The sequence below is a fragment of the Streptomyces sp. NPDC005485 genome, assembly GCF_040606085.1.
Lineage (GTDB): Bacteria > Actinomycetota > Actinomycetes > Streptomycetales > Streptomycetaceae > Streptomyces.
Genome location: NZ_JBEXDZ010000008.1, coordinates 54823 through 101459, shown reverse-complemented (window position 1 = coordinate 101459; position 46637 = coordinate 54823). Strand labels below are relative to the sequence as shown.

The 46637-nt window shown below is 70.1% G+C and carries 45 protein-coding genes and 1 pseudogene (1 of these 46 running past the window's edge); 26 read left to right on the top strand and 20 right to left on the bottom strand.

Features of this window, described 5'->3' with window-relative positions:
* Nucleotides 1–120 precede the first annotated feature (120 nt).
* The 3 genes from ABZS97_RS05355 to ABZS97_RS05345 all read right to left on the bottom strand — a co-directional run bounded on the left by ABZS97_RS05355 (nt 121) and on the right by ABZS97_RS05345 (nt 3429).
* Nucleotides 121–1377, bottom strand: coding sequence for a DUF2637 domain-containing protein (locus tag ABZS97_RS05355; protein ID WP_356133771.1), 1257 nt, complete (start codon nt 1375–1377; stop codon nt 121–123).
* A 176-nt stretch (nt 1378–1553) separates the two neighbouring features.
* A complete protein-coding gene (locus tag ABZS97_RS05350; protein WP_356133769.1) occupies nt 1554–2444 on the bottom strand; it encodes a DUF3558 family protein in 891 nt (296 codons plus the stop codon).
* A 157-nt stretch (nt 2445–2601) separates the two neighbouring features.
* Nucleotides 2602–3429, bottom strand: coding sequence for a DUF3558 domain-containing protein (locus tag ABZS97_RS05345; RefSeq protein ID WP_356133767.1), 828 nt, complete (start codon nt 3427–3429; stop codon nt 2602–2604).
* Nucleotides 3430–3633: 204 nt separating this feature from the next.
* Between ABZS97_RS05345 and ABZS97_RS05340 the strand changes: the two genes are divergently transcribed.
* On the top strand, nt 3634–4827 hold the full coding sequence (locus ABZS97_RS05340) for an RtcB family protein (protein WP_356133765.1): 1194 nt from the start codon (nt 3634–3636) through the stop codon (nt 4825–4827).
* Nucleotides 4828–4862: 35 nt separating this feature from the next.
* On the opposite strand, the gene ABZS97_RS05335 is transcribed toward ABZS97_RS05340, so the two are convergent.
* The 3 genes from ABZS97_RS05335 to ABZS97_RS05325 form a co-directional block, all read right to left on the bottom strand.
* Entirely contained in the window at nt 4863–5747 is an 885-nt protein-coding gene (locus tag ABZS97_RS05335) for a hypothetical protein (protein WP_356133763.1), read from the bottom strand.
* 143 nt (nt 5748–5890) lie between these two features.
* Nucleotides 5891–7165, bottom strand: a complete 1275-nt coding sequence (locus tag ABZS97_RS05330; protein ID WP_356133761.1) for a tyrosine-protein phosphatase — start codon at nt 7163–7165, stop codon at nt 5891–5893.
* A gap of 19 nt (nt 7166–7184) precedes the next feature.
* Nucleotides 7185–8639 carry a WD40 repeat domain-containing protein gene (locus ABZS97_RS05325; RefSeq protein WP_356133759.1) on the bottom strand — a complete coding sequence of 485 codons (1455 nt, stop codon included), beginning with the start codon at nt 8637–8639 and terminating at the stop codon, nt 7185–7187.
* A 222-nt stretch (nt 8640–8861) separates the two neighbouring features.
* Between ABZS97_RS05325 and ABZS97_RS05320 the strand changes: the two genes are divergently transcribed.
* Nucleotides 8862–9086 (top strand): hypothetical protein, encoded by a 225-nt coding sequence (locus ABZS97_RS05320; RefSeq protein WP_356133757.1) that lies wholly within the window; start codon nt 8862–8864, stop codon nt 9084–9086.
* A 20-nt stretch (nt 9087–9106) separates the two neighbouring features.
* Here ABZS97_RS05320 and ABZS97_RS05315 read toward each other — a convergent pair whose 3' ends face one another.
* From ABZS97_RS05315 to ABZS97_RS05305, 3 genes are all read right to left on the bottom strand, one after another.
* Nucleotides 9107–9277, bottom strand: coding sequence for a hypothetical protein (locus ABZS97_RS05315; RefSeq protein WP_356133755.1), 171 nt, complete (start codon nt 9275–9277; stop codon nt 9107–9109).
* Nucleotides 9277–10056, bottom strand: coding sequence for an SDR family NAD(P)-dependent oxidoreductase (locus tag ABZS97_RS05310; RefSeq protein WP_356133753.1), 780 nt, complete (start codon nt 10054–10056; stop codon nt 9277–9279). Before ABZS97_RS05310 ends, ABZS97_RS05315 begins: the two co-directional genes overlap by 1 nt.
* A 169-nt stretch (nt 10057–10225) precedes the next feature.
* Nucleotides 10226–10564 carry a YnfA family protein gene (locus tag ABZS97_RS05305; protein ID WP_356133751.1) on the bottom strand — a complete coding sequence of 113 codons (339 nt, stop codon included), beginning with the start codon at nt 10562–10564 and terminating at the stop codon, nt 10226–10228.
* A 120-nt stretch (nt 10565–10684) separates the two neighbouring features.
* Between ABZS97_RS05305 and ABZS97_RS05300 the strand changes: the two genes are divergently transcribed.
* Both ABZS97_RS05300 and ABZS97_RS05295 read left to right on the top strand, forming a co-directional pair.
* Nucleotides 10685–11161, top strand: a complete 477-nt coding sequence (locus tag ABZS97_RS05300) for a hypothetical protein (RefSeq protein ID WP_356133749.1) — start codon at nt 10685–10687, stop codon at nt 11159–11161.
* 119 nt (nt 11162–11280) lie between these two features.
* Nucleotides 11281–11793, top strand: a complete 513-nt coding sequence (locus ABZS97_RS05295) for a MarR family transcriptional regulator (RefSeq protein WP_356133747.1) — start codon at nt 11281–11283, stop codon at nt 11791–11793.
* On the opposite strand, the gene ABZS97_RS05290 is transcribed toward ABZS97_RS05295, so the two are convergent.
* Nucleotides 11766–12173, bottom strand: coding sequence for a helix-turn-helix domain-containing protein (locus tag ABZS97_RS05290; RefSeq protein WP_356133745.1), 408 nt, complete (start codon nt 12171–12173; stop codon nt 11766–11768). The genes ABZS97_RS05295 and ABZS97_RS05290 overlap by 28 nt on opposite strands.
* 165 nt (nt 12174–12338) lie before the next feature.
* Between ABZS97_RS05290 and ABZS97_RS05285 the strand changes: the two genes are divergently transcribed.
* Entirely contained in the window at nt 12339–13229 is an 891-nt protein-coding gene (locus tag ABZS97_RS05285; protein ID WP_356133743.1) for an NADP-dependent oxidoreductase, read from the top strand.
* 38 nt (nt 13230–13267) lie between these two features.
* Here ABZS97_RS05285 and ABZS97_RS05280 read toward each other — a convergent pair whose 3' ends face one another.
* Entirely contained in the window at nt 13268–14698 is a 1431-nt protein-coding gene (locus ABZS97_RS05280) for an MFS transporter (RefSeq protein ID WP_356133741.1), read from the bottom strand.
* Between the two features lie 92 nt (nt 14699–14790).
* Nucleotides 14791–15609: an AraC family transcriptional regulator gene (locus ABZS97_RS05275; protein ID WP_356133739.1), complete on the bottom strand. Its 819-nt coding sequence runs from the start codon at nt 15607–15609 to the stop codon at nt 14791–14793.
* 132 nt (nt 15610–15741) lie between these two features.
* On the opposite strand from ABZS97_RS05275, the gene ABZS97_RS05270 reads away from it, so the two are divergent.
* From ABZS97_RS05270 to ABZS97_RS05255, 4 genes are all read left to right on the top strand, one after another.
* A complete protein-coding gene (locus ABZS97_RS05270) occupies nt 15742–16830 on the top strand; it encodes an LLM class flavin-dependent oxidoreductase (RefSeq protein WP_356133737.1) in 1089 nt (362 codons plus the stop codon).
* The gene (locus ABZS97_RS05265) at nt 16827–17495 is read left to right on the top strand and encodes a CE1759 family FMN reductase (protein WP_356133735.1); all 669 of its coding nucleotides are present in this window, start codon (nt 16827–16829) and stop codon (nt 17493–17495) included. The genes ABZS97_RS05270 and ABZS97_RS05265 overlap by 4 nt, the downstream gene beginning before the upstream one ends.
* A gap of 168 nt (nt 17496–17663) precedes the next feature.
* Nucleotides 17664–18365: a response regulator transcription factor gene (locus ABZS97_RS05260; protein ID WP_356133785.1), complete on the top strand. Its 702-nt coding sequence runs from the start codon at nt 17664–17666 to the stop codon at nt 18363–18365.
* Entirely contained in the window at nt 18366–19814 is a 1449-nt protein-coding gene (locus tag ABZS97_RS05255) for a HAMP domain-containing sensor histidine kinase (RefSeq protein ID WP_356133733.1), read from the top strand. It abuts the gene before it with no gap.
* Nucleotides 19815–19827: 13 nt separating this feature from the next.
* Here the strand turns inward: ABZS97_RS05255 and ABZS97_RS05250 are convergent, their stop codons facing one another.
* Both ABZS97_RS05250 and ABZS97_RS05245 read right to left on the bottom strand, forming a co-directional pair.
* The gene (locus tag ABZS97_RS05250; RefSeq protein ID WP_356133783.1) at nt 19828–21804 is read right to left on the bottom strand and encodes an amino acid transporter; all 1977 of its coding nucleotides are present in this window, start codon (nt 21802–21804) and stop codon (nt 19828–19830) included.
* Between the two features lie 206 nt (nt 21805–22010).
* Nucleotides 22011–22685: a hypothetical protein gene (locus ABZS97_RS05245; protein WP_356133731.1), complete on the bottom strand. Its 675-nt coding sequence runs from the start codon at nt 22683–22685 to the stop codon at nt 22011–22013.
* A gap of 313 nt (nt 22686–22998) precedes the next feature.
* Between ABZS97_RS05245 and kdpF the strand changes: the two genes are divergently transcribed.
* From kdpF to ABZS97_RS05220, 5 genes are read left to right on the top strand one after another with little or no spacing between them, the layout of a single operon-like run.
* Nucleotides 22999–23088: a K(+)-transporting ATPase subunit F gene (gene kdpF / locus ABZS97_RS05240; protein WP_073491767.1), complete on the top strand. Its 90-nt coding sequence runs from the start codon at nt 22999–23001 to the stop codon at nt 23086–23088.
* Between the two features lie 7 nt (nt 23089–23095).
* Nucleotides 23096–24760 (top strand): potassium-transporting ATPase subunit KdpA, encoded by a 1665-nt coding sequence (gene kdpA, locus ABZS97_RS05235; protein WP_356133728.1) that lies wholly within the window; start codon nt 23096–23098, stop codon nt 24758–24760.
* Nucleotides 24757–26886: a potassium-transporting ATPase subunit KdpB gene (kdpB, locus tag ABZS97_RS05230; protein ID WP_356133726.1), complete on the top strand. Its 2130-nt coding sequence runs from the start codon at nt 24757–24759 to the stop codon at nt 26884–26886. The genes kdpA and kdpB overlap by 4 nt, the downstream gene beginning before the upstream one ends.
* Before the next feature lie 24 nt (nt 26887–26910).
* Entirely contained in the window at nt 26911–27543 is a 633-nt protein-coding gene (locus ABZS97_RS05225) for a potassium-transporting ATPase subunit C (protein ID WP_356133724.1), read from the top strand.
* Nucleotides 27544–27550: 7 nt separating this feature from the next.
* On the top strand, nt 27551–28234 hold the full coding sequence (locus tag ABZS97_RS05220) for a response regulator (RefSeq protein WP_356133722.1): 684 nt from the start codon (nt 27551–27553) through the stop codon (nt 28232–28234).
* Between the two features lie 30 nt (nt 28235–28264).
* On the opposite strand, the gene ABZS97_RS05215 is transcribed toward ABZS97_RS05220, so the two are convergent.
* On the bottom strand, nt 28265–29152 hold the full coding sequence (locus tag ABZS97_RS05215; protein ID WP_356133781.1) for a LysR family transcriptional regulator: 888 nt from the start codon (nt 29150–29152) through the stop codon (nt 28265–28267).
* A gap of 78 nt (nt 29153–29230) precedes the next feature.
* Between ABZS97_RS05215 and ABZS97_RS05210 the strand changes: the two are divergent.
* Nucleotides 29231–30121: pseudogene (locus ABZS97_RS05210) on the top strand (EamA family transporter); the annotation flags it as partial.
* A gap of 18 nt (nt 30122–30139) precedes the next feature.
* Nucleotides 30140–30853 carry an NAD(P)H-binding protein gene (locus tag ABZS97_RS05205; protein WP_356133779.1) on the top strand — a complete coding sequence of 238 codons (714 nt, stop codon included), beginning with the start codon at nt 30140–30142 and terminating at the stop codon, nt 30851–30853.
* 51 nt (nt 30854–30904) lie between these two features.
* On the opposite strand, the gene ABZS97_RS05200 is transcribed toward ABZS97_RS05205, so the two are convergent.
* Nucleotides 30905–31342 carry a hypothetical protein gene (locus tag ABZS97_RS05200; protein WP_003974483.1) on the bottom strand — a complete coding sequence of 146 codons (438 nt, stop codon included), beginning with the start codon at nt 31340–31342 and terminating at the stop codon, nt 30905–30907.
* Between the two features lie 484 nt (nt 31343–31826).
* Between ABZS97_RS05200 and hemL the strand changes: the two genes are divergently transcribed.
* From hemL to ABZS97_RS05150, 10 genes are all read left to right on the top strand, one after another.
* On the top strand, nt 31827–33143 hold the full coding sequence (hemL, locus tag ABZS97_RS05195; protein ID WP_356133720.1) for a glutamate-1-semialdehyde 2,1-aminomutase: 1317 nt from the start codon (nt 31827–31829) through the stop codon (nt 33141–33143).
* Entirely contained in the window at nt 33140–33856 is a 717-nt protein-coding gene (locus ABZS97_RS05190) for a histidine phosphatase family protein (protein WP_356133718.1), read from the top strand. Before hemL ends, ABZS97_RS05190 begins: the two co-directional genes overlap by 4 nt.
* 284 nt (nt 33857–34140) lie before the next feature.
* Entirely contained in the window at nt 34141–35433 is a 1293-nt protein-coding gene (locus ABZS97_RS05185) for a hypothetical protein (protein WP_356133716.1), read from the top strand.
* An 81-nt stretch (nt 35434–35514) separates the two neighbouring features.
* Nucleotides 35515–36138, top strand: coding sequence for a TlpA disulfide reductase family protein (locus ABZS97_RS05180; RefSeq protein ID WP_356133714.1), 624 nt, complete (start codon nt 35515–35517; stop codon nt 36136–36138).
* Between the two features lie 6 nt (nt 36139–36144).
* Entirely contained in the window at nt 36145–36921 is a 777-nt protein-coding gene (locus tag ABZS97_RS05175; protein WP_356133712.1) for a cytochrome c biogenesis protein CcdA, read from the top strand.
* 138 nt (nt 36922–37059) lie between these two features.
* Nucleotides 37060–38739 (top strand): cytochrome c biogenesis protein ResB, encoded by a 1680-nt coding sequence (locus tag ABZS97_RS05170; RefSeq protein ID WP_356133777.1) that lies wholly within the window; start codon nt 37060–37062, stop codon nt 38737–38739.
* A complete protein-coding gene (gene ccsB / locus ABZS97_RS05165; RefSeq protein ID WP_356133710.1) occupies nt 38736–39839 on the top strand; it encodes a c-type cytochrome biogenesis protein CcsB in 1104 nt (367 codons plus the stop codon). Before ABZS97_RS05170 ends, ccsB begins: the two co-directional genes overlap by 4 nt.
* Nucleotides 39840–39916: 77 nt before the next feature.
* Nucleotides 39917–40522, top strand: a complete 606-nt coding sequence (locus tag ABZS97_RS05160; RefSeq protein ID WP_356133708.1) for an RNA polymerase sigma factor — start codon at nt 39917–39919, stop codon at nt 40520–40522.
* The gene (locus ABZS97_RS05155; protein ID WP_356133705.1) at nt 40519–41454 is read left to right on the top strand and encodes a CU044_5270 family protein; all 936 of its coding nucleotides are present in this window, start codon (nt 40519–40521) and stop codon (nt 41452–41454) included. The genes ABZS97_RS05160 and ABZS97_RS05155 overlap by 4 nt, the downstream gene beginning before the upstream one ends.
* A gap of 38 nt (nt 41455–41492) precedes the next feature.
* On the top strand, nt 41493–41879 hold the full coding sequence (locus tag ABZS97_RS05150; RefSeq protein ID WP_356133702.1) for an SRPBCC domain-containing protein: 387 nt from the start codon (nt 41493–41495) through the stop codon (nt 41877–41879).
* Between the two features lie 88 nt (nt 41880–41967).
* On the opposite strand, the gene ABZS97_RS05145 is transcribed toward ABZS97_RS05150, so the two are convergent.
* The 4 genes from ABZS97_RS05145 to ABZS97_RS05130 all read right to left on the bottom strand — a co-directional run.
* Complete coding sequence (locus ABZS97_RS05145) at nt 41968–43509, bottom strand: hypothetical protein (RefSeq protein ID WP_356133700.1); 1542 nt, start codon at nt 43507–43509, stop codon at nt 41968–41970.
* Nucleotides 43509–45614 carry a hypothetical protein gene (locus ABZS97_RS05140; protein ID WP_356133698.1) on the bottom strand — a complete coding sequence of 702 codons (2106 nt, stop codon included), beginning with the start codon at nt 45612–45614 and terminating at the stop codon, nt 43509–43511. Before ABZS97_RS05140 ends, ABZS97_RS05145 begins: the two co-directional genes overlap by 1 nt.
* A 201-nt stretch (nt 45615–45815) precedes the next feature.
* Entirely contained in the window at nt 45816–46370 is a 555-nt protein-coding gene (locus tag ABZS97_RS05135; RefSeq protein ID WP_356133696.1) for a GNAT family N-acetyltransferase, read from the bottom strand.
* A 43-nt stretch (nt 46371–46413) separates the two neighbouring features.
* Nucleotides 46414–46637, bottom strand: partial view of a 2-oxoglutarate and iron-dependent oxygenase domain-containing protein gene (locus tag ABZS97_RS05130; RefSeq protein ID WP_356133694.1) — the 3' portion only. The gene runs 763 nt beyond the window's last position; the window shows 224 of its 987 coding nt (coding positions 764–987); its start codon lies beyond the right edge, outside the window; it ends in the stop codon at nt 46414–46416.

The window sequence follows — 46637 nt, the reverse complement described above, 5'->3', positions numbered from 1 at the left end:
AGCCACCGGGCGGGCGCCCCGCCCGGGTGGTGTATGCGGCGGGCCGCGTCGCCCCCGCCACACCCGTTCGGGCGCCCCGGTGGAACCCCGGGCGCCCCCTTCCGTCGTCAGCCGGGCCGACTACGCGATGTGGTCCTCTTCCAGCTCCGCGTTGTGACGGCTGGAGAAGCGATTCACCATCCGCTTCGCATCCTCCGCGGGAAGGCTGGTGCCGAACTCCGCCTCGACATTGCCGATGAGCTCACGCGGCGTCGGATAGCTGCCGTTTATCGACTGCTTGAAGACCTGGTAGTAGGCCTCCTCGTCCGGCTCCGGAGCCGCCGGGGCCCCACCGCCCTCACCCAGCTGCCGGGTGCGCTCACCGGCGCCCGTCGGGATCGGAAACGTGCCCGTCTCCTCCGCGGACGGCTCACCCGCAGGGGCCTGGTGCTGCTCGTCGTACCACTGCCACGCCTCCTGCTCCGGCGAGTACGACGGGTCGTGCGGAGCCTCGAACGAAGGGTCGTAGCCGCCCTCGTAGACGACGTCCTGCCGGGGCGGCGGGAACCAGGGGTTCTCCTCCTGCGTGGGCTCCTCGGCGGTGCGCCCGTGCTCCGGATCCGGAGAGGCCAGCTGACGCTGCACCTGCGGCGCGGGGGCGGCCTGGAGCGGCACCGGCGCGGGAGTCGGCTCCGGCTCCGGTACGGGGACGGGAGCCGGAGGCAGCAGCGCGGGCTCGATGCCCGCCGCGGCCAGGCCCGAGGGCGCCGTCTGCGCCAGGGGGACGCCGTAGCGGGCCAGCCGCAGCGGCATCAGGGACTCCACCGGGGCCTTGCGGCGCCAGGCGCGGCCGAAACGGGAGTGCAGGCGGGCCTGGTAGACGAGACGGTCCTGCTCCAGCTTGATGACCTGCTCGTAGGAACGCAGCTCCCACAGCTTCATCCGGCGCCAGAGGAGAAACGTCGGGATCGGGGAGAGCAGCCAGCGCGTGAGCCGGACGCCCTCCATGTGTTTGTCGGCCGTGATGTCCGCTATGCGGCCGATCGCGTGCCGCGCCGCCTCGACCGAGACGACGAACAGCACCGGGATCACCGCGTGCATGCCCACGCCCAGCGGGTCCGGCCAGGCCGCCGCGCCGTTGAACGCGATCGTCGCCGCCGTCAGCAGCCACGCCGTCTGGCGCAGCAGCGGGAACGGGATCCGGATCCACGTCAGGAGCAGATCGAGCGCGAGCAGGACGCAGATACCCGCGTCGATGCCGATCGGGAAGACGTACGAGAAGTTCCCGAAACCCTTCTTCAGGGCCAGCGCGCGGACGGCCGCGTACGACCCCGCGAAGCCGATACCGGCGATCACGACCGCACCGGAGACGACCACGCCGATGAGTATCCGGTGCATCCGTGTCAGCTGAAGTGGCCCGGCCACCTGTACTCCCCTCCCCTTACATGCTGTTGCGCGCAACAGAGTGGCACATGTGTGCGGCGCACGGGCGGGCGGTACGGCGAGAGCCCGGCCACCACGGCGGCCGGGCTCCTGCAAAAGGCTTGGCTGAGCTGCGAGTTGGGGCGCAGACGTCAGCTCTTCTTCGTCGCGGACTTCGACGGGGACGCCGACTTCGAAGCCGACTTCGACGGGGACGCCGACTTGGACGCCGACTTCGACGGAGCGGCGCTCTTGGAGGGCGAGGCGCTCGCCTGGCCGCCACTGCCACCGCCGTCACCGTTCGCGGCGGCCACCGCGGCGACCGCCTCCTTGGCGGCCTTCTCCGCGGCCTTCGCCAGGTCGTCCGCGCTCGGCGCCTTGTCACCGGCGAGACCGGCACCGTTGTAGTCCAGCGTCACGACGACGTTCTCGACGCGGGCCACGACCGTCTGCTGTTTGAAGGTGCCTTCCTTCTTCTTCAGGTCGTAGCGCACCGCCGTCGCCTCGTCGCCCGTCCCGGCCACCGGCTGCGACCTGGTGCCCTTCGCACCGGTCACCGCCTGGGCGTCCTTGACCTGCTTCTCGTAGTACGTCTGCGCGAGCTTGTCGCCCTCACCGCGCGAGGCGTCCGAGTCGAAGCGCAGCAGCGACACGTTCAGCCAGCGGAACTGGGAACCCTTCACGCCCTTGTTGTCGAGGCTGTTCCAGGAGCAGCTGCTGCGATCGTCCGTATCACCCGACTTGCCCTCCTTGGCGGACTTGACCCCCTTCGGGACCAGTTCGCCCAGAGTCTTCTTCGACAGCACCGCACACGGCTCGGGCAGCTTCGCGTACGCCGCCGCCTTCACGGCGTTCGCCGAACCGCTCGCGGACGACGACGCACCGGAACTCGCGGACGCCTTGCCCTGGTCGCCGGAGTCGGACCCTGAACCGGAGTCCGAGGAGCAGCCGGCGACGAGGAGCAGCGCCGGGACGGCGGCCGCGCCGACAAGGAGGCGGTTGAATCGCTGTACTCGCTGGGCACGCTGTGCGGGTCGGTACATGGTTCCTTCACTCATGGCACTCAGGGCGCTCGGGGGTCGCTCACATGTGGATCATGCGAGACGGTCGGGTCCGAGGGGCCACGGTACGCGGTGAGAGAGGAGTGCGGTCCTGAATCGGAGGGTTCGCGGGAGACCGCCGACCACCCCGCCCGGCCCCTCAGCCGTTGAACGTCTCCGCGAGCTTCTGCGCCAGATTCTCCGCCCTGTCCTGCAGTTCCTTGCTGTCCGGAGCCTCGGCGGAAGCGGTCGGCTGCTCGTCGTACTCGATCGTCACGATCACGTTGGACGTGCGGAACACCACAGTCACCGTGCGCTGCTGAGCCGTCGAACCCGACGCACTGAGCTTGTCGTTCAGGAACGCCTCGTCGCCCAGACCGTCGAGGGTGCGGGGCTGGAGGGCGGCAGGCGTCTCACTCGCGCTCGCGGTGCCGGAGGGGGCGGCCGCGTCGGCACTCTCGCCGTCCGCGGATGCGGATCCCGAAGGGGAGCCCGTGGAGTCGGTCGAGTCGCTTGAGCCGGTGGAGCCCGCGGCGGGCTCGGGAAGGTCCGCCGCCGTCTCCTTGGTCGCGTAGACCTCCTCGGCCTTGCTGTCGTCGCTGACCGCGTTGTCGTACGACACCACGCGCTCGAAGTCCACCAGGAGGTGATCGGTCGCGGAGGTGGACTCCACCTTCCAGCGGCAGCCCACCCGCCGGTCCGTGTCGTACGTGGGCGTGGCCTCGCCCTCGTACTCCTTCTCGCGCTGCTCCTCGTCGGCGATCTGCCCGATGCCGGGCAGCAGCGTGTCGAGCGTGTCGTGGCTCACCGCGCCGCAGGGCTCCGGAAGCGTGCGGTACTTGCCCGGCTGCGCCGCGGGCGCCGTCGTGGTGGAACCGCCCGCCTTCGAGTCGTCCGGTTGCTCCCCGCTCCCCGAACCGCCGGTGCAGCCGGCCAGCACCACCGCGAGGAGCGCGGCGACGCCGGATACATACGCCTTCCGCTGCACGGTCAGGCTCCTCTCGACGGGGTCGGGGCGTCGCTTCGACAACGAAGCCCGCTGGTTATTCGCTTGCCGCACGGGGGCGGCCCCTGGAGACAATGTGTATCGCACGCACGGCCGTGGACGCCGGTCCGTTGTCCCAAACGTCGATCTTGGCGCCGGTTTTGCGATTTAAGACTTCTGTTGTTTTTTCGGGGGAATGAGGACGCAATGTCATACGTAGAGGTGCCGGGCGCGAAGGTCCCCATCCGCATGTGGGCCGACCCCGCGTCGGTCGAGGACGTGGCCCTGCGCCAGCTCCAGAACGTCGCCACCCTGCCCTGGATCAAGGGCCTCGCCGTGATGCCGGACGTGCATTACGGGAAGGGCGCCACGGTCGGCTCCGTCATCGCCATGCAGGGCGCGGTGTGCCCGGCGGCGGTGGGGGTCGACATCGGGTGCGGGATGTCCGCCGTCAAGACATCGCTGACTGCGAATGACCTGCCGGGGGATCTGTCGCGACTTCGGTCGAAGATTGAGCAGGCGATTCCTGTGGGGCGGGGGATGCACGAATCCCCGGTCGAGCCGGGGCGGTTCCATGGGATGGCTACGGCGGGGTGGGATGGGTTTTGGGGGCGGTTCGACGGGGTTGCTGAGGCGGTGAAGTTCCGTGAGGAGCGGGCCACCAAGCAGATGGGAACGCTCGGAGGAGGCAACCACATGATCGAACTGTGTCTGGATCAGACAAATTCGGTCTGGCTGATGCTGCACTCCGGTTCCCGGAACATCGGTAAGGAGCTGGCCGAACACCACATCGGCGTTGCTCAGAAGCTCCCGCACAACCAGGGCCTGGTTGATCGCGACCTTGCGGTGTTCGTCTCGGACACTCCGCAAATGGCGGCGTACCGAAACGATCTCTACTGGGCGCAGGAGTACGCCAAGTACAACCGCTCGATCATGATGGCGCTTCTGAAGGACGTGATCCGCAGGGAGTTCAAGAAGGCGAAGCCCGCCTTCGAGTCCGAGGTGTCGTGCCACCACAATTATGTTTCGGAGGAGCGGTACGAAGGGATGGACCTGCTGGTCACGCGCAAGGGTGCAATCAGTGCTAGGGCCGGAGAGTTCGGCATCATCCCAGGCTCGATGGGCACCAGCTCGTACATCGTGAAGGGTCTCGGCAATGAGAAGGCTTTCAACTCGGCTTCGCACGGGGCTGGTCGGCGTATGAGCCGTAATGCCGCGAAGCGTCATTTCTCGGTGCGGGATCTGGAGGAGCAGACGCGGGGTGTGGAGTGCCGCAAGGACTCCGGCGTGCTCGACGAGATTCCGGGTGCCTACAAGAACATCGACCAGGTGATGGAGCAGCAGCGCGATCTCGTTGAGGTCGTGGCGAAGTTGAAGCAGTTCATCTGTGTGAAGGGTTGACGGGCGAGATCCCCGGCGGGGGCCGGGGATCTCGCTCAGCTTGTCATCGATCGGTCGGCATCGGGACCTGCCCGGTCCGCAGGCGCCAGAGCCGGATGTAGCAGCTCTTCTCGGTTCGGCCGAGTTCTTTCCTTGGCTGACGCCGTGTCGTTGTTCAACCTCAGCAGTACGCGGTCCTCCCAGCCGTTCCAGCGGCGGCGGTCGGGAGCGACCCTCATGTCTGCCGGGCGGATCCAAGCGCCCAGGGAGTCGGCCGACGTCTGCTTACGCTTTAGAGACAGGCAGTCCTTGTAGTAGAGGTGGGCTGCCAACTCCTGGGCGTTCTCCTTCGTGTAGAGGATGTTGTAGATGCCGTCGCGGGCGTTGCGCTTCAGGGTGCGCTCGGCTCCAGTGATCTTCCCGGCGTAGAAGCACAGGTAGGCGCCGATGGCTGTGCTCTGCGTGGTGAGAGAAATGAACGGGTAACCCTGGCCCGTGTAGCCCACCGAGCCGTCGGCGTCGATGACGCCGCGGAGGTAGTCGCGGGGTGCGAACTGCCCGCGTGGCGGGGCAATCTCTTTGGACTTGCGGCCGTAGGGCAAGCCGAGGCCGTTGAGCAGGGTCCTGGCTTCAAGAGAGCAGAGGGTCCAGATTGCCGAATGGGCGGTCTCGACAAAGTTCGTGGACCGGGTGCGCTCTCTGATGCTGCTGTTGTACGGCGTCAGCTTCTGGAACTCGCGGAAGAGCTCGATGTCCCGCGCGTGGATCTCGACAGTCAGACGCCCTCGCTGCCTCGACTGCTGAGCAAGGTGTCCGTCGGCCTGCAAGAAGCCGAACATGTAGGCGTAGTTGGGGTCTTTCAGGTCCATGAACCCCGTCGTGTCGACGCCGAGGGCATCGTCCAGCGTGAATTGGTGCGCGCTAGGCTCGCGTTCAGCCACAGGGAAGTCTGCCTTCCTTGATGGTCAGGCCCTCGGTCGGGACGGCTATCCCGGCCGAGGGCCGTCGTTTTGATGTTGTGGCGCGAGCCTAGATCGCGAGTTCGGGTGGGGTATGGGTGATCTATCCGGTTCACCCGTGTGGGTTACTTGAGCCGCTTCTCCAGGAGCGTCACCGCGTACGGGCTGCCCTGACGGCCGTCCTTCATGGGCTGTTCACCTACGACCTTGTAGCCCGCGCCCTCGTAGTACGCGCGCAGGTGCGGGTTGGTGGAGATGCAGTCCAGGCGGGAGAGGGTGCGGTCGGAGGCGGTGATGCGGTGTTCCGCTTCGGTGAGCATGCGGCGGCCCGTGCCCGGCGGGGCTGTGGTGTGGTCGGTCATCAGGCGGTGGATGTAGGCGGCTGTGGGGGGTTGGGTGCCCCAGGCGGCCGGGTCGCTCCACCAGAGTTCCCAGGCGCCGACGACGGTCGTGCCCAGGTGGGTCAGCCAGACCTCGCCCTCCTGGATGCGGGTGCGGAAGTGGGTCTCGTCCAGCTGGCCCGGCGTCCACTGGGCGATGTCGGGGGCGGTCCGCTGCTGCCAGCGGGCCGCTTCGTCGCGGAGGCGGACCAGGGTGGCGAGGTCGTTCTCGTCGGCCTTGCGGAACGTCAACTCGGGCTCAGGGGACGGCTGTTCGAGGAGGTTCGCGCGAAGGGTCCGGGGCAGTGAGTCGTCCAGGCCCAGGGTCTCCGTGACATACCTCTGGACCGAGCCGTAGCGGGTTCGCAGGTCCGCGAGGAACAGGGCCATGACCTCGGCGGGGGCCCTGCCGTAGCCGGGCCAGGTCGGTTCACTGCCCGGGTGGGCCGTCTGCCAGTCGGCGACCAGGCGGGCCGTGGCCAGCTCCGTGAGGGTGAAGTCCTCGATGATCGTCTGCTCGGGGACACCGAGGAGCGAAAGGACCAGCGCGGCCAGCAGGCCCGTGCGGTCCTTGCCGGAGGCGCAGTGGAAGACCAGGGGGGCCTCCGACTCGCCCGCTTCGGCTATCAGCTTCAGCGCCTCGCGGATCTCCTTCGTGCCGTCCTCCGCCACCTCCGCGAAGCGGGCCGCCAGGTAGGGGCCGGGGTCCACGTCCGGGGTCAACGCCGCCTGGTCGTACGGGCGGTGCTCGATGCTGAGGTTGCGGTACGTGAAGGACGGGTGCTCGGGGACGCGGCCCTTCGCCTCGATCTCCCAGGGGTAGCGGAGGTCGATGACGGTGCGGATGCCGAGGCCGAGGAAGGCGTCCCAGTCCGCGGTGCCCTCGGCCAGCTTGCCGAGGCCGTCCGAGCGGAACAGGCGGCCCCAGCGGACCGCCCGGCCGTCGTCGGTGGTGTATCCGCCCAGGTCGCGGAAGTTGTGCAGCCGATCGAAGGGTATGTGTCTGTTCGCTCTGGTCACACGGAGGGAGCGTACGGGTTCAGATCACGTCGATCGCGACGGTGAAGCCCTCAGGCTGCGAGACCGAGAGGGCCGGAGGGTTGGCGATCAGGAGGTGTACCGATCCGTCATTGCCGCCCGTGGCGAGCAGTTGGCCGTCCGGTGAGAAGGCGATCGTCGTGGCGGGGTTGTCGTTGGTCAGTGGGAGGCTGAGGGCCCGTTGTGTGTTCTTGTCCCACAGCTGCACGGTGCCCTCGCCGGTGCTGGTCGCGAACAAGCGTCCGGGCGGCGAGAAGGCCAGTGCCTGGAAATGGGCGGTCACGTCGATGAATCGCTCGCGGACGAGATCCCAGCTCGTGGTGTCCCAGATCCGCAGGGCGTGGTCGTCGACCGCGGTGACGAGCAGTCGGCCGTCCGGAGAGAACGCCAACGCCTGCAGGGAGGTACGACCGGCCCGTATGGTCACCTCGACCTCCACGGCGGAGAGGCGGCGCAGTTGCACGGCCCCGTCCGGCGCTCCGATGGCCAGGAACTCGCTGTTGGGCGAGAACGCCATCGTGCAGGTGCGTGGAGTCGTCACCGCCGCGTTCCAGGTGTCGGTGTACCACACCGTCCCCGTCTCCGCGCTGTCACTGGAGGCGAGCAGGCTTCCGTCGGGAGAGAAGACGAGGGTGGTCACGGTGTGCTGGTGGGCGGTCAGGGGTCCGCCGAGCCGCTGTCGGGTCTCCGTGTCCCACAGCCAGATCGCCCCGTCCGCACCGGTGGTGGCGATCAGCCTGCCGTTGGGCGAGAACGCCAGGGTCGAGACGGAGCCTTGATGGCCGGTGAGTGGCGGGCCTACCTGCCGGCGCGTCACCGGGTCCCACAGCGACACGTCGTGGCAGGCCACTGCCAGCAGGCTTCCGTCGGGGCTGAAGGCCACCGTACGAATTTCCTCGGCGTAGACCGCGAGCGAGGGCAGGGAGATCCTCTCCCCGCGCTCCAGGGCACTCAGCAGCATGGCGGCGGCCAGCCCGGTCGCTTGTGTTTGTGCGCTCTCCGCCCCGGGATCGGGCCTCTCGCTGAACGAGGCCGACCCAAAGAGCGGGCTGTAGACCTCGGCCGGGTCCGGGGAAGGCGCCTCGGAGGCCGACGCGTCGCGCTGGTGCTCGATGCGGAGGTGTTCGAGACGCTGCCAGCGTATGCGCCAGTCGCTCAGCCGTGGGTCGTCCCTGGTGATCGCCTGCTTGCGGCCGTCGTGGTCGTAGGAGAGGAGGGTGCGGACGAGTGCCATCACGAAGTCCTGGCGCGGGAGCCGTTTGGCGTTGAAGGCCTCGCTGACCGCCGTGGCCGACAGCCGGCGCTCCGCGACCGCGCGGTTGGCGATCTGACGGAGAGTGGGGCTGCCCTGGTCGATGCGGAGCTTGCGCAGATCCGCGGCGAAGTGCCTCAACTGCTGCGGGAAGTCCTCGTCGTCCGACGCCGTGCCACTTCTGTACGCGTCCGCCTGAGTCATGCGCGTCCCCCCGACGCCGTGCGTGGAGGATCCAGGGTAGGGGGGAATGCGCGGAGGGCGCCGAACTTTCCCGAACAGCACCGTACTTGCCGAACAGCGCCGTACGAGGCCTGTGTACGGCCGAATCATGCGTGCGTACGGCGTGGTTCCGCGCTGATCCGTCTGCGGCGAGCTTGTTCGCTAACCGTGATCTGCGGGGCCCGGTCGCGGTGAGCTGGTGCCATGAGCGAGAACCAGAACCCGACTTCACGCCCTTCCGGCCCGGACGCGCCCGCTTCGCCGTCCGGCCCGCCTGCCCTGCGCGATCGCGTGCTGGACCTGATCGCGCTGCTGGCGCTGCTGGCTCTGGCCGCGTTCCTCTTCGTCCTTGCCGGTCCCGAAGCATTCGCCGCCGTCACCACCAGTGGCGTCGCGCTGTTCGCCACCTGGCGTGCGCGTCGCGAGTGACCGCCGCTCAGCGGGTCCGATCACTTCGCGTGCATCACCGCGTAGATCATCACGAACGCCACGATGTGGATGCCGAAGAGGAAGTACGCGAGGTAGTACCAGACGATGCGTTCGTTCTTCTTCTCCTGGGCCAGGCGGCGCTTCTCGTGGGCGAGGTCGCCCGGCGTCGCCTCGGTGGGCTCCTCGGACATCACAGCTCCCGGTGGACCTTCGTGTTCGACGCCTGGGCGCGGGGGCGCACGACTAGGAGGTCGATGTTGACGTGGCTGGGGCGGGTGACGGCCCAGGTGATGGTGTCGGCGACGTCGTCGGCGGAGAGGGGCTCGGCGACGCCCGCGTACACCTTCGCCGCCTTCTCGGTGTCGCCGCCGAAGCGGGTCAGCGCGAACTCGTCGGTCCTGACCATGCCGGGGGCGACCTCGATGACCCGCACCGGAGTGCCGACGATCTCCAGGCGCAGCGTCTCGGCGAGGACGTGCTCGGCGTGCTTGGCGGCCACGTAGCCACCGCCGCCCTCGTACGTGCCGTGGCCGGCGGTGGAGGACAGGACGACGACCGTGCCGTCGCCGCTCGCGGTGAGGGCGGGCAGCAGGGCCTGGGTGATGTTCAGGGTGCCGATGACGTTCGTCTCGTACATCTGGCGCCAGTCCGCCGGGTCGCCGGTCGCGATCGTGTCGGCGCCGAGCGCGCCGCCCGCGTTGTTCACCAGGACGCCGATGGTCTTGAAGGCGGAGGCGAACTCGTCGACGGCCGTGCGGTCCGTGACGTCGAGGGTGTATGCCGCCGCCTGGTGGCCCGCCGCGTTGATCTCCTCCGCGAGGGCCTCGATGCGGTCCTTGCGGCGCGCGGTCAGCACGACGCGGTATCCGGCCGCGGCGAGCTGCCGGGCCGTCGCCGCGCCGATTCCGCTGCTCGCGCCGGTGACGACGGCGATGCGGGAGGGGCCTGCGGGCACGGCGGGGGCGGTCATGAGCTGCTCCTCGGGCATATGTGCGGGTATCGCGGGTGTACGGCGCGCGGGACACGGCGTACGGGGATCCCGGCCAGGATAGGCGGGCCGCGCAGGTCGGCGTCGAACGGTCCGGGGTGGGGGCGAGGGGGCGGAAGGTCGGCCGGAGGGTGGCCCGGGGCTTCGGCGGTCAGTTGCCGCCGCGAGGCGCGTACATGATCACGGCCATGCCCGCGAGGCAGATCAGCGCGCCCGTCACGTCCCAGCGGTCGGGGCGGTAGCCGTCCGCGACCATGCCCCAGGCGATCGAGCCGGCGACGAAGACCCCGCCGTACGCGGCGAGGATGCGGCCGAACTCGCCGTCCGGCTGGAGCGTGGCGACGAAGCCGTACACGCCCAGTGCCATGACGCCGGCGCCGATCCAGAGCCAGCCGCGGTGTTCGCGTACGCCCTGCCAGACCAGCCAGGCGCCGCCGATCTCGAAGAGCGCGGCGACGACGAAGAGCGCGGCGGAGCGGGCGATGAGCATGCGGTCACTGTGGCATGCGGGGCGGGCGGGTTCGTCCGTCACCTGATGGACGGCGCCTGGCAGCGGCCGGAGGTGGGATAGATCAGATGAACCGGCGATCTATGTGAAGGAAACGACGTCATGCGGATTCTGAGTGTGCGCGGAGTTCTCGGCGCGGTGGGTGCGGGCGTGGTGCTGGCGGTGGGGGCCGTCTCGCCCGCCGCGGCCCTGGATCCCGAGGCCGATCTCGCCTATCACGGGGCTGTCTCCATGGACGCCGGGCAGGTCGATCTCCGGCTGACGCCGCAGAACCACGGCCCGAGCGCCGTGGCCGACGCGACGGTGCGGCTGCGCTGGTCGCGGCCGCTCGCGGTCCGGCAGGAGTTGCCGCAGGGGTGCGCGCGGTCGGGGGTGCGGACGGTGGTGTGCCGGACGGGGGCGCTGGCGGCGGACGGGCTGGGGGAGGAGATCAGGCTGCGGGTACGGCTGCGGGAGGTGCCCTCGGAGGTGACGCTGCGGATCGACACGCTGTGGAGCGGCGGTGCGGTGGACCGCAACCACGTGAACGACCGGCAGCAGGTCCTGGCGCTGGACACCGGGGACTCGTACGTGTTCTAGGGCCGCGTCCGTGATGTGGTGCCGCGCCGGTGGGCTTCGTACGTCTGCGTCGTACGCTTTCTGCACGGCGCAGAGAAACAGGGCACCGAAGACGAAGGCGAAGACGAGAGGGCGTGGGCATGGCCGCGACAGCGCGTGAGGGGCTTCTGGGCGAGCTGGCCACGGTGTCGCGTCGCTACATGGCGTCGTATGCCTTGTTCAACCAGGCCCTCGCCGACCATCTGAGGCTGCATCCGACGGATCTGCAGTGCCTGAACCTGCTGGGGCTGGAGGAAGGGCCGGTGACGACCGGCCGGATCGCGGAGCTGACCGGGCTGACGACGGGGTCGGCGACGCGCCTTGTGGACCGGCTGGAGAAGGCGGGGTACGTCGTCCGGGAGCGGGACGCCGTCGACCGGCGCCGGGTGCTGGTGGCGACCGTGCCGGAGAAGGTCGCCGAGTTCGGGCGGATGTGGGACCGGCTGGGCGGTGGCTGGTTCGCGCTCTTCGACGAGGTGGACGACACCGAACTCGCCCTGATCATCGGCCATATGCGCCGCACGGTCGACTTCAGCGCGGCGCAGGTCGCCCGGTTGCGGGGCGGGGAACTCGACGAACCCGGGGTTCAGGCGGCGGCCGAGTCGGAGTCGTAGCGCTCCCGGGCTTCGTTGACCTGCTCGATGTGGCCCTCGGCCCAGTCCTTCACGGCGCTGAGCAGGCAGGTCAGGCTGGTGCCGAGCGAGGTGAGTTCGTAGTCGACGCGGACGGGCACGGACGGGGTGACGGTGCGGGAGACGAGGCCGTCGCGTTCGAGTGAACGCAGGGTCTGCGTCAGCATCTTGGGGCTGACGCCGGCGATCTTGCGGCCGAGGTCGCTGTAGCGCATCGGCCCGTCGGCGAGGGCGCTGACGACGAGGCTGACCCACTTGTCGCTGATGCGGTCGAGGAGCTGGTTGGTGGGGCAGCCCTTGATGAACGCGTCGTACTCGATGCGTGCCTGCTCGCGCCGCTGGGCCGCTGTCGTCGTCGCCATGGTGCACCTCTCGGTATCGGTTCGCCCGGGAAGGGGTCCCGGCTCACTTCTGGGTGACCTACGCACCTTCAGGTGCCTACTTACCAAGAGATAGTAGCTCTTCCTAAGGTTGTCGCAGCAGGGAGGGAAACCTGCACAAACCACCTTGTAATGGGGAGAGTTGACATGCGTGCTGTGACAGTGGAGTCCTTCGGCGGGCCCGAGGCAGTGCAGATCACCGAGGTCGCGGTGCCGGAGCCGGCCGCCCGGCAGGTCAGGATCAAGGTGGCCGCCGCCGCGCTCAACCCGGTGGACGCGGGTGTGCGCTCGGGCGTCTTCGGGGGCGCGGGCAAGCGGCTCGGACTGGGCTGGGACGTGGCCGGGACAGTCGACGCGGTGGGCGTGGCGACCGGGTGGAGCGTCGGTGACGAGGTGGTGGCGCTGGTGTACGGCACCGCCAAGTCCCTTGGCACACACGCCGATTACGTGGTCGTGGACACGGACGCGGTGGCCAAGGCGCCCGCCTCGGCCGACGCGGTGCACGCGGCCACCCTGCCCCTGAACGCCCTCACCGCCTCCCAGGCCCTGGACCTGCTGGCGCTGGAGCCGGGCCGGCACCTGCTGGTGACCGGCGCGGCGGGCGCGGTCGGCGGCTACGCGGTCCAACTCGCCGCCCACCGGGGGATATCCGTGACCGCTCTGGCCCGCGAGGACGACGAGGAGCTCGTACGGTCGCTGGGCGCGGCCCACGTCGTGTCGGGCGCCGTCGAGCCGGGCAGCGTGGACGCGGTGCTCGACGCGGCGATCCTCGGCGAGGCGGCGCTGGAGTGGGTGCGCGACGGCGGCGCTTTCTCCGGTGTCATCCCGGGAGCGCAGCCGGCGTCCGTGCGGGGTGTGCGCACGGACGCCGTGGAGGTGAGCCCCGACGGGGCGCGCCTGGCGGAGCTGGCGGCGCTGGTCGACGAGGGGGTGCTGACGCTGCGGGTGGCCGAGACGTACGCGCTGGACGAGGTGGCCAAGGCGCACGCCCGGCTGGCGGAGGGCGGCCTGCGCGGGCGTCTGGTGCTCGTGCCCTGAGTGCCCTGAGTGCCATGTGCGCTGTGCAGCCCGGGCGCTCAGTGGTGCTGGTCCTGTGCCTTGCGGGGCAGAAGCCGTACGAGGGGGAGGCACAGGAGGGTGACGGCGGCGACGACGGTGAGGCTCATGATCGTGGCGTGGGCCTCGCCGCCGCCCGCCTCGGGCGTGTGCAGTGTCTTGAAGTAGACGGTGGTGACGGCGGCGGCGCCGATCGCGTTGGCGAGTTGTTGCACCGCGCCGAGCGAGCCGCCCGCGCTGCCCGCCTCGCTGGGGTCGATGTCGCCGATCGCGACGTCGTAGACCGTGCCGAAGCAGGTGCCCATGCCGAGTCCGACGATGAGCAGCGGCGGCACGAGGGCCCACGTGCCGGTGTCCGTGCCGGAGTGGGCGACGAGGGCGAGCAGGTAGCCGGTGCCGGTGAGGGTGATCAGGAGCCCGGCGAGGACGAGCCGGCGGCCGAGCCTGCCGATCAGCTGGTGGCAGGCGATGGACGCGACGACGATGCCGACGGACAGCGGGACCAGGCCGAGCGCGGCGCCCGCGGGGGAACGGCCGAGGCCTTGCTGCTGGAAGAGCGAGACGACGTAGAGGAGTCCGGCGACGGCGGCGAAGAAGACGACGCCGAGGGCGAGTCCTGAGGTGAAGCCGCGGTTGCGCAGCAGGGAGGGCTGGATCAGCGGGTTCGCGGCGGTGCGCTGGCGGTGCCAGAAGGCGGCGAAGGAGGCGAGCCCGGCGGCGATGAGCAGGAACGGGGCCGTGGTCCAGCCGTTGGTCGAGCCCTCGATGAGGCCGGAGAGCAGGCCGAGCATGGCGGCGCCGAGGAGGGCGGAGCCGGGGCCGTCGACGGAGACCGTGCGGTCGCCGGTGTCGCGGGGCAGGAGCCGGGCGGCGGCGAGGAGGGCCGCGCCGCCGAGGACCAGGTTGATGAGGAACATCGACCGCCAGCCGAGTCCGGCGATGTCGGTGTCGATGAGGAACCCGGCGAGGATCGGTCCGCCGACGGCGGAGAGCCCCATCACGGGCCCGAAGAGGCTGAAGGCCTTGCCCATCTGGTCGCGCGGCCAGGTGGCGCCGAGGATGCCGAAGCCCTGCGGGATGACGAGCGCGCCGAAGGCGCCCTGGAGCAGGCGGGCGACGACGAGGGACTCGGGGTTCACGGCGAGGCCGCACGCGACCGAGGCCGCGGTGAAGCCGCCGAGTCCGGCGAGGAAGAGGCGGCGGCGCCCGTACCTGTCGCCGAGCCGCCCGCCGAGGACGAGCAGTACGCCGAGGGCGAGGGCGTAGGCGGCGCCGAGCCATTGGATGAGGCCGGTGCCGCCGCCGAGGTCGCCCGCGATGGTGGGGGCGGCGATGTTGGTGATCGTGGAGTCGAGGAGGTCGAGGACGTCGGCGGCGAGGACCACGCCGAGGATCGCCCAGCGGCGCCGGGCGGACTCCGTTTCCTTTGTGTCGTGCAGTATCTGTGTCACGCAGATAAATGTGCAGCAGTATGGGCCGGAGGTCAAGCTGTTATTCGAAGTGGGTTGTCGCGCCTCGCGCTCGTCCTCGAACGCCGGACGGGCTAGACCGCCGCGCCGCTCGCGTACGCCGTCGGCGGGACCCCCACCGTCGCAGTGAAGTCCCGTACCAGGTGGGCCTGGTCGGCGTAGCCGAGGTCGGCGGCCAGGGTGGACCAGTCGACGTCGCGGCGGGTGCCGGCGAGTTCCAGGGCCTCGTGGATGCGGTAGCGCAGGATGACCCACTTCGGGCTGACGCCCACGTACGCCGCGAAGAGGCGTTGCACCGCCCGCACCGAGAGGCCCTCCGTGTCGGCGAAGTCGGCGACGCGGCGCACGGTGCGGTCGGCGCGGATGCGGTCGACGAGGCCCATGGCGAGGTCGGCCTGTGGGTCGGGGGCCGGGGCGAGGGAGAGCAGGAACGCGTCGAGCGCGGCCACCCGGTCCTTGTCGTCGGCGGGGCTGACGACCGAGTGGGCCATGTCTTCGGGGGTCGGCGCGAACACGTCCTGGACGGGCAGCACGCGGCCCGTCCACCGGGACACCGGTACCCCGGGCACGTACGGCCGGAAGCCGCCCGGCCAGAACTTCGCCCCGCACACCCGGCCCCGCCCGGTCAGCTTCCTGGTGAACAGGCCGAGGGCGACGCCGGTGACCTCGCCGTGGGGCGCCCCCTCGTCCTCGTCCCACTGGAAGCTGACGTTGACGGAGGGGTGCGGAACGATGTGGGAGGCGTACGGCTCGGGCAGGTCCCAGTCGATGAACCAGTACGTCTCGACGTGTCGGCGCAGCGGTTCGGCGGGCTCGTGGCGGCGGAACCGTACGCGGGTCAGCAGCGCGGACGGGTCGACGATCCCGCGGGTGTCGCGACGGGGTGCGGCCATGACCGGATCGTACGTCCGGGGTGGGATCGGACGTCCGGGCGCTCGCCCGGTGGAAGCGGGAATAGGCGGCGCGGACCCTCGGTTCTGTGGGTATAGTTGAACAATCAACAACCTTGCGGAAGGTGAGCAGCCATGCAGTTCGGGATCTTCACCGTCGGTGACGTCACGCCCGACCCGACGACCGGGCGTACGCCGAGCGAGGGTGAGCGCATCAAGGCGATGCTCACCATCGCGCAGAAGGCCGAGGAGGTCGGACTCGACGTGTTCGCGACCGGCGAGCACCACAACCCGCCGTTCGTCCCGTCGTCGCCGACCACGATGCTCGGCTACATCGCCGCCCGCACCGAGAAGCTGATCCTCTCCACCTCCACCACCCTCATCACCACCAACGACCCGGTGAAGATCGCCGAGGACTTCGCGATGCTCCAGCACGTCGCGGACGGGCGGGTCGACGTGATGATGGGGCGCGGCAACACCGGGCCGGTCTACCCCTGGTTCGGCAAGGACATCCGCGACGGCATCCATCTCGCCGTCGAGAACTACGCGCTCCTGCGCCGCCTGTGGGACGAGGACGTGGTGACCTGGGAGGGCAAGTTCCGCACGCCGCTGCAGTCCTTCACCTCGACGCCGCGTCCGCTGGACGGGGTCGCGCCGTTCGTGTGGAACGGGTCGATCCGCTCGCCCGAGATCGCCGAACAGGCCGCGTACTACGGCGACGGCTTCTTCCACAACAACATCTTCTGGCCGGCCGACCACACGAAGCAGATGGTCGAGCTGTACCGGCAGCGCTACGCCCACTACGGGCACGGCACCCCGGAGCAGGCGATCGTCGGGCTCGGCGGGCAGGTGTTCATGCGCAAGAACTCGCAGGACGCCGTACGGGAGTTCCGGCCGTACTTCGACAACGCGCCGGTGTACGGGCACGGGCCGTCGCTGGAGGAGTTCACCGAGCAGACCCCGCTGACCGTGGGCTCCCCGCAGGAAGTGATCGAGAAGACGCTGTCCTTCCGGGAGTACGCCGGTGACTACCAGCGCCAGCTGTTCCTGCTGGACCACGCCGGGCTCCCGCTGAAGACCGTGCTGGAGCAGCTCGACCTGCTCGGCGAGGAGGTCGTGCCGGTCCTGCGCGAGGAGTTCGCCAAGGGGCGGCCGGCGAATGTGCCGGACGCGCCGACCCACGCGGCCCGTGTGGCCGCCGCCCAGGAAGTGACCGTCGCATGAAGCTCGTCGTCGTCTCGGCGGGGCTGAGCGTCCCGTCGTCGACCCGGCTGCTGGCCGACCGGCTGACCGCGGCGACCGTCCGGCACGCCGGTCCGGATGCCGACGTCGACGTCCAGGTCGTCGAACTGCGCGACCTGGCCACCGACATCGCGAACCACATGGTCACCGGGTTCCCGGCGGCCCGGCTGGCCGCCGCGCTCGACGCCGTCGCCGCGGCGGACGGCCTGATCGCGGTCACCCCGGTGTTCTCGGGGTCCTACAGCGGGCTCTTCAAGTCCTTCTTCGACGTGATCGACAAGGACTCCCTCACCGGGAAGCCGGTGCTCGTCGGCGCGACCGGCGGCACCGCGCGGCACTCGCTCGTCACCGAGCACGCGCTTCGGCCGCTCTTCTCCTACCTGCGGGCCCTGGTCCTGCCGACCGCCGTGTACGCGGCCTCGGAGGACTGGGGGGACGAGGGTCTTGAGGGGCGGATCGAGCGGGCCGGGGCGGAGCTGGCGCGGTTCATGGGCGCCGGTGCGGAGGCCTCGGTCTCGGCCGCGGTGCCTGACACCGACACCACCGCCGCCATCGCGCCCCGCTCCCTCAAGGGCGCGATCACCTCGGTGGACGCGTTCCAGGTCGTACCGTTCGAGCAGCAGCTCGCGGCGTTGCGGCAGGTGTAGAGGCTGATTCTTAGCCCGTCCGGCGTTTGAGGACGAGGCCGTTCAGGCCGACAGCGGGGGTCTGGGGGCGCAGCCCCCAGTGAGAGGCCGGTAAGAAGCGTGCCGGGAGCCTGGGCATCGGGTGGTGGCGGGCCGCGGTCTTGGCAGACTGGTGACGTGCCCCAGAATCTGCTGCTCGCCGAGGACGACCGCGCCATCCGGCACGCGCTGGAACGCGCGCTGACGCTGGAGGGCTACGAGGTGACCGCGGTCGCCGACGGCGTGGAGGCGCTGGCCCAGGCCCACCGCACCCCGCCCGACGTGCTCGTCCTCGACGTGATGATGCCCGGCATCGACGGCCTCCAGGTCTGCCGGGTGCTGCGCGCCGAGGGCGACCGTACGCCGATCCTGATGCTCACCGCGCTCGTGGAGACGGCCGACCGGATCGCGGGCCTGGACGCGGGCGCCGACGACTACGTGGTGAAACCGTTCGACGTCGAGGAGGTCTTCGCGCGGCTGCGCGCCCTCCTGCGGCGCACCTCCCCGGAGAGCGGCGCCCCCGCCGACGTACAGGCGGTGAAGGCGCCGCCCGGACAGGTGTCCGTCGCCGGGCTGCGGATGGATGTGCAGGCGCGCCGGGCCTGGCGCGGGACTCGCGAACTGGAGCTGACGCGCACCGAGTTCGAGCTGCTCGAACTGCTCGTGCGCAACGCGGGCATCGTCCTCGACCACGCCACGATCTACGACCGTATCTGGGGCTACGACTTCGGCCCGGGCTCGAAGAACCTGGCCGTCTACGTGGGCTACCTGCGGCGCAAGCTCGACGAGCCGGGCGCCGCTGCGCTGATCCACACGGTGCGGGGTGTGGGGTATGTCCTGAGGGAGGACTGAGTGCCCCCGCAGCTGCGGGTACCGCCCTCCCTGCGCCGGCTGTCCTCGCTGCGTACGACGTTCACCGTGTCGTTCGCCGCCGTGGCCGCCGCCGTCACCGTTCTCGTCGGCTTCCTGAGCTACCACGCCGCCGCCCGGCTCGTCCGGGTCGACCAGCAGACCGTCTTCGCCGAGGTGGTGCAGGACCTGCGCGACCAGGTGCGCGCAAGCGCGCTGGTGCCCGAGGACTTCGCGTCGGCCGACCCCGATCCGGACCACGACGGGCCGCGCGACGACCTCATCAGACCCAGCCGTACGAACGTGCAGGTCCTCGCGGCGAGCGGGGCGGTCGACGACCGCGGCAACCCCGCCCTGCCCGTCGGCGCGGACGACCGCGGGATCGCCGCCGCCCGCACCGCGGGCACGCTCGTGGAGCACAAGGAGGTCCAGGTCGGCGACGGCCGCTACCGGGTGGCGACGGTCGCGCTGGGCGGCGGCCGGGGCGCGGTGCAGGTGGCGCAGGAGTTCAGCGACACGGAGGACCTGCTCAACGAACTACAGCAGCGCACCGTGCTGCTGGAACTCGCCGTCGTGCTCGCCGCCGGGCTCTCCGGCTGGTGGCTGGCCCGCCGGATCACCCGCCGCCTGGTGCGGCTGGCCGGGGCCGCCGAGGACGTGGCGCGCACCGGGCGGCTCGGCATCCAGGTGCCGGTGACCGGATACGACGAGGTGGCGCGGCTGGGCCGGTCCTTCGACCGGATGCTGGGTCGGCTCGCCCAGTCGGAGGAGGACCAGCGGCGCCTGGTCCAGGACGCCGGACACGAACTCCGTACGCCGCTGACCTCGCTGCGTACGAACATCTCGATGCTGCGCCGGATCGGTGAACTGCCGCCCGCCGCCCGTGAGGAACTGGTCGCCGACCTGGCCCAGGAGTCCCGCGAGCTGACCGACCTCGTCAACGAGCTGGTCGCGCTGGCGGCCGGGCAGTCCGACACGGAACCCATGCGGCGTATCGACCTCGCCGAGGTCGCCGAGGACGTCGCGCTGCTCGCCCGCCGCCGCAGCGGCCGTGAGATCACCGTCCGCAGGAGCGGCTCCACGACGGTCGACGGGCGTCCCGCCGCGCTGCAGCGCGCGGTGTCGAACCTCGTGGAGAACGCGGTGAAGTTCGACCGCGGCGGCAAGGCGGCCGTCGAGATCGCCGTCACGGGCACCACCACTGCCGGTGGTGGCATCGGGAACGTCCGCGTCGAGGTGCTCGATCGCGGTCCCGGTATCGACGACGGTGACCTCATCAGGGTCTTCGACCGCTTCTACCGCGCCGCCGACGCCCGCAGCCTGCCCGGCTCGGGCCTCGGCCTGTCCATCGTCCGGGAGGTGGCGACGGCCCACGGCGGGGCGCCGTTCGCCTTCCGGCGGGACGGGGGCGGCGCGGTCATCGGCTTCACGGTGGGCGTCGGCAGCGACTGAAGGGTGCTCCCGCTCAGCCGACGTGCACCCGCGGCCGTCGCGTGCGGTCGGGCTCGGCCTCGCGCAGCACCTCGCGGGTGACGGGGGCGACCTCGCCCTGGCCGAAGAGGAAGAAGCGGAGGAAGTTGGTGAAGGGGTTGCCCTCGGTCCACTCGAAGTAGATGTGCGGGATGCAGCCGGTGGTGTCGCGGACGTGCAGGACGAGGGCGGCCAGCGCGTTGGGGATGGAGGAGGACTCCAGGGTCAGGATGCGGTAGCGGCCGTGCAGCACCTCGCCGCGTACCGTCAGGCCCGCCTCGAACTCGGAGGGGTCGAGGACGGTCACCTCGACGAAGACGAAGTCCTCCTGGACCGGGACGTCGTTGTCGGCGCGGATCTGCTCGATCTTGTCGCGGTACTCGGCCTTGTCACGGTTGTCGGGCTCGTTGGCGATGAACCGGATGCGGCGGCTGGCGATATCGCGGACGAAACGTTCCGCCATTGGGTCCAGCGACACGCTGGTCACGCGCAGCTCGAAGGCGCGGGCAAGCCGCGACAGCAGGGAGATGAGGATGATCCCGGCGATGAAGCAGGCGCCGATCTTCACGCCGTCGGGGCGCTCGATGACGTTGACGACGGTGACGTAGAGGAGGACCGCCGAGACGACCGCGAAGCCGATCGTCCAGCCCTTCTGCGCGGCCCGGCGGGCGGCGATGGTCACCGCGATCGCCGCGGAGGACATCAGGACGAGGACGCCGGTGGCGTAGGCGCCGCCCTGCGCGTCGACGTCGGCGTCGAAGATCCAGGTGACGAGGAAGGCGACGAGGGTGAAGACGATCACCATGGGGCGCACGGCGCGGGCCCAGTGCGGGGCCATGCCGTAGCGGGGCAGGTAGCGGGGCATCAGGTTGAGGAGCCCGGCCATGGCGGAGGCCCCGGCGAACCAGAGGATGGCGATCGTCGACACGTCGTAGACGGTGCCGAAGGCGCCGCCGAGGTAGTGGTGGGCCAGATAGGCCAGCGCGCGGCCGTTGGCCTGGCCGCCCGACTCGAACTCCTTCTCCGGGATGAGCAGGGTGGTGATGAAGCTGGTGGCGATCAGGAACACGCTCATGATCAGCGCGGCGGTCGTCAGCAGCTTCTTGGTGCCCCGGATACGGCCCTTCGGGTTCTCCTCGGTGTCGTCGGGGTCGCCCTCGACGTGCGGCATGACGGCCACGCCGGTCTCGAAGCCGGACAGGCCCAGCGCCAGCTTGGGGAAGACGAGGAGCGAGACGCCGATCATCGCGAAGATGTTGCCGTGGTCGGCGGTGAGGCCGGTGGTCCAGTCGGTGACCACATGGCCCTGGGTCATGACGTGCCACAGCCCCACCACCACGACCACGACGTTCAGGCCCAGGTAGATGCCGACCAGGACGACCGCGACGCCGATCGCCTCCAGGAAGCCCTTGAGGAACACCGCGCCCAGCAGGGCCACGAGGACGAGGGTGATCACCATCTGCTTGTCGTGCAGGGTGCTGGTCAGGTGCGGGTTCTCCACCAGGTGGGTGGAGGCGTCCGCCGCCGACAGGGTGATGGTGATCAGGAAGTCGGTGGCGGCGAAGCCGAGCAGGGTGAGGACGAACAGCTTGCCCTTCCAGAACGTCAGCAGCCGCTCCAGCATCGCGATCGAGCCCTCGCCGCGCGGGCTCTCCTCGGCCACCCGCCGGTACACGGGCAGCGCGCCCGCGAGGGTGACTATCACCAGCACGATGGTCGCCACCGGTGACAGCAGTCCGGCGGCCAGGGCGGCGATGCCGGGCTGGTAGCCGAGGGTGGAGAAGTAGTCGACGCCGGTCAGGCACATGACCCGCCACCAGCGCTGGCCCTTGTGCTCGGGCGGGGTGTGCCCGGGCCGGGCTTCGGGCTCGGTCTGCGCGGGCTGCTGCCGGCCGGCCTTGCCGATGTCCGCCAGGCCCTCCAGCATCCACGCGCGCAGGCGACTCGTGCGGGCGTGGTCGGTGGTGGCCATCGACGGGCTCTCCAGACGTACGGCTATACGAACGGTTTCGGCCATCGGGCGACGGCTGGACCAGCGTAAGCAGAGAGTTATCCGTGGGCCCACGGATGAGAGGCCGATCGCGTCAAGCTTCCGTTAAGACCGGCGAGGCGGGGGCCGGAAGTCCGGCGAGGCGGGGGCGGCGACAGGGTTCGGCCGCGGCGGCTCATCGGCCGGTGTCAGTAGCCGGGCTTCTCCCACTCGTCGACGGTGCCGTCGCCGTTGTCGTCGTACATGTAGTCGTAGCTGTCGCCGTACGTGTCGTCGTACCGCGTGCACGCGCCCTCCACCCGGAGCTCGGGCTTGCCGCTGTAGTAGCCGGGGTGGACGGTGACCTCGATGCCGTCGTCGAGGGTGGTGGTGATGCCGGGGAGTCCGTGACCGGGCTCGCCCGGGGCCGGGGCCGGCAGGTCCTTGACCTTGTGGCCCTGCTTCTTCCAGGTGGCCTTGAGTCCCTTCACCGCGGTGCGGTAGTCCCCGGTGCTCGCGAAACGCAGGTCCCAGGTGAAGATCGGCTGGTCGCGGGTGACGCCGTTGTCGTCGAAGCCGAAGTCGTCGACGCAGGACGAGCTGCCCTCCTTCTCGGCGTACGGCGCGCCCGTGGGGGTCGGCGTCAGCTGGTAGTACGCCTCCTCGCCGGTGCGCGTCGTGTCCCGTACGTAGACCCGGAACTCCTCGGTCGAGCGCACCCGGCCGCCTTCGATCGACTCACAGCCCTTGGCCGCCAGAGCGAACAGCACGACGAAGGCGAGAGCGACGGCCACGGCGACGATCTGACCCCGGCCGAAGACCCGCTCCGGCTTCTGCGGGGTGGGGGAGGGCGCGGGGGCCGGGGAGGGCGTCGTCGTCTGCATGGCCTTGATCAAAGCCGCCGTACGCCGTTGCGGGCACCGTCCTTGTACTCAGGGGACGTACTCAATCCTCGGGTGAGGGGTGGTGGGGTGGCCGCGTATGGGGTCCGTCAAGAGCGGGTGGGGCGCCGTATGAAGGCCGTCAACGAATCCGGTGACGGCCTGAAACGGCGGTTTGCTCTAACCGTCAGATCGATGGGCACATCATCGATTCGAACCTCATCTAGGAGCATGCGATGGCCGACCTGGCCTTCGTCGTCACCACGATCGCGGTGTTCGCGCTGGTGGCCCTCGTCGCCAAGGGGGTGACGAAGCTGTGAGCGCCGAAAACATCGTCGGGCTCGTCGTGGCCGTCGCCCTGTTGGGCTATCTCGTCCTCGCCCTGGTTTTCCCGGAGAGGTTCTGAGCACGACATGAGCCCCGTCCTCGCCGGCGTCCTCCAGCTGCTCGCGCTCATAGCGGCACTGGCGCTCGCCTACCGTCCCCTCGGCGACCACATGGCCAGGGTCTACTCCTCCGACAGGCACCTGCGCGTCGAGAGGTGGATCTACAAGGGCATCGGTGCCGACCCGAACACCCAGATGCGCTGGCCCGCCTATCTGCGCGGTGTCCTCGCCTTCTCCGCCGTGGGCGTCCTCTTCCTGTACGTCCTTCAGCGCGTCCAGGGGCAGCTGCCCGGCTCGCTCGGCTTCAGGTCCATCGACCCGGACCAGGCGTTCAACACCGCCGCGTCGTTCGTGACCAACACCAACTGGCAGTCGTACTACGGCGAGCAGGCCATGGGCCACGTCGTGCAGACCGCCGGCCTTGCCGTGCAGAACTTCGTCTCCGCCGCCGTCGGCATCGCGGTGGCGGTCGCCCTCGTACGCGGCTTCGCACGGTCCCGCACCGGTGAACTCGGCAACTTCTGGTCCGACTTGGTGCGTGGCGTCGTACGTATCCTGCTGCCCCTGTCCGTCGTCGCCGCGATCGTGCTCGTCGCGTGCGGCGCGATCCAGAACTTCTCCGGGATCCACTCGGTCGGCCAGTTCGTGGGCGGCTCGCAGCAGTGGAACGGCGGTGCGGTCGCCTCGACGGAGGCCATCAAGGAGGTCGGCACCAACGGCGGCGGGTACTTCAACGCCAACAGCGCCCACCCCTTCGAGAACCCGACCCCCTTCTCCAACCTCTTCGAGATCTTCCTGCTGCTGGTCATCCCGTTCGCGCTGACCCGCACCTTCGGCCGCATGGTCGGCTCGCTGAGGCAGGGCTACGCGATCCTCGCCACGATGGTGACCATCTGGGCCGGCTTCACGGCGCTGATGATGTGGACCGAATTCGCGCACCATGGACCGGCGTTCGAGCTCGCGGGCGGTGCGATGGAGGGCAAGGAGACCCGCTTCGGCGTCGGCGCCTCCTCCATCTTCGCGGTGTCCACCACTCTCACCTCGACCGGCGCGGTGGACTCCTTCCACTCCTCCTTCACCGGGCTCGGCGGAGGCATCACCATGCTGGGCATGCAGCTCGGCGAGATCGCGCCGGGCGGCACCGGCTCCGGCCTCTACGGCATGCTGATCATGGCGATCATCGCGGTGTTCATCGCCGGTCTGATGGTCGGCCGCACCCCCGAGTACCTGGGCAAGAAGATCGGCACCCGCGAGATCAAGTTCGCGGCCTGCTACATCCTCATCACCCCGGCGCTGGTACTTGTCTTCACCGCCGTGGCGATGGCCCTGCCCACCCCGGGCCACTCGATGACCAACAGCGGGGCGCACGGATTCTCCGAGATCCTGTACGCCTACACGTCCGGCGCCAACAACAACGGCTCGGCCTTCGCGGGTCTGAACGCCGACACGCAGTGGTTCAACACCACGATCGGGCTGGCGATGCTGCTGGGCCGCTTCCTGCCCATGGTGTTCGTCCTCGCGCTGGCGGGTTCGCTCGCCGAGCAGCAGCCGGTCCCGGCGACCGCCGGCACCCTGCGCACCGAAAAGCCGCTGTTCACCGGCCTGTTGGTGGGCGCGATCCTCATCATCACCGGTCTGACCTACTTCCCGGCGCTGGCGCTGGGTCCGCTGGCCGAGGGGCTGGCGTCATGACCACCGACGTAACGAAGACAGAGGACTCCATGTCCACGTCCACTCCCACCCTTGCGCCCCATCAGGATGCACCGACCGGGCACAAGCCCCCCGAGGGGCGCGTCGGCGCGGGTCTCTTCGACCCGAAGCAGCTGCTCAGGTCGCTGCCGGACGCCTTCCGCAAGTTCGACCCGCGGGTGATGGTCAAGTCCCCTGTGATGTTCGTGGTGTTGGTGGGGTCCGTCCTGACCACGGTCTTCTCCTTCAAGGACCCGGGGGACTGGTTCGGCTGGGCGATCAGCGCCTGGCTGTGGCTGACCGTGCTCTTCGCCAACCTGGCTGAGGCAGTCGCCGAGGGCCGCGGCAAGGCGCAGGCGGACACCTTGCGCAGGGCCAAGACCGACACGGTGGCCCGGCGGCTCAACGGCTCGGTGGAAGAACAGGTCCCCGGCACCGAGCTGACCATCGGCGACCTGGTCGTCTGCGAGGCGGGCGACATCATCCCCGGCGACGGTGACGTCGTCGAGGGGGTCGCCTCGGTGGACGAGTCGGCGATCACCGGCGAGTCGGCGCCCGTCATCCGTGAGTCCGGCGGCGACCGCAGCGCCGTCACCGGCGGCACGAAGGTCCTCTCCGACCGCGTCGTCGTCAAGATCACGACGAAGCCCGGAGAGACGTTCATCGACCGGATGATCAGCCTGGTCGAGGGCGCGTCCCGGCAGAAGACGCCCAACGAGATCGCGCTGAACATCCTGCTGGCGTCGCTGACCATCGTGTTCCTGCTCGCGGTGGCCACGCTGCCGCCCTTCGCGAACTACGCGGGCACACACCTCACGATGGTCGTGCTGGTGGCGCTGCTGGTCTGTCTGATCCCGACGACGATCGGCGCGCTGCTGTCCGCGATCGGTATCGCGGGCATGGACCGGCTGGTGCAGCGCAACGTACTGGCCATGTCCGGCAGGGCGGTCGAGGCCGCGGGCGATGTCTCGACCCTGCTGCTGGACAAGACCGGCACCATCACGCTCGGCAACCGCCAGGCATCCGAGTTCGTGCCGGTGCGCGGCACGGCCGAGGCCGAGGTCGCCGACGCCGCCCAGCTCTCCTCGCTGGCCGACGAGACACCCGAGGGCCGCTCCGTCGTCGTACTGGCGAAGGAGAAGTACGGGCTGCGGGAGCGGACCCAGGGCGAGTTGACCGGCGCCGAGTGGATCGCGTTCACCGCGCAGACCCGGATGTCGGGGGTGGACGTCGACGGACGCAAGATCCGCAAGGGCGCGGCCGGTTCGGTCGTCGCGTGGGTGAAGGAGCAGGGCGGGGCGGTCGCCGAGGACGCGGCCGAGCTGACCGACGCGATCTCCGAGGCGGGCGGCACGCCCTTGCTGGTGGCCGTCGAGGACGCCGACGGCGCACGGGTGTTGGGCGTCATCCACCTCAAGGACGTCGTCAAGGAGGGCATGCGCGAGCGGTTCGACGAGCTGCGCCGGATGGGCATCAAGACCGTCATGATCACGGGCGACAACCCGTTGACCGCCAAGGCGATCGCCGAGGAGGCGGGTGTCGACGACTTCCTCGCGGAGGCGACTCCCGAGGACAAGATGGCCCTGATCAGGCGCGAGCAGGCGGGCGGCAAGCTGGTCGCGATGACCGGCGACGGTACGAACGACGCGCCGGCGCTGGCGCAGGCGGATGTCGGCGTCGCGATGAACACGGGCACGTCGGCCGCCAAGGAGGCCGGCAACATGGTCGACCTCGACTCGAACCCGACCAAGCTCATCGAGATCGTCGAGATCGGCAAGCAACTCCTCATCACGCGCGGTGCGTTGACGACGTTCTCCATCGCCAACGACGTCGCGAAGTACTTCGCGATCATCCCGGCGCTGTTCGCGGCCGTCTATCCGGGCCTGGACAAGCTCAACGTCATGGGCCTGTCCTCACCGGACTCCGCGATCCTCTCGGCCGTCATCTTCAACGCGCTGATCATCATCGCGCTGGTGCCGCTCGCCCTGCGCGGCGTGCAGTACCGGCCGGTGAGCGCGGACAGGCTGCTGCGGCGCAACCTCGGGATCTACGGCCTGGGCGGGCTGATCGCGCCCTTCATCGGCATCAAGATCATCGACCTGCTCATCTCCCTGATCCCCGGGCTGTAATTCCTCGAAAGCGTGTTGAAGGTCATGAACAACTCCCTTACGAACACGGCCCGGTTGCTGGGCGCGGGCCTGCGTGCGCTCCTCGTGTTGACCGTGCTCACAGGCGTGATCTATCCGCTGGCGGTCACAGGCGTGGCCCAGGCACTGTTCAGCAACAAGGCGAACGGCTCGGAGATCAAGGCGGACGGCAAGGTCGTCGGCTCCTCGCTGATCGGCCAACAGGGCTACGGCCTCGACTACTTCCAACCGCGCCCCGCCAACGGACTGGGTGTGAACTCGGTCAACACCCAGTACAAGCTGATCCTTTCCGGCGCCACGAACCGCTCCGGTGACAACGCCGACCTCATCAAGTGGGTCAAGGAGGTCAAGGCCAAGGTCGTCAAGGACAACTCGACGGCGGGCTACACGGTGAACCCGTCGGACGTGCCGGCGGACGCCGTCACCTCCTCCGGTTCCGGCCTGGACCCCGACATCTCCCCGGCGTACGCCGACCTCCAGGTCCACCGGGTCGCCGAGCGCAACGGCCTGTCCGTCGCCCAGGTGGACAAGCTGGTCAGGGACTACACGGACGGCCGCACCCTCGGCTTCATCGGCGAGCCCCGCGTGAACGTCCTTCAACTCAACGTCGCCCTCAAGGAACTGACCAAGAAGGGGTGATGCCCACGTGACCCGGGTGCTGCTCGTCGAGGACGACCCCCAGCTCGTACGGGCCCTCGTGCTCAACCTGCGGGCTCGCCGGTACGGAGTGGACGCGGCGCCCGACGGTGCCACGGGCCTGCGGCTCGCGGCACTCCGGCAGCCCGACGTCGTCCTCGTGGACCTCGGGCTGCCCGACATGGACGGCGTGGACGTCATCAGGACGCTGCGCGCCCGGACCCGCGTGCCCATCCTGGTGCTGTCCGCCCGCCGGGCCTCCGACGAGAAGGTCGAGGCGCTCGACGCGGGCGCCGACGACTACATCACCAAGCCGTTCAGCATGGACGAGCTGTTGGCCAGGCTGCGCGCCGCGGTCCGCCGTACGGAGGCCATGCCGGTCGCCCCGGAGACCGCCCTCGTCACCACGGCCGACTTCACGGTCGACCTGGTCGCGAAGAAGGCCACCCGCGGCGGGCGGGACGTGCGGCTGACGCCCACGGAGTGGCACCTCCTGGAGATCCTGGTCTGCAACCCGGGCCGCCTCATCACGCAGAAACAGCTCCTCCACGAGGTGTGGGGCGCCTCCCGGACCACCAAGACCAACTACCTGCGCGTCTACATGGCCCAACTCCGCCGGAAACTGGAGTCGGACCCGGCACATCCCCGTTACCTCATCACCGAGGCGGGGATGGGGTACCGGTTCGAGAACTGACCTCCGCCGGGCCGGAGCCCCTGGGTCGCTCTATCTCGGCCGGACCCCGAGGACTTCGAGCATCGCCCGGGTGGCCGGGCTCGGGTTGAACCGGCTCCACGCCAGGTACTCGACGCGATGCGGCCCGTCGGCCACCGGTACGAGTGCCAGTCCGGGGTCCGCGGCGGCCAGCGGGCGGATGAACGCCGACGGCAGCAGCGCGACGCCGAGCCCGCGCGCGATCAGCCGGGTGATCAGCTCGACGACACCGGCCTCGTACGCGACGTCGCGGACCAGGCCCGCGGCGGCGAACGCCTGATCGGACTGGGCCCGGGCGGGAGTCCCGGCCACGAAGTCCACGAACGTCTCCTCGGCGATCTCGCGCAGGGTGACCCGGGAAGCACCCGCCAGCGGGTGCCCGGCCGGCACCACCAGCACATGCTCGTCGTGGTCGAGTGCGAGGGTCTCCACGCCGGGCGGCGGTTCGCCCTCCGGCAGCCCGAGGAAGGCGATGTCCAGCTCGCCGCTCCGGATCGCCGCCGCCAGATCGTCACTGCGTCCGGAACGCAGGGCGACGCGGACGTCCGGGTGCCGGGCGCGGTACCGCTGCAGCAACTCGGGTACGTCGACGGCGGCCGTGGTCACGATCACGCCGACGGCGAGCCGGCCGCGAACCACGCCCGTCGCGGCGGCCGCGTCGGCGGCCGCGCGGTCGGCAGCGGCCAGGCACTCGCGCGCGCCGACGAGAAACGCCGCTCCCGCACTGGTCAGCTCGGTACGGCGGCTGGACCGGGCGAACAGCTTGACCCCGAGCTCCCGTTCCAGACTCGCTATCCGGTGACTGAGCGACGACTGCACCACGAGGCAACGCTCCGCCGCGCGCGTGAAGTTGCGGGTTTCGGCGACGGCGACGACGTACCGCATCTGCTGGAGATCCACGCGACAATCGTTCTCGTTCATGGCTGGCATGGCAACCATGCTTTGGATTCATGACGAGCCGTGCTGAGACTGCATCACATGCATCCCTCGACCGAGCGGTCACCGGGCCGGCTGCGGACCCCGACCCCTTCGCAGGCGGCAACCGTCGCGCTCACCGCCCTCGCCCCCGCGTCCTGGGGCACCACGTACGTAGTGACCACGGAACTGCTGCCGCCCGCGCATCCGATGTTCGCCGGACTGATGCGCGCCCTGCCCGCCGGGCTGCTCGCGCTGGCGCTCACCCGGGTGCTCCCGCGCGGGGACTGGTGGTGGAAGGCGGCCCTCCTCGGCGTGCTCAACATCGGCGGGATGCCTCTGCTGTTCCTGGCGGCCGAACGGCTCCCCGGCGGTGTCGCCGCCACCCTCGGCGCCGCCCAGCCGCTGCTGGTCGCGGGCCTGGCCGTCACCGTGCTCCACGACCGGCCGACGGCCTGGCGACTGGCCTGGGCTGTCATCGGCGTGGTCGGCGTCGGACTCGTCGTACTCGGTCCGGCGGCCCGGCTGGACACCGTCGGGGTGCTCGCCGGGCTCGGACATACGGCCACCATGGCCGGCGGGGTCGTCCTCACCAAGCGCTGGGGCCGTCCGGCGGGGGTCGGTCCACTGACCCTGGCCGGCTGGCAACTGGCCGTCGGCGGAATGCTGTTGCTCCCGCTCACCTTCGCGTTCGAGGGAGCGCCGTCGGGGATCGACGCCGGAGCGGTCTGCGGCTACCTGTGGCTCGGCAGCATGGGCGGGCTGATCGCGTACACGCTGTGGTTCCGCGGGATCGGGCGCCTGCCGGTCGGGGCGTCCGCACCGCTGGTGCTGCTGTCCCCGCTGGTGGCGACCGTCATAGGCATCGCGCTGGGCGAGTCACTGAGCCTGCCGCAGACGCTCGGCTTCGCCCTCGCCCTGGCCGCGCTGCTCGCCGCGCAACTCAATCCCCCCAACCTGAAGAGAGTTTCGATGACGGAGAATTCGATGACCCAGAACATGACGATCGCCGTGCTGGGCGCCACCGGGATGGTCGGCAGCCGGGTGATCACCGAGGCGAGCGCACGCGGACACCGGGTGCTCGCCCTGTCCCGCAAGCCCGAGAGCCCCGCGAGCGAGGACCCGAACGTGACGCCGATCGCGGTCGACGCCAACGACGCCGGCGCCGTACGCGAGGCACTCGCCGGCTCCGCCTCGACCGGCGCCCGCCCCGCGGACGCCCTCGTGCTGGCCGTGCGGACCTTTCCGGTCGACCAGGAGTTCCTGGTCGGCGCCACCCGTACGGCGCTGGACATCGCCGCGGAGCTGGGGATACGCGTTCTCGTGGTGGGCGGCGCCGGCGCCTTGCGCAGCCCCGACGACCCCGACCTGCTGATCGCCGACAACCCCGCGTACGTGCCCGTCGAGTTGAGAACCGTCGCCGCCGCGGGAACAGCTCAGCTACGGACCTGCCAGGCCCACTCCGGCGCCGACTGGGTCTACCTCAGCCCCCCGGCCCTGCTCGAACCCGGCGCCCGAACCGGCCACTACCGGCGCGGCACCGACACCCTGCTCACCGCCCCCGACGGCCGCTCCTGGATCAGCGCCGAGGACCTGGCCGTAGCCGTGCTCGACCACCTCGAAACCCCCGGCCCCGACCACCACATCACGATCACCCACCACGACGAACCCCACCTGCCGACATAAGCCCACCGACGAAGCCCGAAGACCCCGCCCGCACGCCGAAACGCCCGGGGGCTAGGGCCACACCAGGCAATACGGCTGATGCCCCGCCTCATGCAACCGATGGCTGAAATCCTGCCACTCGTGCAGCAGTTGGTAGACATTGAACGCATCCCGCGGCCCGCCGCGGTCCGGGACTGTCGACCAGATGAAGGCGGCCGCGCCGACCGCTTCCTCGCCGATGCCGCGGAGGGGGTCGACGACGGTCATCGGGAGCTTGACCACGGCGTAGTCGGGGTGGAGGACGACCAGCTCCAGTGGGGGCACCTTGTGCAGGGGGACGCCCTCGATGCCGGTGAGGACCATCGCGGCCATCGTCTCCGGCTTGATCTTGGTGAACATGCCGTTCATGCCGAGCTCGTCGCCGCCGAGTTCCTCGGGGCGCATCGAGATCGGGACCCGGGCCGCCGTCGCGCCGTCGGGCGCGCCGAAGTATTTGTACGTCACCCCCACCCGGCCACCATTCCCGCTCCCTGCCCCGAGCCGGTCCGCCTTACGGTCCATGAAGTCCATACCGTCCATACGGGCCGACTGCTCGATCCGCTCAGGCTCATTCTGCGATCCCTGAGGAGACCCCTGCGGGGATCCCTGTGAACCCTGGGGTCCCTGGGGTCCCTGCGAACCCGGTGTTCCGGGCGTTCCCTGTCCCTGGGTCTGTCCCTGTACCGGGGACGGTCCCTGTGCCTTGGCCTGTCTGGCCTCGGCCGCTTCCTCCGCCTCGCGTCGGTGCTTCCCCCGCCGGGCACGCCGAGGACCGAGGTCATCGGTCCCCTCGCCCAGTCCGCCACCGCGATGCATATCTCCACCCGACTGCTTTTCTAGGACGCGCGGCCCCCGCCGCGCAACCCGATCATCGTGACAGTGACCTCCCCCGCGGCCGCACGCCGAAACGTGCGTTGAAACACCTGTCCGCAGGATCTTCGCAGCCTCTGACACCATGGCTCGTGTGAGCTATCCGTACGAAGCCCCAGTTTCGCAGACTCTTTTCGACCGTGCGGCTGCCGTCACGCCCGGGGGCGTGAACTCCCCGGTGCGCGCGTTCCGCGCCGTGGGCGGTACGCCCCGATTCATGGTGTCCGGTATCGGTCCATACCTGACCGATGCAGACGGCCGCGAATACGTCGACCTCGTATGTTCGTGGGGACCGATGATCCTCGGCCATTCCCACCCCGATGTGATCGCCGCCGTGCAGGAGGCTGTCGGACGCGGGACCTCCTTCGGTACGCCGGGGGAGGGCGAGGTCGCGCTGGCCGAGGAGATCGTCGCGCGCGTCGAGCCCGTCGAGCAGGTGCGGCTCGTGTCGAGCGGCACCGAGGCGACCATGTCCGCCATCCGTCTCGCCCGCGGATTCACCCGGCGCACCAAGGTGATCAAGTTCGCCGGGTGCTACCACGGGCACGTCGACTCGCTGCTGGCCGCGGCGGGGTCGGGGGTGGCGACCTTCGCGCTGCCCGACACCCCCGGCGTCACCGGCGCCCAGGCCGCCGACACGATCGTCCTTCCCTACAACGACCTCGACGCCGTGCACGAGGCCTTCCGGGCGCACCCCGGTGAGATCGCCTGCGTCATCACGGAGGCCTCGCCCGGCAACATGGGCGTCGTCCCGCCGGGGCCCGGGTTCAACCAGGGGTTGAAGGACGCGTGCGCCGAGAACGGCGCGCTGTACATCTCCGACGAGGTGATGACCGGCTTCCGCACCAGCAGGGCCGGCTGGTACGGCGTGGACGGTGTGCGGCCGGACCTGATGACCTTCGGCAAGGTCATGGGCGGCGGCTTCCCCGCCGCGGCCTTCGGCGGCCGCAGGGACGTCATGGAGCACCTCGCGCCCGCCGGACCCGTCTACCAGGCCGGCACCCTCTCCGGGAACCCGGTCGCCACCGCCGCCGGGCTCGCCCAGCTGCGGCTGCTGGACGATGCGGCCTACGACACCGTGGACGCCGTATCGGCGCAGATCCAGTCCCTGCTGGTGGACGCGCTCACCAAGGAAGGTGTCGCGCACCGGCTGCAGAACGCGTCCAACATGTTCTCCGTCTTCTTCACGGACGGGGAGGTGAGGAACTACGAGGACGCGAAGGCGCAGGAGTCGTTCCGGTTCACCGCCTTCTTTCAGTCGATGCTGGCGCAGGGCGTCTACCTGCCGCCGTCGTCGTTCGAGTCCTGGTTCGTCTCGACCGCCCATGACGAGCGGGCCATTCAGCGGATCGCCGACGCCCTTCCGGCGGCGGCGCGGGCAGCAGCGGAGGCCACTGCATGAGCAGCAACGACGACAGCGCCGGGCGCGACGGGTACCCGGACGAGGACGTCACCGTCGTCCACGTGATGCGGCACGGTGAGGTCGCCAACCCGGACGGGGTGCTCTACGGGCGCCTGGCGGGCTACCACCTGTCCGAGCTGGGGCGGCAGATGGCCGAGCGGGTCGCCGAGCACCTCGCCTCGCGTGATGTCACTCACGTCGGCGCGTCGCCGCTGGAGCGGGCGCAGGAGACGGCGACGCCGATCGCCAAGGCGCACGGCGTGGATCTCGCGACGGACGGGCGGCTGATCGAGGCCGACAACGTCTTCCAGGGCAAGACCTTCGGTGTGGGGGACGGCGCGCTGCGCCGGCCCGCCAACTGGAAGCACCTGGTCAACCCGATGAAGCCGTCGTGGGGCGAGCCGTACGTCGACCAGGTCGTCCGCATGATGGGCGCGCTGGACGCGGCCAAGGACGCGGCGCGCGGTCACGAGGCGGTGCTGGTGAGCCACCAGCTGCCGATCTGGATCCTGCGTTCCTACGTCGAGCGGCGGCGGCTGTGGCACGACCCGCGCAAGCGGCAGTGCACGCTGGCGTCCCTGACGAGCTTCACCTACCGCGGAGACAAGATCGTCTCGGTGGGTTACAGCGAGCCGGCCCGCGATCTCGTCCCCGCGCATCTCCTCGCCGGTGCCAAGCCGGTGAAGGGGAAGGACAAGGCTTTCGGGGCGTAAGGGCACGCGCCGTGCGTGACGGGAAAGTGCGCACGCACCGTACGTGACGGCAATGTGCGCACACGCGGTACGCGGCGGAAAACTGTGCACGCACCGTTGCCGGTTGTGCACTCCCGAGCAAGGTGTGCGCCCGTCACAAAGCGTATGCAGCCGTGTCATCAGAGCGTATCTTCGTAAAAACAGTTAAATATGCGTGAGTTTGAAGGAACCGCCGTCTTCGTCGTGCCCTCTCAATGGGTGCCAGCTGAAAGCCAGCTGAGAGGGAACGACGAAACGGGGACGCCATGCGGGAGTTCAGTCGACGGGGAGCGATGGGGCTCGGAGCAGGCGCCGCCGCCGCGCTGGGACTCTCCGGTTGCGGTACCGACATGTCAGACGGTGGAGGCCCCATCGGCGGTTCCCCCGCGGGCGGTCACGCCGGCCCCAAGCACCCGGTACGCCCCATAGGCGACGGCTCCACGTCGTTTACGGGCAAGCAGCCGCACCAGCCCGGCAAACCGGAGCCTCTCGAAGCCGGCCAGACCCCGCCGCAGTTCGTGATCTTCTCCTGGGACGGCGCCGGAGAAGTCGGCACGGGACTCTTCACCCGCTTTCTCGATCTCGCCAAAGAGCACGACGCGCACATGACGTTCTTCCTCTCCGGGCTGTATCTGCTGCCCGAATCGAAAAAGCGCATGTACTTGCCGCCCAATAACCCCAAGGGCGCCTCCGACATCGGCTATCTCACCGACGAGCACATCAAGATGACGCTGAAGGGCGTCCATCGCGCCTGGCTCGAAGGCCACGAGATCGGCACGCACTTCAACGGTCACTTCTGCGGCGGTTCCGGCACCGTCGCCAACTGGACCCCGGCCCAGTGGCGCAGCGAGATCGACCAGGCGAAGTCCTTCGTCAAGGAGTGGCGCACCAACACCGGCTGGAGCGACATGCCGTCGCTGCCCTTCGACTACGAGAAGGAGCTCGTCGGCGGCCGTACGCCCTGTCTGCTCGGCCAGAACAACCTGCTGCCCACCGCCAAGGCCCTCGGCTGGCGCTACGACGCCTCCTCGCCCGGCGGCCTCCAGCAGTGGCCGGACAAGAAGCAGGGCGTGTGGGACTTCCCGCTGCAGGGGATCCCGTTCCCCGGGCACTCCTTCGAGGTGCTCTCGATGGACTACAACATCCTGGCCAACCAGTCGCACAACTCGACCAAGGCGCCGCCCGCCAACTACCCGGGCTGGCGTACCCAGGCGGCCGACGCGTACATCGCCGGGTTCAAGCGGGCCTACGAGACCAACCGCGCGCCCTTCTTCATCGGCAACCACTTCGAGCAGTGGAACGGCGGCATCTACATGGACGCCGTCGAGCAGGCCTTCAAGCACGTCGCCCGGGAGAAGGAGAAGGGCGAGGACGTGCGCATCGTCTCCTTCCGGCAGTTCACCGACTGGCTCGACGTGCAGAAGCCCGAGGTGCTGGACAAGCTCCGGACGCTGAACGTCGGCGAGCAGCCGGCCGGCGGCTGGAAGAGCTTCCTCGGTGACGTCTCCACCAGCTCGACCAGCTCCGCAAGCGCGTCGAGCGGCTCGGCCAAGAGCTGACCGCAGGTGGCCTGAAATGGGCTTTTCCGCCCGCAAGGGGGGTGCGGAAGATCCCCTAAACAGACATGCGAAACTTTTCACATGAGTGCCGCCTGCCGCGTCGACCAGCGCCCGAACCGCACCCGTAGCCGTGCTGCCCTGCTCACCGCGGGGGCCGCCGTCGCGGCGCTCCTCCTGTCGGCATGCACCTCCGGGGGCACCTCCGGGGGCTCGGGCAACACCAACTTCGTCGCCGGCAAGGACGGGGTGGACACCGTCGCGAAGGGATCGCGGTCCGCGATCCCCGACCTGTCCGGCAAGACCGTCGACGGCAAGCAGCTCGACGTCGCCGACTACAAGGGCAAGGTCGTCGTCCTCAACGTCTGGGGCTCCTGGTGCTCGCCGTGCCGTGCCGAGGCCAAGAACCTGGAGACGGTCTACCAGAGCACCAAGGACCAGGGTGTGCAGTTCGTCGGCATCAACACCCGCGACGGCGGCACCAGCCTGCCCAAGGCGTTCGAGGAGCAGTACGGCATCTCGTACCCGAGTCTCTACGACCCCTCGGGCAAGCTGATGCTCCGCTTCAGGAAGGGCACGCTCAACCCGCAGCTGATCCCCTCCACGCTCATCATCGACCGGGACGGAAAGATCGCGGCCCGGACGCTGCAGGCGCTCAGCGAGGAGAACCTGCGCAAGATGCTCAAGCCCGTCCTCGCGGAGAAGTGACCTGACGTGTCCCTTCTCGCCACGACCCTCGCCGCGCCCGTCGGCGGCAACGCGACGGTCTACAGCGGCGCCCTGCTGGTCGCCCTGCCCATCGCCGTGCTCGGCGGACTCGTCTCCTTCTTCTCGCCGTGCGTCCTGCCCCTGGTGCCCGGCTACCTGTCGTACGTCACCGGCGTGAGCGGCACGGACCTGGCGGACGCCAGACGGGGGCGGATGGCGGCGGGCGCGGCCCTGTTCGTCCTCGGCTTCACCGTCGTGTTCGTGTCCGGCGGCGCGCTCTTCGGGTTCTGGGGCGCGAACCTGCGCGCCCACCAGGACGTCCTGTCCAAGGTGCTCGGCGTGCTCATGATCCTCATGGGCGTGTTCTTCATGGGCGGCATGCCCTGGCTCACCCAGCGCGAATTCCGCTTCCACAAGCGGCCGGTGACCGGTCTCGCGGGCGCTCCGCTGCTCGGCGCGCTCTTCGGGATCGGCTGGACGCCGTGTCTGGGCCCGACGCTCTCCTCCGTGCAGGTACTGGCGATGAACCAGGCGAGCGCGGGCCGGGGGGCCATACTGACCGTCGCGTACTGCGCCGGTCTCGGCATCCCCTTCGTCCTCGCCGCGGTCGCCTTCCGCAAGGCGCTCGGCGCGTTCGGCTGGGTCAAGCGTCACTACGCCTGGGTGATGCGGATCGGCGGCGGCATGATGATCGCGACCGGTCTCCTCCTGCTGACCGGTGCGTGGGACGCCCTCGTTCAGCAGATGCAGAGCTGGTCCGACGGCTTCACGGTAGGGATCTGATCCATGAGCACGACCGACACGGGCACCACGGGCTCCGGCGCCGGAAAGACGCCGGACCCGGAGTCCCAGGACGCCCGCGACGCGCGTGATCTCGGCGAGGCCGGGTCCCAGCTGTCCACCGCCCCCGTGGAGACGGCGATGCCCGGCTCCTTCGGCGGTTCGCGCGCCCCGGGCCTTTCCGGGTGGCTCGCCTGGACCGGCCGCGAAGTCATCGGCTGGGCGCGCTGGTTCTGGCGGCAGCTCACCTCCATGCGGGTCGCGCTGATCCTGCTCTTCCTGCTGTCGCTCGGCGCGATCCCCGGGTCGCTGATCCCGCAGTCCGGGACCGACGCGAGCAAGGTGCAGGAGTTCAAGGACACGCACAGCGTGCTCGGGCCGCTCTACGACAGGCTCGGCCTGTTCCACGTCTACAGCTCGGTGTGGTTCTCGGCGATCTACATCCTGCTGTTCGTCTCGCTCATCGGCTGCATCGTGCCGCGCACCTGGCAGTTCGTCGGACAGCTGCGCGGCCGTCCGCCGGGCGCTCCGAAGCGGCTGACCCGGCTGCCCGCGTACGCGACCTGGCGCACCGAGGCCGACCCGGAACTCGTCCGCGACGTCGCGCTCAAGGTCCTCAGGAAGCGCCGGTTCCGGGCGCACGTCGACGGGGACGCCGTCGCCGCCGAGAAGGGCTATCTGCGCGAGACCGGCAACCTGCTCTTCCACATGGCGCTGATCGTGATGCTGGTGGCCTTCGCCTGGGGCCAGCTCTTCAAGTCCGAGGGCAACAAGCTGATGGTGGAGGGGGAGGGCTTCTCCAACACGCTCATGCTGTACGACGACTTCAAGTCGGGCACCCTCTTCAGCAACGACGACCTCACGCCGTTCAGCTTCGACCTGAAGAAGTTCACCGGCACCTATGAGCGGACGGGTCCCAACACGGGCACCCCCCGCACGTATCAGGCGGACATCACCTACAGCGTGGGCGCCTACGGCAAGGCGAAGAAGGCCACCGTCAAGGTCAACGAGCCGCTGAAGATCGGCGACTCGAAGGTCTACCTCGTCAGCCACGGCTACGCGCCCGTGGTCACCGTCCGCGACGGCAGGGGCAAGGTCGTCTTCCACGAGCCCGTGCCGATGCTGCCGCTCGACTCGAACGTCACCTCGCAGGGTGCCATCAAGGTGATGGACGGCTACAAGGACGCCAAGGGCCGGCACGACCAGCTCGGTTTCGCGGCGCTGTTCGTGCCGACGTTCGCCGGCAAGGGAAACGGGACGATGTTCTCGCAGTTCCCGGCGCTCGACTTCCCGGTGCTCAACGTGTCCGCGTTCCACGGGGACCTGGGCGTCAACGCGGGCATCCCGCAGAACGTGTACCAGCTGGACACGAAGAACATGAAGCAGTTCAAGGACTCCAAGGGCGCGATCCTCAAGAAGCAGTTGCTGCCCGGCGAGACCATGACGCTGCCGAACGGCGCCGGGTCGATCACCTTCGACAAGGGCATCAAGGAGTGGGCCGGCTTCCAGGTCACACAGCAGCCCGGCAGTGACTGGGCACTGGTGGGGGCCTTCGGCGCGATCTTCGGACTCGCCGGCTCGCTCTTCATCCAGCGTCGCCGCGTCTGGGTGCGGGCCACCACCGGCGCCGACGGCGTGACGGTCGTGGAGATGGCGGGCCTCGGCCGCAGCGAGTCCGCGAAGCTCCCCGAGGAACTCGGCGACCTGGCCGCACTCGTGCACGACCAGGCGCCCACCAAGCCCGAACCCGATGCCGATCCCGCCATCGACCCCGACGCCGAACCCCCCGTACCTGCCGCCGAAGGGGCTGAGACGAAGTGACTCTCGCCACCGCAACCGACCTGGCCACCGCCACCAACGAACACCTCGCCAACGTCAGCAACACGCTGATCTACTCCGCGATGGCCGTCTACACGCTGGCGTTCTTCGCGTACATCGCCGAGTGGCTCCTCGGCAGCCGCAGCAAGGTCGGCCGTACGGCCGCCGCGCTCACCCAGCAGGCCGACGCGAAGGCCAAGGCTCCGGCGGTCACCGTGAAGTCGGCGGGCGGCACCACCGTGCTGGAGCGGCCGCAGGTCGTCACCCGGTCCGCGGTCGGCGCACGCGATGTGCCCGACGGCCCCGGCGCCCACGGCGGCGACGTGCAGGGCGATCTCTACGGCCGGATCGCGGTGTCCCTCACCGCGCTCGCCTTCCTGATCGAGCTCGGCGGCGTCATCGCCCGCGCGGCCTCGGTGGAGCGGGCGCCGTGGGGCAACATGTACGAGTTCAACATCACCTTCTCCACGGTGGCCGTCGGCGTGTACCTCGGCCTGATGGCGCTGAAGAAGAACGTGCGCTGGCTCGGCCTGTTCCTGATCACCACCGTCCTGCTGGACCTGGGCCTCGCGGTCACCGTCCTGTACACCGCGAGCGACCAGTTGGTGCCCGCGCTGCACTCGTACTGGCTGTACATCCACGTCTCGACGGCGATCTTCTGCGGCGCGGTCTTCTACGTGGGCGCGGTCGGCACCCTGATGTACCTCTTCAAGGACTCCTACGAGAACAAGCTCGCGAACGGCGGAAAGCCCGGCCGCTTCGCGACCTCCGTCATGGAGCGGCTGCCCGCGTCGGCGTCCCTCGACAAGTTCTCCTACCGCGTGAACGCGGCCGTCTTCCCGCTGTGGACGTTCACGATCATCGCGGGCGCGATCTGGGCGGGCGACGCCTGGGGCCGCTACTGGGGCTGGGACCCCAAGGAGACCTGGGCGTTCATCACCTGGGTCGCCTACGCCTGCTACCTGCACGCCCGGGCGACGGCCGGCTGGAAGGGCCGCAAGGCCGCCTACATCGCGCTGATCGCCTTCGGCTGCTGGCTGTTCAACTACTACGGCGTCAACATCTTCGTGGGCGGCAAGCACTCGTACGCCGGCGTCGGCTGAGCCCGCATGCCCGAGGGGCCGGTTCCTGTGACTCAGGTCACGGGAACCGGCCTTCGTCGTACGGACAGGTACGGGGCGTGGACACGAATCTGCGGAAACGGATCCGCGCGGGGGACCACGACGCTTTCGCCGAGCTGTTCGACGCGTACGCGCGCTCGGTCTACAACCATGCCTTCCGGCTCACGGGGGAGTGGGCGCAGGCCGAGGACATCGTGTCGCTGACCTTCCTGGACGCCTGGCGGCTGCGCGACAAGGTCGACGAGGAAGGCGGTTCGCTGCGGCCCTGGCTGCTCGGCGTCGCCACCAACGTCACGCGCAACACCCGCCGGGCGGCCCGAAGACACGCGGCCGCCGTCGCCCGTCTGCCCCGCGACGAGGCGGTGGGCGACTTCGCCGACGAGGTCGCCGGGCGGCTCGACGACGCCGCGCAACTGGACCTCGTACGGGCGGCGCTGGCGAAGCTGCGGCGGGCCGAGCGTGAGGTGCTGGCCCTGTGCGTCTGGTCGGGGCTGGACTACCAGGCCGCCGCGGAGGCGCTCGGGGTGCCCGTGGGGACCGTACGGTCGCGGCTCTCACGGGCCAGAACAAAACTCGCAAAACATATGGAACTGCCTTCCAGGCGCGGACAGATGAGAGGTGACCGCACCACCGCGGTCGGGCCCACGAAGGAGGGGAACCGATGAACCAGCTTCCCGAGCAGGACCTTCCGCCGGGCCGTCACCGACTCCTCAAGGAGCATCTGATGACCGAGATCCGGCGAGACGAAGCACCCGCGCGCAGGCGCAACGCCTGGCTGCGGCCCGCGATCGCCGCGGCGGCCGTCGCCACCGCCGCGGCCGTCACCTTCGTACTGCTGCCGTCGGGTGGCGGCGGCGAGGGCGCGAGCGCGCAGCCGCCGAGCCGGGCGACGGTCGCGATGCTGGAGGACATCGCGCTGGCGGCCGAGCACGAGGACTCGCCCGGCACGATCCGCGACGACCAGTACGTGTACGTCGACGCGAAGGTCTCCTACTCGCAGAGCGGCAACGGCGTGAAGACGAAGATCCCGCCGCTGCACCGGCTGGAGACCTGGCATGCCGTGGACGGCACCCGCGCGGGGCTGTACCGGGAGGCCGGGCGCGGCCAGTGGTCCGGTGAGCCGGACGCGAAGCCCGGTAAGCCGGGCTACGACGTCGCCACCAACTACCGCCACCTTCAGACGCTCCCCACCGACCCCGGCAAGATGTACGACTGGCTGCACGAGACCGCTCCGAAGCAGAGCGGCCAGGAGACCGATCAGGCCATGTTCGTCCTGGTCGGCGACCTGATCCGGGACGCCGTCGTGCCGCCCGGGCAGAGCGCCGCCCTCTACCGGGCGGTGGCGCGGATCCCGGGCGTGACGGTGATCGACGACGTGGTGGACGCCGCCGGGCGGCACGGTGTCGCGATCGCCCGCAAGGACCCCGACAACCCGAGCCGCGACGAGTGGATCTTCGACAGGAAGACCCACGAGTTCCTCGGTGAGCGGACGGTCGCCACGAGTGACTGGTCGGGCGGCGTGAAGAAGGGCGACGTCACCAGCAACACCGCGGTCCTCGACCGGGCCGTCGTGGACAAGCGGGGTCAGCGCCCCTAACAGGTGCACAACCCCCGCTCTCCGGCCACGCTGGTGTCATGACCCAACCCATCGAAGAGGGCACCACCGAGGTTCAGGGGGACACCCGCACCGAGCACTGGCTGCTCCGTCTTCCCCAGCCTGTGGACAAGGTCTGGACGGCACTGGCCACCCCCGAAGGCCTGCGGGGGTGGCTGTGCGCCGTGGACGTCTTCGAGCCGCGGCTGGGCGGCGCGGTCGGTCTGCGCGGGCTGGGGACCGGGCGGATCACCGCCTGGGACGTGGAGCGCGTCGCGGAGTACAGCGTGGACAGCAGGCTGCGGTTCCACCTGGAGCCCGACGGCGAGGACGCCGGCACGGTCCGCTTCACGCACGAGACCGGAGGCGGCCGGGACCCCGACTGGCGCGCCCGCTTCGAGCGGCTGGTCCAGGGCCTGTCGGCCTAGGGGGTGCTTTGAAAGTCCCGCACAGCACCCACGGCGCCCGGCACGCACCGGACACCGCGGGCACCGCACAGGACTTTCAACACACCCCCTAGGACGGCGGCAGGCACTCCTTCGCCGGGGGCTTCCCCTCCGGCCAGGCGATCTTCACGAAGCGGGAACCGCCCTGCGGGGTCAGCTCCACGACCGGTACGGCCTTGTCGTACGGGTTGCCGTGGTTGTCGAGGCAGATCCAGCCGCTCGCGCCGCTCACCCGCTGGGAGCCCTTCACCAGCGTCCACTGGTTGCCGACGTCCGCGAGCGGCGGCGCCTCCTGGCCGTCCGCGGTGGCCTCGCGGATGCCCTGCACGGCCAGCCGCATGGCGTCGTAGGCGATGATCAGCTGCCCGTCGTCCAGGGCGATCGGGCCGATGGGACCGATCGGCTCGCGGATACCGCTCTGCAGCATCCCGTTCAGTGTCCCGGTGTCGGCGGCGCCGCCCCCGGTCCTCGGGGCGTTCCCGGTCCAGGCGTCCGGGTGGGCGAGGGCGGTGTAGCGGACGGTGAGACGGCCCTTGAGGGCGCTGCGGTGCAGGGCCTTGTCGGCGGTGAGGTAGGAGCCCTCGTCGCCGGTGAGCAGGGTGAAGCCGCGGTCCTGGCAGCCGCGGTCGCCCAACGCGTTGATGAACTGGCGCAGTTGGGTGTGGCGGCCCGCGAAGAGGATGGTGTCCATGCTGTCCGCCGTGTCGCAGACGACGTGCGTGATCTGCCGGAAGGTGTTGGCGGTGGTGCCCTCCCGGCTGCGGTCGGCGGGCGGTGTGAAGGGCTGTGCGCCGTAGGGCGAGCCCTTGAGCAGCTTGGCGAACGACGTCTGGAGCGTGCGCGTGTAGGGGTCGCCGGGCTTGTCGTAGACGAGGAACGCCTTGCCCGCCGAGACCTTGGCGAAGGAGGCGAGGGCGCGGGCCTCGTCGGTGTTGGTGGGGGAGACGCGGGCGAGCCCGGGGAAGGGGTCCTTGCCCTGCTGCCCGTTGGCGAGGTCGTCGGCGGTGATGGACGAGCCGATCACCGGGATGCCGCGCCGGGTGAGTTCGCGCACCGCGAGCTTGTTGTTGTCGGTGCTCATGCTGACGCCGGTCACCGCGCGCAGCCGGTCCCGGCTCTTCGTCATCCGCTCCAGCTGGTCGACGGTCCGGCGCCAATGCGCGCCACTGGCCCCGGGGTTGGCGAGTACGAGCCGTATCTTCGGGGTCTGGTCGTTGGAGTCGTGGTTGGCCTGGTACTGGGCGAGATAGGCGCCCTGCAGCTCGTGCAGCACATCACCGAGGTTGTCGGAGTCGGTCGCGGTGAAGGGCTCCAGCAGGGCGACGGTGACGTAACCGCCGGGCTTGAGGCGGTGGTTCTCGCGGTTGATCGCCCGTACGGTGTCGGCGAATCGGGGACGTCCGAAGGCGTACGTCGTCCAGGAGACGCCCACACATTCCTGGCTGCCCTCGGGCCGCGTGACGCCGGGCGCGCAGGAACGGTCCTCCTTCGTCAGCGTCCGGCCGCCCCAGACCCCGAAGGCCACCAGGACGGCTGCCAGGGTCAGCGCCACATACCTGCGGAAACGAATCTCCCAGACGTCCTCGCGGAGCCACACCCACAACCGCCGCATCACCGGCCCCCGTCCCCGCCGCCGCGGTTGTCGTCGTCGCCCGGGATGCGGAAGGGCCGGCCGGCCAGGGCGTCCGACGGCCAGTCCCGCGACGCCCGCCACAGCAGGGCGTTGCCCGCGGGCCGCAGATTCGACAGCTGCTCCAGCTCGAAGCGCAGCCGCTCGGTCACCTTCGGGTCCGGCAGTACGAGCGGATCGGTCAACTGCCATACGGCGTGCAGGAGTCGGCGCACCCGAAGGTGCAGTACGGCGTCGGCCCCGTCCGGCGGCCGCTGGGCGGCGTCCGTGTGCCCGAGCGCCACGGCGGCCCGGTCGTCGTACCCGTCGAAGTCGTGGCCGTCGGGATCGTGGGCGTGGTAGTAGGGCGCGGACGCGATGAAGACGAGGGAGGCGAGCCAGCCGCCGGTGTCGGTGCGGTGGAAGGTGTCGCGCAGGTGGTCGATGGCGAAGTCGGCCTTGCCGAGGGCGAGTTCGTGGTGGAGGCGGTAGCGCGCGCTGCCCGCCCGCTGGTCGTCGGCGTAGTGGGCGATGAGAGCTCGGTGCACGGCCCGCCACCGCTCGTGGTCCCGGTCGCCGTGGTGCAGCCGCAGCAGGAGCAGCGCACGCAGGAAGGGGTCGCCGACGAACTGGCCCGGGGCCGTCGTCCAGCCCTCCGCGCTGAGCCGCTCCTCCAGGTCGAGGACGCCCGCCGTGCCGAAGTCGTCCGGGAGTTGGGCCTCGGCCAGTGCGCACGCCGAGTCGCGGTCGTGGGCGGCGGCGAGCACGGTCAGCTCGTCGAGGTGGCCGCCGGGCACGAGCCGGTCGAGGAGTTCCCGGTAGGCGGGCCGGCCGCCCTGGTCGTCGTGGACGGCGACGTCGCCCGTCAGCAACTCGCCGAGGGAGGTGACGCCCTGGGGCAGGTTCTGCCGGGCCGACTCGGCGAGCAGGGTGATGCCGAGCGGGCTGCCGCCGGTCAACCGGTGGGTGGCGTGCGGGAGTTGCGGCGGCATGTCGAGGCCCCGACAGGCGGCGCCGACGATGTGCAGGGTGTCGTCGGGCGTCAGCGGGGGCAGCGACACCAGCAGGGCGCGCGAGGACGGGGACGCGTCGGGCTCCCAGCCGGTGGACCGGGCGACCTCGGGCAGGGTGCGGCGGCCGGCGTGGCGCAGCGCCGGGTGCGTATACCCGCGTAGCGCGGCGAAGAAGACGACCTGGTCGGTGAATCCGTCGGCGCGGTCGCGCAGCACGCACTCCATCAGGCGGCGCCCGGCGGGCCCCTGCACGTTGTCGATCAGTACGACCGGGCGGCCGAGGCGGTGCGCGCGCTGCATGGCCCCCGAGTACGCCTCGTCGAGGTCGGCCAGCAGGGCCCGTACGAGCCAGCGCTCGGCGTGTCTTCGGGAGTCGCCGCCCGCCCTGAAGTGCGCGGAGAGCAGGATGAGCCCGAGCTTGGGGTTGCCGCCCGCGTTCGGGTAGTCGCGGTACCAGGTGGCGGCCCGGCGCAGCCGGCGGTGCGCGGGGGCGACGCCCTCGGAGAACGCCTCCAGCGTCGCCTCGATGATCGGCTCGACGACCGGCCCCGTCCCGCTCATCGAGGCGATCAGCTTCGCGATGACCTTGCTCACCCAGCGGCCCGCGAACCCCGACAGCCACGAGCCGCTCTCGTTGAGCAGCAGGATGCGCTCCGCCTCCTGCCGGATGCGCGGCAGGTCCCGGTCGCTCCAGCCGCCCGCCGCGACGGCCAGCAGCCCCGACACCAGCCGGGGAAACCCGATCCGCCCGGCGCCCGTCACCGGCTCGGCGAGCTGCTCGGCGACGGTGGTCAGCGCCTGTCCCACCGGCGACCACGCCTCCGCCGGCCGCTCGTCCGGCGGCCCCGCGAACTGCCGCTCCTCCCCGTCGATCAACGCGACGGGCGTCCGCCCCTTGTACGCCTCCCGCAACTCCCCGAGCACCGCGCTCTTGCCGAGCCCGCGGCCGCCCGCGAACACCACGAAGGGCACGTCCTTGTGGTGCTCGTACGGGGACGAGCGCAACTGGGAGGGGCGCAGGCCGACGAGCCGTGGCGCGAACCCGGGCGGATCGGGGTCGAACAGCGCCCCGCGTCCGTGCAGCCGTCCTTGCACCGCATCTCCCCCCGGAGCGGTCCGGTTCCTCGTGCTGCTGTGAGGTGTATCAACAACAGTGTAGGAAGGGGGAGTTGGTTCGGACTAGGGCGCGTGATGTCCGTCGAGTTACGAAAATGTCGGCGGTGGGGCGGAGCCGGGTCGAAATTGTCGCTCCTCAGGTGAGGGATCCACCCGCCGGTCGACAGGCGGCGGCGGTGGTCACATCGGCAACGAGAGCAGGCGGACCGCTCCGGCCGGCCAGTCCGCGTCGGCGTGCAGCGGGGTCCACATGGTGCGCAGCGGCATGACGGTGAGGCCTCCGGGTTGCTCGACCTGGATGTCGCCCTCCAGGGGGTGCCAGCCGAGGCGCCGGTAGAGGGGGACGAGGGGCGGGCGGCAGAAGAGGAGCGCGTGCCGGGGGCCCATCGTCCGGGCGTGGTCCAGGGCCGCCGTGACGACGAGCCGGGCCAGGCCCTTCCCCCGCAGGTCGGGCGCGACGGCGACGCCGCCCACGCCGACCACCTCGGTCTCGGCACCCCCGATCGACAGGGGCAGCCTCAGCAGACCGGCATGGGCCACGAGGCGGCCGTCCAGCCTGATGCCGAAGTGGTCCTCCTTGGGCAGCCAGGTCAGACCGGCGTCCGCGACGCCGAAGGGATCGGCGCCGTCGCCGAGGATCTCGCTCTGGTCGGTCTTCGTATATCCCGCGAGGCGCACCGCAGTCGGCGAAGAGGGAGAAGAAGAGGGAGAAGAAGGGGACAGGTGATCAGCCATGCCGACCATGTTCTCCCTCCGTGGGTGCGGGCCTCCACATGGGTCAGCCGACGGTGATCGAGTCGAGCTTCTCGCGCAGGTAGACGTGTGAGTCCACCGGTTCGTGGGCTACCCGGCCGATCGGCGCGGGGACCGACTCGACGAGCGTGCCGGGGGTGCACTCGCCGAAGTAGACCAGGGACATCAGCTCCTCGGCGGGGGCGTCGGCGGGCGGTGGCAGGACGCGGTGGCGGCCGGAGCGCCAGCGGTCGCCCGTCCAACGCGCCA

Bases quoted from the DNA above. Each gene is read 5' to 3' on its own strand.
- ABZS97_RS05155 (WP_356133705.1), top strand. From the start codon at position 40,519: ATGAACCAGCTTCCCGAGCAGGACCTTCCGCCGGGCCGTCACCGACTC.
- ABZS97_RS05270 (WP_356133737.1), top strand. From the start codon at position 15,742: ATGCAGTTCGGGATCTTCACCGTCGGTGACGTCACGCCCGACCCGACG.
- ABZS97_RS05170 (WP_356133777.1), top strand. From the start codon at position 37,060: ATGCCCGGCTCCTTCGGCGGTTCGCGCGCCCCGGGCCTTTCCGGGTGG.
- ABZS97_RS05320 (WP_356133757.1), top strand. From the start codon at position 8,862: ATGAGCGAGAACCAGAACCCGACTTCACGCCCTTCCGGCCCGGACGCG.
- ABZS97_RS05285 (WP_356133743.1), top strand. From the start codon at position 12,339: ATGCGTGCTGTGACAGTGGAGTCCTTCGGCGGGCCCGAGGCAGTGCAG.
- ABZS97_RS05275 (WP_356133739.1), bottom strand. From the start codon at position 15,609: ATGGCCGCACCCCGTCGCGACACCCGCGGGATCGTCGACCCGTCCGCG.
- ABZS97_RS05290 (WP_356133745.1), bottom strand. From the start codon at position 12,173: ATGGCGACGACGACAGCGGCCCAGCGGCGCGAGCAGGCACGCATCGAG.
- ABZS97_RS05325 (WP_356133759.1), bottom strand. From the start codon at position 8,639: ATGACTCAGGCGGACGCGTACAGAAGTGGCACGGCGTCGGACGACGAG.
- ABZS97_RS05245 (WP_356133731.1), bottom strand. From the start codon at position 22,685: ATGCAGACGACGACGCCCTCCCCGGCCCCCGCGCCCTCCCCCACCCCG.
- ABZS97_RS05150 (WP_356133702.1), top strand. From the start codon at position 41,493: ATGACCCAACCCATCGAAGAGGGCACCACCGAGGTTCAGGGGGACACC.
- ABZS97_RS05350 (WP_356133769.1), bottom strand. From the start codon at position 2,444: ATGTACCGACCCGCACAGCGTGCCCAGCGAGTACAGCGATTCAACCGC.
- ABZS97_RS05180 (WP_356133714.1), top strand. From the start codon at position 35,515: ATGAGTGCCGCCTGCCGCGTCGACCAGCGCCCGAACCGCACCCGTAGC.
- ABZS97_RS05225 (WP_356133724.1), top strand. From the start codon at position 26,911: ATGAACAACTCCCTTACGAACACGGCCCGGTTGCTGGGCGCGGGCCTG.
- ABZS97_RS05355 (WP_356133771.1), bottom strand. From the start codon at position 1,377: ATGCACCGGATACTCATCGGCGTGGTCGTCTCCGGTGCGGTCGTGATC.
- ABZS97_RS05295 (WP_356133747.1), top strand. From the start codon at position 11,281: ATGGCCGCGACAGCGCGTGAGGGGCTTCTGGGCGAGCTGGCCACGGTG.
- ABZS97_RS05145 (WP_356133700.1), bottom strand. From the start codon at position 43,509: ATGCGGCGGTTGTGGGTGTGGCTCCGCGAGGACGTCTGGGAGATTCGT.
- ABZS97_RS05135 (WP_356133696.1), bottom strand. From the start codon at position 46,370: ATGGCTGATCACCTGTCCCCTTCTTCTCCCTCTTCTTCTCCCTCTTCG.
- ABZS97_RS05205 (WP_356133779.1), top strand. From the start codon at position 30,140: ATGACGGAGAATTCGATGACCCAGAACATGACGATCGCCGTGCTGGGC.
- ABZS97_RS05265 (WP_356133735.1), top strand. From the start codon at position 16,827: ATGAAGCTCGTCGTCGTCTCGGCGGGGCTGAGCGTCCCGTCGTCGACC.
- ABZS97_RS05190 (WP_356133718.1), top strand. From the start codon at position 33,140: ATGAGCAGCAACGACGACAGCGCCGGGCGCGACGGGTACCCGGACGAG.
- ABZS97_RS05310 (WP_356133753.1), bottom strand. From the start codon at position 10,056: ATGACCGCCCCCGCCGTGCCCGCAGGCCCCTCCCGCATCGCCGTCGTC.
- ABZS97_RS05300 (WP_356133749.1), top strand. From the start codon at position 10,685: ATGCGGATTCTGAGTGTGCGCGGAGTTCTCGGCGCGGTGGGTGCGGGC.
- ABZS97_RS05185 (WP_356133716.1), top strand. From the start codon at position 34,141: ATGCGGGAGTTCAGTCGACGGGGAGCGATGGGGCTCGGAGCAGGCGCC.
- hemL (WP_356133720.1), top strand. From the start codon at position 31,827: ATGGCTCGTGTGAGCTATCCGTACGAAGCCCCAGTTTCGCAGACTCTT.
- ABZS97_RS05315 (WP_356133755.1), bottom strand. From the start codon at position 9,277: ATGTCCGAGGAGCCCACCGAGGCGACGCCGGGCGACCTCGCCCACGAG.
- ABZS97_RS05340 (WP_356133765.1), top strand. From the start codon at position 3,634: ATGTCATACGTAGAGGTGCCGGGCGCGAAGGTCCCCATCCGCATGTGG.
- kdpA (WP_356133728.1), top strand. From the start codon at position 23,096: ATGAGCCCCGTCCTCGCCGGCGTCCTCCAGCTGCTCGCGCTCATAGCG.
- kdpB (WP_356133726.1), top strand. From the start codon at position 24,757: ATGACCACCGACGTAACGAAGACAGAGGACTCCATGTCCACGTCCACT.
- ABZS97_RS05250 (WP_356133783.1), bottom strand. From the start codon at position 21,804: ATGGCCACCACCGACCACGCCCGCACGAGTCGCCTGCGCGCGTGGATG.
- ABZS97_RS05305 (WP_356133751.1), bottom strand. From the start codon at position 10,564: ATGCTCATCGCCCGCTCCGCCGCGCTCTTCGTCGTCGCCGCGCTCTTC.